Source organism: Robertmurraya korlensis NBRC 107688 (assembly GCF_001591645.1).
In the GTDB taxonomy this organism is placed as follows: Bacteria; Bacillota; Bacilli; order Bacillales; family Cytobacillaceae; genus Robertmurraya_A.
The window spans coordinates 1-57,671 of the sequence record NZ_BCVH01000025.1 but is presented as its reverse complement, the minus strand read 5'-3'; the positions used below and the strand labels follow the sequence as shown (position 1 = coordinate 57,671).

General features: G+C 38.7%; 53 protein-coding genes, 1 riboswitch and 1 other annotated feature (1 of these 55 running past the window's edge). Of the genes, 41 read left to right on the top strand and 12 right to left on the bottom strand.

The window, feature by feature from the left end; translation table 11 throughout:
- Positions 1-379, top strand: partial view of an arginase gene (rocF, locus tag BKO01S_RS20975; protein ID WP_066059168.1) — the 3' portion only. It extends 518 nt beyond the left edge of the window; only the last 379 of its 897 coding nucleotides appear in the window; its start codon lies beyond the left edge, outside the window; it ends in the stop codon at positions 377-379.
- Between the two features lie 21 nt (positions 380-400).
- Here the strand turns inward: rocF and BKO01S_RS24080 are convergent, their stop codons facing one another.
- Positions 401-574, bottom strand: a complete 174-nt coding sequence (locus BKO01S_RS24080; protein WP_232311290.1) for an aspartyl-phosphate phosphatase Spo0E family protein — start codon at positions 572-574, stop codon at positions 401-403.
- 187 nt (positions 575-761) lie between these two features.
- Between BKO01S_RS24080 and sigW the strand changes: the two genes are divergently transcribed.
- The 16 genes from sigW to BKO01S_RS20895 all read left to right on the top strand — a co-directional run bounded on the left by sigW (position 762) and on the right by BKO01S_RS20895 (position 15,069).
- Entirely contained in the window at positions 762-1,325 is a 564-nt protein-coding gene (gene sigW / locus BKO01S_RS20970; protein WP_066059166.1) for an RNA polymerase sigma factor SigW, read from the top strand.
- Positions 1,326-1,341: 16 nt separating this feature from the next.
- Positions 1,342-1,953, top strand: a complete 612-nt coding sequence (locus BKO01S_RS20965) for an anti-sigma factor family protein (RefSeq protein ID WP_066059162.1) — start codon at positions 1,342-1,344, stop codon at positions 1,951-1,953.
- A 128-nt stretch (positions 1,954-2,081) separates the two neighbouring features.
- The gene (cdaA, locus tag BKO01S_RS20960; protein ID WP_066059160.1) at positions 2,082-2,909 is read left to right on the top strand and encodes a diadenylate cyclase CdaA; all 828 of its coding nucleotides are present in this window, start codon (positions 2,082-2,084) and stop codon (positions 2,907-2,909) included.
- Positions 2,902-4,137: a CdaR family protein gene (locus tag BKO01S_RS20955; protein ID WP_066059157.1), complete on the top strand. Its 1,236-nt coding sequence runs from the start codon at positions 2,902-2,904 to the stop codon at positions 4,135-4,137. Before cdaA ends, BKO01S_RS20955 begins: the two co-directional genes overlap by 8 nt.
- A 32-nt stretch (positions 4,138-4,169) precedes the next feature.
- Positions 4,170-5,513, top strand: coding sequence for a phosphoglucosamine mutase (gene glmM / locus BKO01S_RS20950; protein WP_066059152.1), 1,344 nt, complete (start codon positions 4,170-4,172; stop codon positions 5,511-5,513).
- A 430-nt stretch (positions 5,514-5,943) separates the two neighbouring features.
- Complete coding sequence (gene glmS / locus BKO01S_RS20945) at positions 5,944-7,746, top strand: glutamine--fructose-6-phosphate transaminase (isomerizing) (RefSeq protein ID WP_066059149.1); 1,803 nt, start codon at positions 5,944-5,946, stop codon at positions 7,744-7,746.
- Between the two features lie 309 nt (positions 7,747-8,055).
- On the top strand, positions 8,056-10,002 hold the full coding sequence (locus tag BKO01S_RS20940) for a CoA-disulfide reductase (protein ID WP_066059146.1): 1,947 nt from the start codon (positions 8,056-8,058) through the stop codon (positions 10,000-10,002).
- A 94-nt stretch (positions 10,003-10,096) separates the two neighbouring features.
- Positions 10,097-10,507 (top strand): rhodanese-like domain-containing protein, encoded by a 411-nt coding sequence (locus BKO01S_RS20935; protein WP_066059143.1) that lies wholly within the window; start codon positions 10,097-10,099, stop codon positions 10,505-10,507.
- A 14-nt stretch (positions 10,508-10,521) separates the two neighbouring features.
- Positions 10,522-10,785, top strand: coding sequence for a metal-sensitive transcriptional regulator (locus BKO01S_RS20930; protein WP_066059140.1), 264 nt, complete (start codon positions 10,522-10,524; stop codon positions 10,783-10,785).
- Between the two features lie 153 nt (positions 10,786-10,938).
- A complete protein-coding gene (locus tag BKO01S_RS20925) occupies positions 10,939-11,418 on the top strand; it encodes a DsrE/DsrF/DrsH-like family protein (protein ID WP_066059137.1) in 480 nt (159 codons plus the stop codon).
- A gap of 33 nt (positions 11,419-11,451) precedes the next feature.
- Positions 11,452-11,811: a rhodanese-like domain-containing protein gene (locus BKO01S_RS20920; protein WP_066059135.1), complete on the top strand. Its 360-nt coding sequence runs from the start codon at positions 11,452-11,454 to the stop codon at positions 11,809-11,811.
- A gap of 19 nt (positions 11,812-11,830) precedes the next feature.
- A complete protein-coding gene (locus tag BKO01S_RS20915) occupies positions 11,831-12,139 on the top strand; it encodes a rhodanese-like domain-containing protein (RefSeq protein ID WP_066059132.1) in 309 nt (102 codons plus the stop codon).
- Between the two features lie 36 nt (positions 12,140-12,175).
- Positions 12,176-12,751: a sulfurtransferase TusA family protein gene (locus BKO01S_RS20910; RefSeq protein WP_066059130.1), complete on the top strand. Its 576-nt coding sequence runs from the start codon at positions 12,176-12,178 to the stop codon at positions 12,749-12,751.
- A 65-nt stretch (positions 12,752-12,816) separates the two neighbouring features.
- Positions 12,817-13,944: an MBL fold metallo-hydrolase gene (locus BKO01S_RS20905; protein WP_066059126.1), complete on the top strand. Its 1,128-nt coding sequence runs from the start codon at positions 12,817-12,819 to the stop codon at positions 13,942-13,944.
- Between the two features lie 25 nt (positions 13,945-13,969).
- Positions 13,970-14,197 carry a sulfurtransferase TusA family protein gene (locus tag BKO01S_RS20900; RefSeq protein WP_066059124.1) on the top strand — a complete coding sequence of 76 codons (228 nt, stop codon included), beginning with the start codon at positions 13,970-13,972 and terminating at the stop codon, positions 14,195-14,197.
- A gap of 95 nt (positions 14,198-14,292) precedes the next feature.
- The gene (locus BKO01S_RS20895) at positions 14,293-15,069 is read left to right on the top strand and encodes a sulfite exporter TauE/SafE family protein (protein ID WP_066059121.1); all 777 of its coding nucleotides are present in this window, start codon (positions 14,293-14,295) and stop codon (positions 15,067-15,069) included.
- A 146-nt stretch (positions 15,070-15,215) separates the two neighbouring features.
- Here the strand turns inward: BKO01S_RS20895 and BKO01S_RS20890 are convergent, their stop codons facing one another.
- Positions 15,216-16,121, bottom strand: a complete 906-nt coding sequence (locus BKO01S_RS20890) for a LysR family transcriptional regulator (RefSeq protein ID WP_066059118.1) — start codon at positions 16,119-16,121, stop codon at positions 15,216-15,218.
- Between the two features lie 228 nt (positions 16,122-16,349).
- Here BKO01S_RS20890 and BKO01S_RS20885 point away from each other — a divergent pair, with 228 nt between their 5' ends.
- The 3 genes from BKO01S_RS20885 to bcaP all read left to right on the top strand — a co-directional run bounded on the left by BKO01S_RS20885 (position 16,350) and on the right by bcaP (position 21,523).
- Positions 16,350-18,173 (top strand): assimilatory sulfite reductase (NADPH) flavoprotein subunit, encoded by a 1,824-nt coding sequence (locus BKO01S_RS20885; RefSeq protein ID WP_066059115.1) that lies wholly within the window; start codon positions 16,350-16,352, stop codon positions 18,171-18,173.
- Positions 18,174-18,197: 24 nt separating this feature from the next.
- Entirely contained in the window at positions 18,198-19,919 is a 1,722-nt protein-coding gene (gene cysI / locus BKO01S_RS20880; protein ID WP_066059112.1) for an assimilatory sulfite reductase (NADPH) hemoprotein subunit, read from the top strand.
- A 212-nt stretch (positions 19,920-20,131) separates the two neighbouring features.
- Entirely contained in the window at positions 20,132-21,523 is a 1,392-nt protein-coding gene (gene bcaP / locus BKO01S_RS20875) for a branched-chain amino acid transporter BcaP (protein WP_066059111.1), read from the top strand.
- Between the two features lie 42 nt (positions 21,524-21,565).
- Here bcaP and BKO01S_RS20870 read toward each other — a convergent pair whose 3' ends face one another.
- Complete coding sequence (locus tag BKO01S_RS20870; RefSeq protein WP_066059108.1) at positions 21,566-22,837, bottom strand: ATP-binding protein; 1,272 nt, start codon at positions 22,835-22,837, stop codon at positions 21,566-21,568.
- Between the two features lie 156 nt (positions 22,838-22,993).
- Positions 22,994-23,269: a binding site (T-box leader), on the top strand.
- 54 nt (positions 23,270-23,323) lie between these two features.
- On the opposite strand from BKO01S_RS20870, the gene metG reads away from it, so the two are divergent.
- From metG to BKO01S_RS24075, 7 genes are all read left to right on the top strand, one after another.
- Positions 23,324-24,943, top strand: a complete 1,620-nt coding sequence (metG, locus tag BKO01S_RS20865) for a methionine--tRNA ligase (RefSeq protein WP_066059105.1) — start codon at positions 23,324-23,326, stop codon at positions 24,941-24,943.
- A 415-nt stretch (positions 24,944-25,358) separates the two neighbouring features.
- The gene (locus BKO01S_RS20860; RefSeq protein ID WP_066059102.1) at positions 25,359-26,771 is read left to right on the top strand and encodes a PTS mannitol transporter subunit IIBC; all 1,413 of its coding nucleotides are present in this window, start codon (positions 25,359-25,361) and stop codon (positions 26,769-26,771) included.
- Between the two features lie 132 nt (positions 26,772-26,903).
- Entirely contained in the window at positions 26,904-27,914 is a 1,011-nt protein-coding gene (locus BKO01S_RS20855) for a DUF1646 family protein (protein ID WP_066059099.1), read from the top strand.
- A 189-nt stretch (positions 27,915-28,103) separates the two neighbouring features.
- The gene (locus BKO01S_RS20850) at positions 28,104-30,206 is read left to right on the top strand and encodes a BglG family transcription antiterminator (RefSeq protein ID WP_066059096.1); all 2,103 of its coding nucleotides are present in this window, start codon (positions 28,104-28,106) and stop codon (positions 30,204-30,206) included.
- 12 nt (positions 30,207-30,218) lie between these two features.
- Positions 30,219-30,656: a PTS mannitol transporter subunit IIA gene (locus BKO01S_RS20845; RefSeq protein ID WP_066059093.1), complete on the top strand. Its 438-nt coding sequence runs from the start codon at positions 30,219-30,221 to the stop codon at positions 30,654-30,656.
- A 1-nt stretch (position 30,657) separates the two neighbouring features.
- Entirely contained in the window at positions 30,658-31,818 is a 1,161-nt protein-coding gene (locus tag BKO01S_RS20840) for a mannitol-1-phosphate 5-dehydrogenase (protein WP_066059090.1), read from the top strand.
- An 80-nt stretch (positions 31,819-31,898) separates the two neighbouring features.
- Positions 31,899-32,054 (top strand): YpzG family protein, encoded by a 156-nt coding sequence (locus BKO01S_RS24075; protein ID WP_084362168.1) that lies wholly within the window; start codon positions 31,899-31,901, stop codon positions 32,052-32,054.
- Between the two features lie 207 nt (positions 32,055-32,261).
- On the opposite strand, the gene adhE is transcribed toward BKO01S_RS24075, so the two are convergent.
- From adhE to BKO01S_RS20815, 5 genes are all read right to left on the bottom strand, one after another.
- Positions 32,262-34,865, bottom strand: coding sequence for a bifunctional acetaldehyde-CoA/alcohol dehydrogenase (gene adhE / locus BKO01S_RS20835; RefSeq protein WP_066059085.1), 2,604 nt, complete (start codon positions 34,863-34,865; stop codon positions 32,262-32,264).
- Between the two features lie 110 nt (positions 34,866-34,975).
- On the bottom strand, positions 34,976-35,203 hold the full coding sequence (locus tag BKO01S_RS20830) for a hypothetical protein (RefSeq protein WP_066059082.1): 228 nt from the start codon (positions 35,201-35,203) through the stop codon (positions 34,976-34,978).
- A 279-nt stretch (positions 35,204-35,482) separates the two neighbouring features.
- Entirely contained in the window at positions 35,483-35,917 is a 435-nt protein-coding gene (locus tag BKO01S_RS20825; RefSeq protein ID WP_066059079.1) for a Dps family protein, read from the bottom strand.
- Positions 35,918-36,042: 125 nt separating this feature from the next.
- Positions 36,043-37,221, bottom strand: coding sequence for a rod shape-determining protein RodA (rodA, locus tag BKO01S_RS20820; RefSeq protein ID WP_066059076.1), 1,179 nt, complete (start codon positions 37,219-37,221; stop codon positions 36,043-36,045).
- Positions 37,222-37,361: 140 nt separating this feature from the next.
- Positions 37,362-37,556: a hypothetical protein gene (locus BKO01S_RS20815; protein WP_066059073.1), complete on the bottom strand. Its 195-nt coding sequence runs from the start codon at positions 37,554-37,556 to the stop codon at positions 37,362-37,364.
- A gap of 148 nt (positions 37,557-37,704) precedes the next feature.
- Between BKO01S_RS20815 and BKO01S_RS20810 the strand changes: the two genes are divergently transcribed.
- The 3 genes from BKO01S_RS20810 to BKO01S_RS20800 are packed head-to-tail and all read left to right on the top strand — an operon-like array spanning position 37,705 to position 41,668.
- Entirely contained in the window at positions 37,705-39,342 is a 1,638-nt protein-coding gene (locus tag BKO01S_RS20810) for a spore germination protein (RefSeq protein WP_066059072.1), read from the top strand.
- Positions 39,339-40,553, top strand: coding sequence for a Ger(x)C family spore germination protein (locus tag BKO01S_RS20805; protein ID WP_066059069.1), 1,215 nt, complete (start codon positions 39,339-39,341; stop codon positions 40,551-40,553). Before BKO01S_RS20810 ends, BKO01S_RS20805 begins: the two co-directional genes overlap by 4 nt.
- Entirely contained in the window at positions 40,553-41,668 is a 1,116-nt protein-coding gene (locus BKO01S_RS20800; protein WP_066059066.1) for a GerAB/ArcD/ProY family transporter, read from the top strand. Before BKO01S_RS20805 ends, BKO01S_RS20800 begins: the two co-directional genes overlap by 1 nt.
- A 32-nt stretch (positions 41,669-41,700) precedes the next feature.
- Here BKO01S_RS20800 and mgtE read toward each other — a convergent pair whose 3' ends face one another.
- Positions 41,701-43,059, bottom strand: coding sequence for a magnesium transporter (mgtE, locus tag BKO01S_RS20795; RefSeq protein ID WP_066059065.1), 1,359 nt, complete (start codon positions 43,057-43,059; stop codon positions 41,701-41,703).
- 246 nt (positions 43,060-43,305) lie between these two features.
- Between mgtE and BKO01S_RS20790 the strand changes: the two genes are divergently transcribed.
- On the top strand, positions 43,306-44,070 hold the full coding sequence (locus BKO01S_RS20790) for a hypothetical protein (RefSeq protein ID WP_066059063.1): 765 nt from the start codon (positions 43,306-43,308) through the stop codon (positions 44,068-44,070).
- Between the two features lie 68 nt (positions 44,071-44,138).
- Here BKO01S_RS20790 and BKO01S_RS20785 read toward each other — a convergent pair whose 3' ends face one another.
- Together BKO01S_RS20785 and BKO01S_RS20780 are read right to left on the bottom strand one after the other, a co-directional pair.
- Positions 44,139-45,716, bottom strand: a complete 1,578-nt coding sequence (locus tag BKO01S_RS20785; protein ID WP_066059061.1) for an aminotransferase class V-fold PLP-dependent enzyme — start codon at positions 45,714-45,716, stop codon at positions 44,139-44,141.
- Between the two features lie 11 nt (positions 45,717-45,727).
- Positions 45,728-46,285 (bottom strand): glycerol-3-phosphate acyltransferase, encoded by a 558-nt coding sequence (locus BKO01S_RS20780; RefSeq protein ID WP_066059058.1) that lies wholly within the window; start codon positions 46,283-46,285, stop codon positions 45,728-45,730.
- Positions 46,286-46,532: 247 nt separating this feature from the next.
- Positions 46,533-46,719: riboswitch (cobalamin riboswitch) on the top strand.
- Between the two features lie 128 nt (positions 46,720-46,847).
- Between BKO01S_RS20780 and BKO01S_RS20775 the strand changes: the two genes are divergently transcribed.
- The 10 genes from BKO01S_RS20775 (at position 46,848) to BKO01S_RS20730 (ending at position 56,611) form a co-directional block, all read left to right on the top strand.
- Positions 46,848-47,819 carry an ABC transporter substrate-binding protein gene (locus BKO01S_RS20775; RefSeq protein ID WP_066059056.1) on the top strand — a complete coding sequence of 324 codons (972 nt, stop codon included), beginning with the start codon at positions 46,848-46,850 and terminating at the stop codon, positions 47,817-47,819.
- A gap of 19 nt (positions 47,820-47,838) precedes the next feature.
- Positions 47,839-48,843 (top strand): FecCD family ABC transporter permease, encoded by a 1,005-nt coding sequence (locus BKO01S_RS20770; protein WP_198158862.1) that lies wholly within the window; start codon positions 47,839-47,841, stop codon positions 48,841-48,843.
- Between the two features lies 1 nt (position 48,844).
- On the top strand, positions 48,845-50,332 hold the full coding sequence (locus BKO01S_RS20765) for an adenosylcobinamide amidohydrolase (protein WP_066059051.1): 1,488 nt from the start codon (positions 48,845-48,847) through the stop codon (positions 50,330-50,332).
- A 32-nt stretch (positions 50,333-50,364) separates the two neighbouring features.
- Positions 50,365-51,156: an adenosylcobinamide-GDP ribazoletransferase gene (gene cobS, locus BKO01S_RS20760; RefSeq protein WP_066059048.1), complete on the top strand. Its 792-nt coding sequence runs from the start codon at positions 50,365-50,367 to the stop codon at positions 51,154-51,156.
- A complete protein-coding gene (locus tag BKO01S_RS20755; protein ID WP_066059045.1) occupies positions 51,114-51,701 on the top strand; it encodes a histidine phosphatase family protein in 588 nt (195 codons plus the stop codon). The genes cobS and BKO01S_RS20755 overlap by 43 nt, the downstream gene beginning before the upstream one ends.
- A 17-nt stretch (positions 51,702-51,718) precedes the next feature.
- Positions 51,719-52,282 carry a cob(I)yrinic acid a,c-diamide adenosyltransferase gene (locus BKO01S_RS20750; protein ID WP_066059042.1) on the top strand — a complete coding sequence of 188 codons (564 nt, stop codon included), beginning with the start codon at positions 51,719-51,721 and terminating at the stop codon, positions 52,280-52,282.
- Between the two features lie 24 nt (positions 52,283-52,306).
- Positions 52,307-52,690, top strand: a complete 384-nt coding sequence (locus BKO01S_RS20745) for a VOC family protein (protein ID WP_066059039.1) — start codon at positions 52,307-52,309, stop codon at positions 52,688-52,690.
- A gap of 123 nt (positions 52,691-52,813) precedes the next feature.
- A complete protein-coding gene (locus BKO01S_RS20740; protein ID WP_066059034.1) occupies positions 52,814-53,902 on the top strand; it encodes a D-alanyl-D-alanine carboxypeptidase family protein in 1,089 nt (362 codons plus the stop codon).
- A 200-nt stretch (positions 53,903-54,102) separates the two neighbouring features.
- Complete coding sequence (locus BKO01S_RS20735; RefSeq protein WP_066059031.1) at positions 54,103-55,176, top strand: D-alanine--D-alanine ligase; 1,074 nt, start codon at positions 54,103-54,105, stop codon at positions 55,174-55,176.
- Positions 55,177-55,234: 58 nt separating this feature from the next.
- Positions 55,235-56,611, top strand: a complete 1,377-nt coding sequence (locus BKO01S_RS20730) for a UDP-N-acetylmuramoyl-tripeptide--D-alanyl-D-alanine ligase (protein ID WP_066059028.1) — start codon at positions 55,235-55,237, stop codon at positions 56,609-56,611.
- A gap of 43 nt (positions 56,612-56,654) precedes the next feature.
- Here BKO01S_RS20730 and BKO01S_RS20725 read toward each other — a convergent pair whose 3' ends face one another.
- Positions 56,655-57,488, bottom strand: coding sequence for a Cof-type HAD-IIB family hydrolase (locus tag BKO01S_RS20725; protein WP_066059025.1), 834 nt, complete (start codon positions 57,486-57,488; stop codon positions 56,655-56,657).
- Positions 57,489-57,671 lie beyond the last annotated feature (183 nt).

Here is a 57,671-nt window from a genome sequence, read left to right as displayed (position 1 = left end):
AAGAGCTCTTGATGAGGGAGAAAAAGAGTTAATAAAAGAGATTGGTATAAAAGTATATACGATGCATGAAATTGATCGCTTAGGTATGACAAAGGTGATGGATGAAACGATTCAGTATTTAAAAGAGAGAACGGACGGCGTGCACCTCTCTTTAGATTTAGATGGGCTTGACCCGCATGATGCACCAGGTGTAGGAACACCTGTTACAGGTGGGATTAGCTACAGAGAAAGCCATTTGGCCATGGAAATGTTAGCAGAATCAAAGATTATTACATCTGCTGAATTTGTGGAAGTGAACCCTATTTTAGATGATAAAAATAAAACAGCATCAGTTGCTGTTGCATTAATGGGTTCGTTATTTGGCGAAAAACTATTATAAAAACGTTAGCAGCAGCTCTCATTAAGAGTTGCTGCTATTTTTAAGTAAACGATCGTATTTATTTAATAGATTGTCCAACTTTTTACTAAGTTTAATTACTTTATCATTGCTTAATGAAGAGTGAGTTGCTTGGGTCACCATTTCGTTTCGATGAGCTTCAATGTCTTTTAACAGTGATTGCTTATTCAATTGCACCACTCCTATTCGTAATGATGATAATAATACCTAATTTCTACATTTATTCCCCCAGCCTAAATTTTTAAACAAATTACAGTAAAAATTTGTTAAAATGTGTAGTGGAGAAAAATTTTTTAAAGAAATGAAACCTTTTCCGGTATCGATACGTATTATCGAGTAGCCGCATTAGAGCGGAGGTATAGGAATGGAAGCACTGATAAAAAAAAGAATTAAACAAGTGTTAAAAGGGGACCAAAGTGCATACGGGGAAATTGTTGAGATATATAAGGATAAAGTTTTTCAACTATGTTTTCGAATTCTCGGAAATCGACATGAAGCAGAGGATATGGCACAAGAGGCATTCATTAGAGCATATGTTAACATATCAAGCTTTAATATTGATTTGAAGTTTTCAACATGGTTATATAGAATTGCAACTAATCTATGTATTGATAGAATTCGGAAAAAAAAGCCAGATTATTATCTTGATGCAGAAGTATCAGGGACTGATGGACTGACTATGTATTCTCAGGTTGCCGCAGACACGATTCTTCCCGAGGATGAAATAGAGAGTCTCGAATTACAAGAGACCATTCAGCGAGAAATTACTAAGCTACCGGAAAAATATCGATCGGTGATTGTTTTAAAATACATTGAAGAACTTTCATTAAATGAAATTAGTGAGATTCTTGATATCCCACTAGGCACAGTAAAAACTAGGATCCATAGGGGTAGGGAAGCATTACGACACCAGTTAAGAAATGTTTAATGAGAGGTGAAAATAAGTGAAGTGTCCAGATAACATTGTCTTGTATATGCATGAATATCTTGATGAAGAAATTGATGAGCATGATGAGCAATTACTAAAAAAGCATTTACAGACCTGCCCAAAATGTCAAAATTATTTTCATGAGTTAGAGAAAGCAATTGCATTAGTACAGAGTACGTCTCATATACAAGCACCAAGTAATTTTACTGAAAATGTAATGGCAAGACTACCTAAAGAAAGAAAAAGAGTAGGCGTGAACAGGTGGTTTCGACATCATCCCTTGTTGACTGCTGCATCCCTTTTTATCATATTAATGACAGGTAGCTTATTATCTACTTGGAACAAAGATCACGAGTTTTCAGTAACCAAGCAACCCGATTTAGTTGTTCATAATAACACGGTTATTGTTCCTGAGGGGAAAGTGATTAAAGGGGATATTACAGTTAGAAATGGTGACCTTCAAGTTGAGGGAAAGGTTGAAGGTGATGTAACCGTAATAAATGGAGAAAATTATATGGCCTCTGCAGGAAATGTTACCGGTGAAATTAAAGTAGTAAATGAAGTGTTTGACTGGATTTGGTATCATATAAAGAAAACTAGCAAAGAACTTATTAGTGTTTTTAATTAATTAGTCGCTCGAATAGGAGTGACTAATTTTTTCTTATTTTTTTGTCATTTCAATTTTATGTTATAATAAGAAAGTTAAACAAAAATTATTAGCTTTATGCTATGAAATATATATTTGGAGGAAGTGCAATGTCGATAGCGGATTTCGATGTTTTGAAATACTTGTCCATTACCATTGACATTCTCCTAGTTTGGTACGTGATCTATAAGTTGATCATGGTGATTAAAGGTACTAAGGCCGTCCAGCTGCTTAAAGGGATATTTGTTATATTAATGGTTACAGTGATCAGTGATTGGTTTAGTTTAAAGACACTGAATTGGATGATGGAACAAGTATTACTTTGGGGAGTTCTTGGAATTATTATTATCTTTCAGCCAGAGCTTAGAAGAGCACTTGAACAGCTAGGTCGTGGGAGGTTCTTCTCTCGAACAGGGATTCCAGAAGAGGAAGAACAGGAAAAAATGGTAGAAGCAATAGTGAAAGCAACTGATTATATGGCTAAAAGACGTATCGGTGCATTAATGTCAATTGAGAGAGAAACTGGTATGGGAGATTACATAGAAACAGGAATTGGATTACAAGCGAAAATCTCCTCAGAGCTGTTAATTAATATATTTATACCAAATACTCCGCTTCATGATGGTGCAGTAATCCTTCAAAAGAATGTGGTTTCTGCTGCTGCCTGTTATCTTCCATTATCAGAAAGTCCCTTTATTTCAAAGGAACTAGGAACAAGACACCGTGCGGCTTTGGGTATTAGTGAAGTGACAGATAGTGTGACGGTTATTGTCTCTGAAGAAACAGGAGCAATCTCCCTTACCAAAAATGGAGAGCTTCATCGTGACTTGAAGCTTGAGCAGTTTAAGCAAATGTTAGCAAATGAATTTATTTCTCCAATGAAGCCAAAGCAAGCCTCCACACCTCTATGGAATTGGAGGGGAAAAAAGAATGGATAATTTGATCGATAAACTTATTGATAATCGATGGTTTATTAGGGTTGTTGCCTTGTTATTAGCCTTTTTGCTTTTCGTATATGTTTACGACGGGGAAGACTTAGCTATTAATGTACCACAGGAAACCGAAACGGAAACGATCACAGATGTACCTGTAAAAAGCTATTACGATACTGAAAATCTAGTTGTGAGTGGCATTCCTAGTACGGTAACGATTAAGTTAAGTGGCCCAAAGAACCTCCTTCAGCAAGCAAAGACATCTCGCTCATTTGAAGTGTATGTAGATTTATCAGAGGCAGAGATTGGAAAGCAACGTGTACCTATTGAAATAAAAGATGTTTCTGACAGACTTACGGTAGAAATTGAGCCCGATTATGCTGATGTATCTTTACAGGAAAAGGTAACCCAGGAGTTCAAGGTGGAGCCTGAATACAATGCAAGTTTAGTTTCTGATGGTTATACCGCTGAGCAAGCTGTCGTTAAGCCTAATAAAGTAAAAATTACCGGCGCAAAAGATGTAATTGAAAAAATCACTTACGTTAAAGCAACGATAGATTTAGAAGGCAAAGTGGAGGATACTGTAACGAAGGAAGCAAAAATATTGGTCTTGGATCAAGAACTAAATAAGCTTGATGTCATTCTTGAAACAGATACCGTCGAAGTTACCATACCTGTAAAGGCATCCAGTAAGGAAGTACCAATTAAAATTGTAGAAAAGGGGACTCCCCCAGATGGGGTAACGATAGAGTCCATAAATTTAGGCCTAACTGAAGCAACAATACTTGCGAAGGCAGATATATTAGCCAAGACAGAATCGGTTCGTGTGGAGGTAGATGTTAGTTCTATAACGGATGATACCACTCTAACATTACCGGTCATTATATCCGAGGGAATTGTTAAGGTGGATCCACAAACAGTGGATGTGATTATAAACGTTAGCCGAGCAGAGGATATAACCTTTTCTAACATTCCAATCAAAGCGAATGGATTGGCTGCTGATTTAACTGTATCGTATAAAGAGCCTGTTGATGGAACGGTCTCAATAACTGCAACAGGTGATACCAGTATAGTGGGTTCCTTAAAAGAAAGTGACTTTGACGTTATCCTTAATTTAGCGGGTTTAGGAGAAGGAGAACATAGTGTAGACTTGAATGTCACTGGACCAAAAAATATTAATTGGACGATAAACCAACAGACAGCAAAAATATCGATTACAAAACGTGAAGCATAGATGCACAACAATTATTAAGGAGAGATCTTTTAATGGGTAAATATTTCGGTACTGATGGGGTGCGAGGAGTAGCAAACAGTGAGTTAACACCAGAATTAGCATTTAAACTAGGACGTTTTGGTGGTTATGTATTAACAAAGGATAAAGAACGTCCAAAGGTGATCATTGGACGTGATACTCGTGTTTCAGGACATATGCTTGAAGGAGCACTTGTTGCAGGACTTTTATCTATCGGTGCAGAGGTCATGCGCTTAGGAGTAATTTCTACACCGGGAGTAGCTTACTTAACAAAAGCACTTGGAGCACAAGCGGGTGTAATGATCTCAGCCTCTCATAATCCGGTAGCGGATAATGGGATTAAGTTTTTTGGACCAGATGGTTTCAAGCTTTCTGATGAGCAAGAACTTGAGATTGAAAACTTAATGGACCTAGAAAAAGATGAATTGCCTAGACCAGTTGGTTCAGACCTAGGACAAGTTAATGATTATTTTGAAGGTGGACAAAAGTATCTTCAATATTTAAAACAAACGGTTGATGAGGATTTTACGGGAATACATATTGCTTTAGATTGTGCTCACGGTGCAACCTCTTCACTTGCTACACATTTATTTGCTGACCTAGATGCAGATCTCTCAACAATGGGAGCATCTCCAAATGGACTTAATATCAATGAGGGAGTAGGTTCTACACATCCTGAAGCACTTTCCGCGTTTGTTAAGGAAAAAGGAGCGGATGTAGGTCTCTCTTTCGATGGTGATGGGGACAGATTAATTGCAATCGATGAAAATGGAGACATTGTTGACGGAGATCAAATTATGTATATTTGCGCTAAGTTCATGAAGGAGCAAGGAAGGTTAAAGCATAATACGGTCGTTTCGACAGTAATGAGTAATCTTGGGTTTTATAAAGGATTGGAAGGTCACGGAGTTGAAAGTGTTCAAACGGCTGTTGGTGACCGTTATGTTGTTGAAGAAATGAAGAAGACGGGTTACAACCTAGGTGGTGAACAGTCAGGGCATATCATTTTCCTCGATTACAATACAACAGGAGATGGGTTGCTTACTGGCCTACAGTTAGCAAACATTATGAAAATTACAAAGAAGCCACTTTCAGAGCTTGCAGGAGAAATGCAAAAATTCCCTCAAAAACTTGTCAATATTCGTGTAACAGATAAGTACCATGTTACAGACAATGAGAAGGTAAGTGCCATCATTTCAGAGGTAGAAGCAGAAATGAACGGTGACGGACGGATCCTTGTTCGTCCTTCAGGTACGGAACCACTTGTCCGGGTAATGGCAGAAGCACCAACAGAGGAGCTTTGTGAGGCATATGTAAGCCGTATTTCTACCGTTGTTCAGGAAGAAATGGGACTATAAAGCTGGTAAAAATATGCGTGAGGGGAACGTTTACAACCCCTCATGCATATTTTTTATATATGGGATGCCTGATGTCACATAGTTTTTTGTTGACGAAGGCCTATCCATATTGTATGATTATCCTGATTTTGTAAAGAATTTGGGAGGAGGATAGAGGTTAATAAAACAAGGAAACTTAAAGCGCCTGAACTAGCTGATGGACGAAGAGCAGCTAGTTGACGAGGAGGAGGTTTATCGATTTTTCGGCGGATGCCTCCCGATTGTTAAGCACAATCGTATGCTTTTTCTAAAAATCATCAGGGTAACCGGATGGACAAAGGGAAAAAGAATGCTTAAACCAATAAAAGCTAACAATAAATCTTACAGAGACTAGGGGGCAAGTCTGCCCTCGTTAGCAACTTGCCTCCGTATATTAGGAGGAATTACACTTATGTGTGGAATCGTTGGATATATCGGAAATAATGACTCAAAAGAAATACTATTAAAAGGGCTAGAAAAGCTTGAATATAGAGGTTATGATTCTGCTGGTATTGCAGTAATGAACGATCATGGAGTCCATGTATTTAAGGAAAAAGGACGTATTGCGGATTTACGTGAGATTGTTGATTTAGATGTAATGGCAAATACTGGTATCGGTCATACGCGCTGGGCGACGCACGGCGTACCGAGTAAAGTGAATGCACATCCACATCAAAGTTCAACAAACCGCTTAACTCTTGTTCACAATGGAGTAATCGAGAACTACGACTTATTAAAGAAAGAGTATCTACCAAATGTACACTTCGAGAGTGACACAGACACAGAAGTCATTGTTCAATTAATCGAGTTATTCGTGAACGAAGGTCTTGAAGTGGAAGCTGCTTTTCGTAAAACTTTAAAGCTGTTAAAGGGTTCATATGCTTTAGCGCTGCTAGATGCACAAAACGATGAAACGATTTTCGTTGCAAAAAATAAAAGTCCTCTATTAGTTGGTCTTGGAGATGGGTTTAATGTAGTAGCTAGTGATGCTATGGCAATGCTTCAAGTAACTAACCAATATGTAGAACTGATGGATAAGGAAGTAGTGATTGTTACAAAAGATAAAGTAACCATCCAAAACCTTGAAGGTGAATCCATTGCTCGTGCCCCTTATACAGCAGAGCTAGATGCAAGTGATATCGAAAAAGGCACTTACCCTCATTATATGTTGAAGGAAATTGATGAGCAGCCAGCGGTTATCCGTAAAATCATCCAACAGTACCAAAATGAGTCAGGACAGCTTTCCATTGACCAAGACATTGTGAACGCAGTAGCAGGTTCTGATCGAGTATATATTATTGCTGCGGGTACTTCTTATCATGCAGGATTAGTAGGAAAGCAGTTACTTGAAAAAATTGCACAAATCCCAGTTGAGGTTCATATTGCTAGTGAGTTTGCGTATAACACACCATTGTTATCTGCTAACCCATTATTCGTTTTCATTTCTCAAAGTGGAGAAACAGCTGATAGTCGTCAAGTTCTTGTCCATGTGAAAAAGCTTGGGTACAAAACATTGACTATTACTAATGTTCAAGGCTCTACATTATCCCGTGAAGCGGAGTACACGTTACTACTTCATGCAGGTCCTGAAATTGCTGTAGCTTCAACGAAAGCATATACAGCTCAAATTGCTGTCCTATCTATTCTTTCAGAAGTGATTGGTAAAAAACGCGGCCTAGAAGTAAACTTTGATCTAATCCATGAGCTAGGAATTGTGGCAAATGCTATTGAAGTACTTTGCGATTCTAAAGAAGAGTTCGAAGCGATCGCTCGTGAGTTTTTATCAACTACTAGAAACGCGTTCTTCATCGGACGTGGAATCGATTTCTTTGTTGTTCTTGAAGCTTCACTAAAGCTAAAAGAAATCTCTTATATTCAAGCAGAAGGCTTTGCAGGGGGAGAATTAAAGCACGGAACGATTGCTTTAATTGAAGATGGTACTCCAATCATTGCTCTAGCAACTCAAGAAAGTGTAAACTTAAGCATTCGTGGAAATGTGAAAGAGGTAGTGGCTCGTGGAGCAAATCCTTGTATTATTTCCATGAAGGGATTAGAAATGGAAGAAGACCGTTTCGTTATTCCAGAAGTGCACGAAATTTTAACACCTTTAGTCTCTGTCATTCCAACCCAACTGATTGCTTACTATGCAGCCTTGCACCGTGAGTGTGACGTAGATAAGCCAAGAAACCTTGCCAAATCAGTAACGGTTGAGTAAATACTATTAAAAAAATGTCTACCACTAGAAATTTTAGGTGGTAGACATTTTTTGTAATGAGCTATATTTTCTTTAAACTATAATCGACATTATTAACTTCTTTTAACCCCTCTTTCAAACGCATAGTAGGTATCTAAAGGGGAGTTACGATTACCATAGGGAGTGATTGTGAAGAAAAAGTGAACTTATACCCAATGGGGTTTACATTATTTTTTTATATTCTATAATACCCATATAGGTATTTTTAATTACTTTAAACTTAGTAATAACTAGTTGTTTATATAAAAATAAAATGTTGGAGGAATAGATATGACACAGAAAGTGGTTATCGTAGGCGGAGTTGCTGGGGGCGCAACAGCAGCAGCAAGGTTAAGAAGAATTAGTGAGGATGTAGAAATCGTTCTTTTCGAACGTGGTGAGCATATTTCATTTGCGAACTGTGGATTACCTTATTATATCGGGGAAACGATTAAGGATAGAAGCAAGCTGTTGGTACAAACCGTCGAGGGTATGTCAGAACGCTTTAAGTTAGATATTCGTAACTTAAGTGAAGTAGTGAGCATTGATCCAGATAACAAGCGGGTGACCATAAAGAACCTTCAAAATGGGGAAGTTTATGAAGAGTCCTTTGATAAGTTACTATTATCTCCTGGAGCCAGACCAATCGTTCCATCGATTCCAGGGCTAAAGGAAAATGAGACATTATTTACATTAAGAAATATCCCAGATACTGATAAAATAAAAAACTATGTAGATACCGTACAACCTAAAAAGGCGGTTGTTATTGGTGGTGGATTTATAGGTATTGAAATGGCAGAAAACCTAGTAGATCGAGGAATTGAAGTAACACTTATTGAAATGGCCAATCAAATTATGGCACCAATTGATTTTGAAATGGCGAGTATTTTACACACTCATTTAAAAGAAAAAGGAGTTCAACTCATTCTAGAAAATGGGGTAAAAGCGTTTGAAGATCAAGGAAAGAAAATCATTCTCTCTGATGGTTTGGAAATTTCTACAGAAATGACCATTCTATCTATCGGAGTCATTCCTGAAAATGAGTTGGCCAAAACAGCTGGTCTTGAATTAGGACAGCGTGGAGGTATCATTGTGAATGAGTATCTTCAAACCTCTAATGAAGATATTTACGCAGTGGGTGATGCCGTAGAGGTAGTAGATTATATTAGTGGCACAAAGGCAATGATTCCACTTGCTGGTCCTGCAAACCGTCAAGGGCGAATGGCTGCTAATAATATCATGGGTAAAAAAGAGAAATATCAAGGAACGATGGGGACTTCTATTGCAAAGGTGTTTGATTTAACCGTTGCCGCAACTGGGAATAATGAAAAAACACTAAAACGGTTAGGGGTATCTTACGAAGTCGTTCATATTCACCCAAGCTCTCATGCTGGCTATTATCCAGGAGCTGCACCCCTGTCTCTAAAGTTGATTTTTGACAAGGAAACAGGAAAAATCTTTGGTGCACAAGCGGTTGGAGCAGATGGGGTTGATAAGCGAATGGATGTTATTGCTACAGCGATTAAAGGTGGATTAACCGTAGAAGACTTAACGAACTTAGAATTGTCATACGCTCCACCGTATTCATCAGCAAAAGATCCGGTCAATATGGCTGGTTATGTGGCAACAAATATTATGGATGGTGAATTGGAACATATTCAGTGGCACGAAGTAGACCAAATCGTTGCTGAAGGTGGCTTACTAATTGACGTTCGTGAACCAATGGAACGTGAATTTGGCTATATTGACGGTTCAATAAATATATCGTTAAATGAACTCAGAAATAAACTAGATGAAGTTCCTAAAGATCAGACCGTGTATGTAAGCTGTCAGGTAGGATTAAGAGGGTATTTAGCAAGCCGTATTCTAAAAAATAACGGATACAAAGTAAAGAATGTAGATGGTGGCTGGAAGACCTATTCGTCCGTATTTGGAAGCAATATAGCCAAGCAAGTTAAAACAAAAACGAACGATTTTGGAGAAACGGTTATCGAAGAAACTACCAAGGACTTACAAGTGGATTCAATGGTAGATGTTAGTGGTTTAACCTGTCCAATGCCTATCGTAAAGTTGAAAAAAGGAATTGAGGTTTTAAAAAGTGGTCAGGTACTAGAGCTTCATGTAACAGATAAAGGAGCATTAAATGATTTACCTGCTTGGTCAAAAAACGCTGGTCACACTATCCTAAAAACGGAGCAAGATGATAAGCTGATTAAGTTTTGGATTAAAAAGAAATAAGTTAGTAAACGCATGACTCAAGAATATGAGTCATGCGTTTTTTATTAATGAGGTAAAAATTCCCTAATTGACTTTATACCCAATGGGGTATATTATGTACATATCGATAAATACTAAGGAGGTATTTCAGATTACTTTTGTAACCATTCTACTGTTAGTGATTGGGTATGTGTTATTTGAAAGGTATTTTCCGGTTTTCTCTGTAGTTTATATTCCCAGAGAAGAGATTGAAACAAAATCCACTATCATTGACATAAGAGATTATAACCAATCAAGTGAATTCTCTATACCAGTTGCAATAAATATACCTGTTGCTTATCTCAATAGATTTAGCACTGACATACCCAATCGTCAACTATATATTATTGCTTCAAACAATCTAGAAAAAAATGTGGGTATTCGTCTTTTACGTAAGAAAGGGTTTCAAGTGATTGGATATACCCTTGCTAGTCATCATTCAAAACTATTAAAAGAAGATAAACTTAGTATAAAAACCCTTTGTTAGAAGGAGGTAGGGATATGAAATACAATACTCAAATCCAAAATAGAGTAAAGCGTATAGAAGGGCAACTTAGAGGAATTTTACGAATGATGGAAGAAGATAAGGATTGTAAAGAAGTGATTACACAATTATCAGCTGTTCGAACGGCTGTGGATCGTACAATGGGTGTCATTGTAAGTTCTAATTTAGTTGACTGTGTACAAAAAGCTAATGAAAACGAAGAAACAAATGCAGAGGATCTGATCAAAGAAGCGGTTAACCTGCTTGTGAACAGTAGATAAAAAGGGTTGACATCATTGAGTCATTTATTTAATATTATACCCGTGGGGGTAAAACGGTGTTTAAGGCATTAAAACAAAAGGTGTATTTTTTTAGAAAATAATATACCTATACGGGTATATGTAAGTAAATATGGAAACCTAGGAGGTAGCAGTATGTCAGAAAAGAAAAAGACTACGATTGTGTTATTTAGTGGAGATTACGATAAAGCGATGGCTGCTTATATTATTGCAAATGGTGCAGCTGCTTATGACCATGAAGTAACCATTTTTCATACGTTTTGGGGCTTAAATGCTCTACGTAAAGAGGAAAATATGATGGTGAAAAAAGGATTCATGGAAAAGATGTTCGAAAAAATGATGCCAAGAGGCGCAGATAAGATGGGTCTTTCTAAAATGAACTTTGCAGGTATGGGTCCAAAAATGATTAAAGGTGTTATGAAAAAGCACAACGCAATGTCCCTACCTCAGTTAATCGAAATGGCACAAGAGCAAGATGTGAAATTAGTGGCATGTACGATGACAATGGATCTATTAGGCCTTAAAGAAGAAGAGCTTCTTGAAAATGTTGAATATGCGGGTGTAGCTGCTTATTTGGCTGATGCAGAAGATGGGAATGTGAATCTATTTATTTAAGGGAGTTCCCCCTATCAATAAGGAGAGAATAATATGGAATATGTAAATTACATTCTCATTGGATTGTTCTTGCTACTCACTATCCAAAGAATGATGCCGACAAAGGGTGTTAGACATATAACAGCAGCTGAATTAAATAAGGAATTAAAAGATAAAGATAAACAATTTGTGGATGTGCGAACACCAGCTGAGTTTAAAGGGAACCACATTAAAGGCTTTAAGAACATTCCACTACAGGTACTTTCTCAAAAATCAAATGAGATTTCGAAAGACAAAGAGGTTGTAGTCATTTGTCAAAGCGGAATGAGAAGTCAAAAAGCTAGCAAAATCCTAAAAAAATTAGGGTTTATAAAAATAACGAATGTAAAAGGTGGCATGAGCTTCTTGTCATAAGATAAGGGAGGAATAGATAATGCAAACAATGACAGCAAAAGAAGTAGAAGCGCTATTAAACGAAGGAAAAGCAATAGACATTATCGATGTGCGTGAAGTAGATGAGGTAGCAGTCGGAAAAATTCCTGGAGCAATAAACATTCCACTAGGCCTTATTGAGTTCCGCATGCATGAGTTAGATAAAACAAAGGAATATATCATGGTTTGTCGTTCTGGTGGTAGAAGTGGTAGTGCTTCACAATTTCTAGAAAACTATGGATACAAAGTCATTAATATGACAGGTGGTATGATTGCTTGGGAAGGGAAAACAGAAAAAATTTTAACATAAAATATACCCTATATGGTATAAAATCGGAGGTAACTTATGGAGAACTTAAAAGCAAACGTCACTCTTGATGCAAAGGGATTGGCATGCCCGATGCCGATTGTTAAAACAAAAAAAGCAATGACTGGATTAGAAGCAGGGCAAGTACTGGAGGTTCAAGCAACAGATAAGGGGACTAAGGCAGACTTAAGAGCTTGGGCTGAAAGTACAGGACAGCAGTACCTAGGTACTTTGGAAGAAGGAGATGTGTTAAAACACTATCTAAGAAAGTCATCAAACGATGAAACAATTGAAAGAAAACATCCAAATGTAGTGACAAATGAGGAACTACAGGCAAAGCTAGAAGCAAATGAAAACATGATGGTTCTAGATGTAAGAGAAACGGCAGAATATGCATTTAATCATATTCCAAATGCGATTTCTATTCCACTTGGTGAGTTAGAAGCTCGTCTGAATGAATTAAACCAAGATCAAACCATCTATATCGTATGTCGTACAGGTAACCGAAGCGATTTAGCAGCACAGAAACTAGCTGAAAACGGATTTTCAAACGTACTAAATGTTATTCCAGGAATGAGTCAATGGACTGGAACAACGGATCGTATCAATAATTAAGAAGCTCTACGTTTACTTTTTAATCAAAAAATTTTTAAAACCAATTATACTCTAGGGGGTAAAAAATGACTGTTCAAGCAATGACGGCAAAAGAAGTGACGAAGATAGTATTTAATAAAGAAGCATTTTTCATCTTAGATGTACGTAATGTAGATGCATTTCAAGATTGGAAAATTGAAGGCGAAAATTTTGAATATCTAAATGTACCGTACTTTGATCTATTAGATGGGGTAGAAGAAATTCTTGATAAAGTACCTACTGATAAAGAGGTATTAGTTGTTTGTGCCAAGGAAGGTTCATCTATCATGGTAGCTGACATGCTTTCTGAAGCAGGACGCAGTGTGTCTTATCTAGCTGGTGGAATGAAATCTTGGAGTGAACACTTAGAACCAGTTAAGGTTGGAGATTTAAAAGACGGTGGAGAAATTTATCAGTTCGTTCGTATCGGAAAAGGCTGTTTATCATATATGGTCGTATCAAATGGCGAAGCAGCTATCATTGACTCTACTCGTATGACAGATACGTACCTTGATTTTGCCAACTCAATCGGAGCAAAGATCACTCATGTATTTGATACTCACCTTCATGCCGATCATATTTCTGGTGGAAGAGTAATTGCTGAAAAAACAAATGCAACGTACTGGTTACCTCCAAAGGATGCAACGGAAGTTACATTTACGTACCAACCATTAGAAGGTGGCAATGATGTAGAAATCGGAAATGTGAAAATCAATATCCATGCATTGTATTCACCAGGACACACAATCGGATCAACTTCCTTTATTGTGGATGAGAAATTTTTACTCTCAGGAGATATCTTGTTCATCGATTCGATTGGAAGACCAGATTTAGCAGGTCTGGCACAGGATTGGGTTGTAGATTTACGAGAAAGTCTATACAAGCGTTACAGAGAGTTATCTGAGGAGTTAATCGTACTTCCAGCCCATTTTATGATCATTGATGAGTTAAATGAAGATGGAAGTGTGTCAGAAAAGCTAGGAACACTATTTGAGAAAAACCACGGTTTAAATATTGCAGACGAAGATGAATTTAGAAGAGTGGTAACGGAAAACCTGCCACCACAACCAAATGCATATCAACAAATTCGTGAAACAAATATGGGGAAAATCACTCCAGACGAAGAACGACAACGGGAAATGGAAATCGGACCAAACCGTTGTGCGGTTCGATAAAACAATCTTAATAGGTGGAAATAAAATGGATGCTAATAAAGTATTAGACGCAAAAGGACTGGCTTGTCCAATGCCGATTGTAAAAGCGAAGAAAGCAATAAACGAATTAGAAGGCGGTCAGGTGTTAGAGGTTCATGCAACCGATAAAGGGGCAAAAAATGACTTTGCTGCATGGGCAAAATCAGGTGGTCATGAATTAATCAAACACGAAGAAGACGATGCCGTTTTAAAATTTTGGATTAAAAAGGGCTGATTTATAAGGGAACCAGATGGGGTTCCCTTTTTCTAAAAATGGTTTGAGCTAAAGCGTCATGATTGGCGCTTTCGCTTTTCAAAGGGGGGGAAATGATGGATTTAGGATTTATTATTACCATCTTTTTAATTGGTTTTATAGGTTCGTATATATCTGGAATGCTAGGAATTGGTGGTTCAATCATTAAGTATCCGATGCTATTATACATTCCACCATTATTCGGTCTAGCAGCTTTTAGTGCTCATGAAGTATCAGGAATTAGTGCTGTTCAGGTGTTTTTTGCAACGATCGGTGGGGTGTGGGCTTACCGGAAGGGTGGCTTTTTAAATAAAAAGCTCATCATATATATGGGAGCAAGTATTTTAATTGGTAGCTTTATTGGAGGCTTTGGTTCAAAGCTAATGACCGAAGGTGGAATTAATATCGTATACGGTATTTTAGCATTAATTGCAGCTGTTATGATGTTCATTCCTAAAAAGGGCCTAGATGATATTCCATTAGATCAAGTGACATTTAATAAATGGCTGGCAGCGATCCTTGCATTTATCGTTGGGATAGGGTCTGGAATTGTCGGAGCTGCTGGTGCCTTTCTATTAGTACCAATCATGCTTGTAGTATTAAAAATTCCAACTCGTATGACAATCGCTTCTTCACTTGCCATTACATTTATCTCTTCAATCGGTGCGACTGTTGGGAAAATCACAACCGGGCAAGTGGAATTTTGGCCATCTTTAATCATGGTCATAGCTAGTTTAATTGCCTCACCACTAGGGGCGATGGCAGGGAAAAAGGTAAACACAAAGATTCTCCAAGTAGTCCTCGCAATACTCATTTTAGCAACAACGATAAAGATTTGGATGGATATATTGTAAGCTAGGAAACTTTAAATGAAGGTACTCCGAGTTTAAGGAACAGGAAAGGTGCTTGTCCATATTCTCTATTAAAGGACAGGCACTTTTTCTTATTTAAAAAAGTCCCCAAATAAATACATAATAAAGCTCGAAGGAGCGAGCTATACTTAAATTGATTCAGAGTGGTAGGGCCACATCTCTTGGAGGCTCGTAATAAAAAGCTCCACGTTTTTCTTTTTTTTCATAGTAGGAGAGTAAACATAAGACAGTGTTCTAGGGAATTGAAAATCTTTGATACGGATGATGGCTAACTCTCCATGGTTGACTTCTTTATGGATCACGCTGTTAGATAAAAGTGATAGACCCATACCTTTACTTATGGTTTCCTTAATTCCTTGATTGCTACTAATAGATAGAAGGGATTGTATTTTTAACCCATTCGAACGGATCACGTGATTTAAGTATTCCCGGGTACCTGAACCAACCTCCCTCGTCACCCATACTTGGTTTTGAAGGTCTGATATGAATATGTCTCTATTCATTGTTGCAAGAGGATGCAAAGCGGATGATACAACAAAAAGCTCGTCCTTTAAAAAAGGGTGGACAGATAGTTCTTTTTCGTTGGTTTGCCCTTCAATTAGGCCAATCTCCACTTCATGCCTTTTAACGGATTGAACAATTTCCTTCGTATTCCCTATAACCACTTCAAGTTCGAGTGCCGGATGGTCCTTTTGGATGTCATGAAGAAGAGAAGGTAGAATGTACTCTCCAATGGTAAAGCTTGCCCCGATTTTCAAGGATCCTCTAACAGATGTTTGCAAGTCGAGGATATCTTGTTTGGTTTGCTCATACATGCTTATTAACTGTTTGGCTCGATCATACAAAATCTCTCCAGAAGGAGTGATTTTTAGTTGTTTTGGAGAACGTATGAATAGTTTCGTTTGAAACTCGTTTTCTAAATTCTTAATATGTAAACTAACACTTGGTTGAGACATGAGAAGGAGTTCAGCCGTTTTGGTGAAGTTCTTTACTTCCACTAGAGTGACAAAGGTCTTTAACTCATCAAAATACATACTTGATCCTCCTTATTATTAGAAATATTAATACTTATAATCAGTTATATGTATTTTACCAATAGCCAAACTTAAGGTAAAGTAATTATCATAGAAGAGAAATCTGTAGTTAACGGTTAAATATTAAAACCGACTTAACTTATTGGAATAATTAATATATAATGATTTTTAAGATATTTTGCGAATTTTGGAGAAATTAGTCTATTTATTTTTGTGAGGTGGATTTCGTTGCAACTTCAGGTCATGAACAGCCCGTTTAGTCAGGAGCAGGCAGAGCTTCTTAACAAAATACTGCCGACATTAACTGAATCACAGAAGGTTTGGCTTAGTGGATATTTAGCAGCTATTCAAGCAGCACCAGCAACTGCTGTATCAGAATCAGCTTCTGTAGCCCTATCAGTGGAAGCTTCAAAGCCAATTTCGAAAGAAGTAACCATCCTTTTTGGTTCACAGACAGGAAATGCACAACGACTTGCTACAAAAGCAGGTAAAACGCTTGAAAGCAATGGTTTTCAAGTAACGGTTTCATCCATGAGTGATTTTAAACCGAATAATTTAAAGAAACTACAGAATCTATTGATTGTTGCAAGTACACATGGGGAGGGTGAACCACCTGATAATGCGTTATCCTTCCACGAGTTTTTACACAGCAAGCGTGCTCCAAAGTTAGATGAGCTTAACTATGCGGTTTTATCGTTAGGGGATAGCTCGTACGAATTCTTCTGTCAAACAGGAAAAGAATTTGATGAACGCCTTAAGGAGTTAGGTGGCAAGTCATTAACGGAGAGAGTGGACTGTGATTTAGATTATGATGAGCCAGCGGCTGAATGGATTGAGAGTGTTCTTGCGGCTCTAGGACAGGCTGGAACTGCGGCAAGCCAAGCTCATGCTGGTGCGGTCGTACAAGTAACTCCAGAGGAATCTATTTATTCAAGAACAAATCCTTTCCGTGCTGAAGTATTAGAAAACTTAAATCTAAATGGTCGTGGATCAAATAAAGAAACACGTCATCTTGAGTTATCACTAGAAGGTTCAGGATTAACTTATCAACCGGGTGACAGCCTAGGTATCTATCCAGAGAATGATCCAGAGCTTGTGGAGAATATCCTAGCGGAGATGAATTGGAATGCCGATGATCAGATAACAATTAATAAACAAGGAGAAGTGCGAACACTAAAAGATGCGCTTCTTACCAACTTTGAAATAACAGTACTGACTAAGCCACTTGTGGAACAGGCAGCCAAGCTTTCTGTGAATCAGGAATTACAGGAGCTGGTGAAGCCAGAAAATGCAGAAAAAGTAAGAGAGTATATTCATGGTCGTGATTTACTTGATTTGCTTCGTGATTTCGGCCCATGGACAGCTTCTTCACAGGAAATTGTCTCTATATTAAGAAAGCTTCCTGCACGATTATATTCAATTGCAAGTAGCTATTCTGCCAACCCAGAGGAAGTTCATCTGACGATTGGTGCGGTGCGTTATGATTCACATGGACGTGAAAGAAAGGGTGTATGCTCGATTCTTACAGCTGAACGTTTACAAGCTGGAGATACACTTCCAATCTTTATTCAACACAATCCAAACTTCAAGCTACCAGAAAATTCTGCTACACCGATTATTATGGTCGGTCCTGGAACAGGAGTGGCACCATTCCGTTCATTTATGCAAGAGCGTGAGGAAAATGGTGCAGAGGGTAAGTCATGGATGTTCTTTGGTGACCAGCACTTTGTAACAGATTTCTTATATCAAACCGAATGGCAAAATTGGTTAAAAGATGGAGTTCTTACTAAAATGGATGTTGCTTTTTCAAGAGATACAAACGAAAAAGTATATGTTCAGCACCGTATGCTTGAGCAAAGCCAGGAATTATATGCGTGGCTTCAAGAGGGAGCGGTCGTATATATTTGTGGTGATGAGAAACATATGGCTCATGACGTACATCAAACATTAATTACGATAATTGAAAAAGAAGGCAGCATGGGTCGTGAAGAAGCGGAAGGCTATTTAGCTACTATGCAGAAAGAAAAACGATACCAGCGTGACGTATACTGAGTTTGAATGAAAGGAGTTTTAAGCATGGTGGAAGTGAAAGATAATTTAAAAGCGCCTGAAGGCCCTGCTAGTGATGTAGAGGGAATAAAAGAACGAAGCGATTACCTACGTGGAACATTAAAAGAAGTAATGCTTGATCGTATCAGTGCGGGAATCCCAGAGGATGATAACCGATTAATGAAGCATCATGGTAGCTATTTACAGGATGACCGTGATGTGCGTGCAGAAAGACAAAAGCAAAAGCTAGAACCAGCATATCAGTTCATGCTTCGTGTTCGACTACCGGGCGGTGTCGCGACACCTGAGCAGTGGCTGGTAATGGATGAGCTTTCTGAAAAGTACGGGAATGGTACTTTAAAATTAACCACTCGCCAAACGTTCCAGATTCATGGAATCTTAAAGTGGAATATGAAGAGTACGATTCAAGGCATAAATCAAGCTCTTATGGATACAATCGCTGCATGTGGTGATGTGAATAGAAATGTCATGAGTACGTCTAATCCACATCAATCAGAAATTCATGCAGAGGTATATGAGTGGGGGAAGAAGCTGAGCGATGATTTGCTTCCACGTACAAGAGCCTATCATGAAATTTGGCTTGATGAGGAAAAAGTGGCAGGTACTCCTGATGTAGAAGTGGAGCCTATGTATGGACCACTTTACCTGCCTCGTAAATTCAAAATTGGTATGGCGATTCCTCCTGAGAACGATGTAGATGTTTTCTCACAGGATCTAGGTTATATTGCGATTGTTGAAGACGGGAAGCTTGTTGGGTTTAACGTAGCAATCGGTGGTGGTATGGGAATGACACACGGTGATAAAAATACCTATCCGCAGCTTGCAAAAGTGATCGGCTTCTGTACGCCTGAGCAAGTATACGATGTGGCTGAGAAGGTTATTACGATTCAACGTGATTATGGAAATCGTTCTGTACGTAAATATGCCCGTTTTAAGTACACGGTAGACCGGTTGGGACTAGAGAATGTTAAGCTTGAGTTAGAAAATCGACTTGGCTGGCAGTTTGAAGAAGCAAAGCCTTACTCATTTGATCATAATGGTGATCGATATGGTTGGGTAAAAGGTCTAAAAGGAAATTGGCATTTTACATTATTTGTGCAAGGTGGACGTATCGCAGATTTCGATGGCTACCCATTAAAAACAGGCTTACGTGAAATTGCAAAGGTTCATACGGGAGATTTCCGTTTAACGGCGAACCAAAACTTAATTATTGGTAGTGTGTCTAAACAGAAAAAGAAAAAAATTACGGAGTTACTTGAAAAGTATGGTTTAACAGATGGAAAACATCACTCTGCGTTACGTCGCAGTTCAATCGCATGCGTATCTCTACCAACATGTGGCCTTGCTATGGCGGAAGCAGAGAGATACCTGCCAAAGCTCATTGATAAGATTGAAGACATCGTTGAAGAAAATGGGCTAAGAGATAAAGAAATTACCATCCGTATGACCGGCTGTCCAAACGGATGCGCAAGACATGCATTAGGTGAAATTGGGTTTATCGGTAAAGCCCCAGGAAAATACAATATGTATTTGGGTGCTGCATTTGATGGAAGTCGATTAAGCAAGATGTATCGTGAAAATATTGGAGAAGAAGAAATCCTTCGAGAGCTTGGTTCCATTATTCCTCGATATGCAAAGGAACGTAATGACGGGGAACATTTTGGAGACTTTGTCATTCGTGCTGGCATTATTGAAGCAACGACAGATGGAACGAATTTCCACGCATAAGTAATAAAAGACCTTTATTCTATCGGAGAATAAAGGTCTTTTTTTGTTTAGTAACATAGAGAAATTGTTTACTGGGCAACATACAATTAGAAATTTTTGAATCTCTTATATTACCATAATTTTTAATTTACAAGCCTCGAACAATTATGTAGAATGTCTAAGGTATATTCGATGTTTTTCGACAATTATTTCAAACTCTATGGGAGGATATAATGGATTTATTTCGCAAGAAACAAGTAGGGAATGCCACAGCAGAAGGTTCCCTCAAACGAGTATTAGGTGCATTCGATCTAACTTTGTTAGGCGTTGGAGCGATCATTGGTACGGGGGTATTCGTATTAACGGGAGTTGCCGCCGCTGAATATGCAGGCCCTGCACTCATTTTATCATTTATTATTGCTGGACTAGCTTGTGTATTCGCAGCCCTTTGTTACTCTGAATTCGCTTCAATGATCCCTCAATCAGGAAGTGCCTATACATATGGATATGTTGCATTTGGAGAACTACTTGCATGGATACTTGGTTGGGATTTAGTTCTTGAATATGGATTGGCATCGTCAGCTGTTGCAAGTGGTTGGTCCGGTTATTTCCAAAGTTTATTAGCAGGGTTCGGTTTGCATTTACCGACCGCTTTAACAAGTGCGTTTGATCCGTCAAAGGGGACATTCGTAGATCTACCAGCTATTATTATTGTGCTATTAGTTACCCTTTTATTAACCAAGGGGGTAAAAGAGTCAGCAAAATTTAATGCCGTCATGGTTGTCATTAAGGTTGCAGTTGTTCTCCTATTTATTGCTATAGGAGTATGGTATGTAGAACCATCTAATTGGCAGCCGTTTATGCCATTTGGTGCATCAGGAGTAGTAGCGGGTGCAGCTGTTGTGGTGTTTGCGTATTTTGGATTTGATGCTGTATCAACAGCAGCTGAGGAAGTAAAAAATCCCCAACGAAATCTTCCAATTGGGATTATTTCTGCTCTAGCGATATGTACCATTCTTTACATTGCTGTTTCGTTGATCCTAACAGGTATCGTGCCGTTTAATCTATTAAACGTAAAGGATCCAGTTGCATTTGCCCTGCGATTTATCCAACAAGATTGGGCAGCAGGTTTTATCTCACTTGGTGCCATTGTAGGAATAACAACGGTTCTAATTGTTATGATGTTTGGACAGACGCGCTTATTTTATGCAATTAGCCGAGATGGACTACTACCGAAAAAATTATCAACCGTTCATCCAAGGTCTCAAGTACCTATTACCAGTACATGGGTAACCGGGGGATTAGTGGCCATCTTTGCAGGCTTTATCCCATTACACAAACTTGCGGAGCTAACAAGTATTGGAACATTGTTTGCTTTTGCAACCGTATCTCTTGGAGTAGCTGTGCTTCGTAAAACACAGCCAGATTTAGCACGTCCGTTCAAGACACCTTTTGTTCCAGTTATTCCTATTCTGGCAGTTGTCTTCTGTGTGTATTTAATGCTCCAGTTATCCGCATTTACATGGAAGGGATTTATCGTTTGGTTACTAATCGGTTTAGCTATATACATTGGGTATGGGTATAAAAATAGTAAATTAAACAACATGGAATCTAAAAATTCATAAAAAAATCCGGTTCAAAATTGAACCGGATTTTTATTTAACATACTATGAGATCTTACGTTCCTCCGCATCGGTCATATATGGTAGTCGAATGAAAATGGTTGTACCAATCCCTTTTTTACTATCTATATGTATGTTCCCTTTCATACTTTCAACTATACGGTAGACGACCATCATACCAAGTCCCGTACCCTTTAAGTCTTTAGTAGAAAAATAGGGCTCACCTAGTCGATTGATTTGCTGCTGGCTCATACCAATTCCATCATCCTTAACACTTATTAAAAGGGACGTTTGTTCCCTAACTGAATGAACGGTTAGGGTTCCACCTGTTGACATGGCTTCTATCCCGTTTCTCATAATATTCACTAAAACTTGTTGGAGAAGTCCTGAGCTACCAGTAATGAATGCTGAATCTAGCTGAGAGTGGATTTCGACCTTGAATTGTTTTGCCATGGGTTCAACAATCTGAATAGCTTGTTGAATTTCCTTGTTCATTTCTAGAATCTCAATTTTTTCAGCAGTAGGCTTGGCAAAGGTTAAGTAATCTCTAATAATATGATCAGCCGAGTCAATTTCACTTATTGCCAAGTCTATATAAGCCTTTTCTTTCTCTGGTATGTCGCTTGATTCACTTAATAATTGCAAAAATCCGCGACTGGCTGTTAAAGGATTCCTTACTTCGTGAGAGATGCTTGAAGCTAGGTGACTGGCAACCTCTGCCTTTTCACTCCTTATTAACCGTAATAATAGTAGATGCTGATTTTTAATATGTTCGGCCATAAAGATAGCCAATCCTATTCCAGCAGCATGAATGCCTGTATAGGCAAAGGTAAAAGATACGGTAATGGGTGACTGAAATAATAATTTCGAGCCTGTCAACACCCAGATAGACATGCCTATAAATAATGAAACTTGGAGGGTAACCTTTTGTGCTAATGAGTATTGCTTGAATTTCTCCCTTATCGTAAAACATATACAGGAAAAAATTATGGCATTTCCTATAGCGAACCAAGAATTTTCAAATCCGTGAATAGCGATTCGTAAGACAACAATAAGTGCTACTAGCCAAACACCTGTGTACCTACTCGCATAAAGGCAACCAAGAACCAGCGGTATAAATCTTAAGTCAAAAGGAATTCCACCTGGAAGTGTTAAGGGAAACATCATACAAAGGGAAACTGAAATGGTAAGGGTGAGGAACATATAAAACTCTAGATGTGTTCTTTTTAGATGATTCTTAATGACGAAGCCCTGAAAAAAGAGTAACGATACCAAGATAATTAATAAATTTATAAGAAAATGAGTAATACTCTCCATCATTGCCTCCGGAAGTTTTCTTTCTATTATTATAAAGGGTAGAAAGGGAAAAAGGGATTCCATTAAAAGAAATTAGGGAGATTTACCTAGGTAAAAAGTGAGTTAGGGATTTTAATTGGTATATTGTTACATTTGTAGATTTTATATATAATATCTGAAAAGGCGTAGAAGAGGAAAAGTAAAATGATTGTTATCCTAAGCAGAGAGCTCCGGAAGCTGAAAAGGAGTTAGGATTCACATTTGAAAAATGGCCTCCGAGCTGCGAACTGAACCTGTTATCCACAGAAGTAGGGGTTGTCGGGAGTTGGCACCCGTTATCAATGTCACGGTATAAGAGTAGAGTATTTCACTGCTTTCGTACTTGCAGAGGCTAACAGTGTGAGCTGTTGGTGAATTAAGGTGGTACCACGGGAGTAAAGTCCTGTCCTTATCTTTATTAAGATACGGACAGGGCTTTTTTTATTTTTATAAAAGGAGGAATCTTGAATGGATGTATTTATTGGGGGGGCATGGCCATATGCAAATGGTTCCCTGCATATTGGTCATGTAGCAGGCTTACTGCCAGGTGATATTCTGGCAAGATACTACCGTTTAAAAGGCGAAAGGGTTTTATATGTGTCGGGAAGTGATTGTAATGGGACACCTATTACGATTCGTGCCATGCAGGAGGGGATGGACGTAACTGACATAGCCGATAGATATCACCAAGAGTTTGAAGAGTGCTTTACAAAGCTAGGATTTTCTTATGATTGTTATACTCGTACGGATTCTGCTCACCATGCTAGTGTGGTACAGGACTTATTTTTAAAGATTGATAATAACGGTTTACTCTATACAAAAGAGATAGATCAAGTATATTGCAATGAATGTGATCAGTTTCTACCTGACCGTTATGTCGAAGGAATCTGCCCGACCTGTGGGGAACAAGCACGTGGTGATCAATGTGATTATTGTTCTACGATATTAGATCCAGTCGAGCTCCATCATAAGACTTGTAAAATATGTGGCTCATCACCTGTCATTAAGAAAACGGAGCATTATTACTTAGCATTAAGTAAGCTTCAACACCAAGTGGAAGAACTGAAGAGAGATAGGGAAGGTTTCTGGCGTGAGAACGCATTACAATTAACCGAAAGATATTTAAGGGAAGGATTGAAAGATCGACCAGCTACTCGTGACCTGCCAAATGGCGTTTCCGTCCCAATAAAAGGATTTGAACATAAGAAAATTTATGTGTGGATTGAGGCGGTTGCAGGGTATTACTCAGCAAGTCTTCTATGGGGGAAAGAAAATGGAAGAGATGTTGAGGACTTCTGGAGGGAAACAACACGTAGCTACTATGTTCATGGGAAGGACAATATCCCTTTCCATTCAATCATATGGCCAGCTATACAAATAGGGTCTGGTTTGGAGGGTTTACCTGATTATATCGTATCAAATGATTACGTAACATTAGAAAAAAAGAAGATTTCTACAAGCAAAAATTGGGCCATTTGGATCCAGGATCTATTAGAGAGGTATCACCCAGACTCGATTCGATACTTTCTAACAATCAACGCACCTGAAAATCGGGATACAGATTTCTCTTGGCGGGAATTTATATACAGTCATAATGGTGAGCTGTTAGGAGCGTATGGGAATTTTGTAAACCGTACGTTAAAGTTCATTCAAAAGCAAACAAATGGTGTAGTGCCTCAATTACCACCTGATAAAAGCATCCAAAGCCGTGTGGAATCCCTTTACCAGCAGGTAGGGGAAGCCATTGAAGCAGCAAGAATGAAGCAAGCACTAGAAGGCATTTTTGAGTGCATAAGATATGCAAATAAGTATTTTGATGAACAGCAACCATGGAAAGCGGAAGAAGAAAAGCGGGATGCAGCCATCGCCACATGTGTGTTTCTTATCATCAATTTTGCCCAATTACTACATCCCTTTCTTCCTCATTCAAGTGAAGAAGTTAGAAAAATGCTCCATCAGTCTAGATTCTCCTGGAAAGTGATTACTAACTTGCCATTGTCTGTAGAGAATATTCACCCACTGTTTGAACGAATAGATATAAGGGCGATAACAGAAGAAGGAGAGAAACTACGCTCACAGATTAAATGAAACTGAAAAGAGAATGCATGTGGGTAGTTCAGTTTTGTGGAGAACATCAACAGACCAAATCGCGTTTGATTTGGTCTGTTCGATTCCCTTATTATAAAGAACGTTATCTAGGTTTAACTATTCAAAAAAGCTTTCACAAACATAGAGAAAAACGAGCAAGTCTAGTCCGAATACCGAATCAGGTTCGTATTTGGACAATCACAAACCCTCCCTTTTTTTCTCCATGTTCCTGAACTACTGAATCTAAAGTCTCTTAACCTATAGAACAATGAACAATAGTGACAATTCAATTATGACAACATGGTTCATGACAAAATGCATTTTAGTTTGAATTGAATAGGTGTTGAAAACGCTTTATCATAAAGTTAGAAACAAGGACAAAAGATTTATATTTCTGAAAGGGGAATTATACTATATGTCTAATCAAGTAGCGCAAAAGTCGGATGTTCGTGTGAAAATCCAACGCTTTGGTAGTCATTTAAGTGGTATGATTATGCCAAATATTGGTGCTTTTATCGCGTGGGGGATTATTACTGCTTTATTTATTCCAACAGGCTGGTATCCAAATGAGGATTTCGCTAAGTTAGTTGGCCCGATGATTACGTATCTTCTTCCATTATTAATTGGTTATACAGGTGGTAAGATCGTATATGATACTCGTGGTGGAGTAGTCGGTGCTACAGCAACAATGGGTGTGATCGTGGGAGCAGAGATTCCAATGTTCCTAGGTGCCATGCTTATGGGGCCGCTTGGAGGGTATCTAATTAAGAAGCTTGACGCAGTCATTGTTCCAAAGATCAGACAAGGTTTTGAAATGTTGGTAAATAACTTTACAGCTGGTATTTTAGGTGGAATCTTAACTTTAATCGCATTTAAAGTAATTGGTCCAGTAGTAGAAGGTTTAAACAATGCGTTAGCTGCAGGAGTTGAGGCAATCGTTGATGCGGGTCTTCTTCCGTTAGCGAATATCCTTATTGAGCCTGCTAAGGTATTATTCTTAAACAATGCTATCAATCACGGGATTTTAAGCCCACTTGGTGTAGAGCAAGCAGCAGATGCTGGAAAGTCTATTATGTTCCTACTAGAATCAAACCCTGGTCCTGGACTCGGTATTCTCTTAGCGATTATGTTATTCGGGAAAGGTTCAGCAAAAAGAACAGCTCCAGGTGCAGTGATTATTCACTTCTTAGGGGGAATCCATGAGATCTACTTCCCATATATCTTAATGAAGCCTATGTTAATCCTTGCTGCAATAGCAGGGGGCGTGAGTGGAGTATTCACACTAACGATTTTTAACGCAGGTCTTGTAGCTCCTCCATCACCAGGAAGTATCTTTGCTTTAATGGCTATGACTCCAAAGGGTGGTCACTTAGGAGTTCTATTAGGAGTAATTGTTGCAGCAGCTGTATCATTCGCAGTAGCATCATTTATTCTTAAGGTTAGCAAAAACAACGAAGAAGAAGATTTAGAAGCGGCAACAGAAAAAATGCAAGAAATGAAAGGGAAAAAGAGTTCAGTAACTGATACACTAGAAAGCAAAGTTGACTTTCATAAAGTGAATAAAATTATCTTTGCTTGTGATGCTGGGATGGGTTCAAGTGCAATGGGTGCATCCATATTACGTAACAAAGTGAAAAAAGCTGAGGTAGAAGGGGTAGAGGTAGCGAATACATCTATCAATAACCTTCCAGCTGATGCTGATATCGTTGTAACACATAAAGATCTAACGGATCGTGCAAAAGCAAAGCTTCCAAATGCACATCATGTATCTGTAGAAAACTTTTTAAATAGTCCTAAGTATGATGAGATTGTGAATAATCTTAAATAAATTAACACCCCTAAATCGATCAACGGTTTAGGGGTGTTTGTTGTTTTGAATATAATAGCAAGTTTGTCCAAAGAAAAGCATATATATTTAAATCCTTAAAAAAGGAAATATGCTATTGGAGATGTCGGAACGATGGTGTGGTGGTTAATACTAGTCTTTTTGTTGGTACTCCTTTTACCCTTAAAGGTAAAGGTTGTAGAGAACAATATTGAAATATTTATCTTTATTATGGGTGCTATTACTGCTATTTCAAGTGGAAGTTGGAGTAAAGATTTATTCTTAAAAGCTGCGAGTGACCCTATTGGTATAACCATTGCTGTTTTCGTTGCCTCATTGTTATTAAAGTGGTTTCATCGAAGCATAGACAGATTCATCAAGCAGTTGTTACGTACCTTTTCATTTAAATGGTGTGTAGCTATCACAGTTATTATTTTGGGTTTCCTATCGAGTATTATAACAGCCATTATTTCTTCTCTCCTCTTGGTCGCTCTTGTCACATCCATGAGGTTAGATCCTAAATCAGCTATCCGCTATGTGGTCCTATCCTGTTTTAGTATTGGATTAGGAGCAAGCTTAACACCTGTGGGAGAACCGGTAGCCACGATCGCAATCAGCAAGTTAGAAGAGGATTTCTTTTATCTCATTGAATTATTAGGACCTATTATTATCCCATTAATTGTTTTCTTAGGAATCTTAGCTGCCGTACTAGTCAAAAAACCAAGGGATTCTCATGAATTCACAAATGCCCACATTAACAATGAAACTTATGAAGACGTTTTGTATAGAGGAATCAAGATATACCTGTTTGTTATGGGCTTGACGTTGCTAGGATCTGGATTTAAAACAGTCATTGACCTCTATGTCATTCATCTAAATACACCATTACTATATTGGATTAACACGGTTTCAGCTGTTTTAGATAATGCTACCCTTGCAGCGGCTGAAATGAGTCCTCAGATGGAGGAACAAAAAGTAAGAGCGGTTTTATTAGGATTACTGATTAGTGGAGGGATGTTGATTCCGGGGAATATTCCGAATATCATAGCTGCTAATAAACTAGGGATTTCAAGCAAGGAGTGGGCAAACTTTGGGATACCTATTGGATTGATCATATTGGTAATCATTTATGCTTTTTTATTATGAAGGGAAGAGGGGTCTAGATTAATCTGGGCTCCATTTTTATGTATTTATTTAATTTTGTCAACAAATACTATGACGAATGTGTATTTTTAAACGGTTGTTAACAGGTATTTACAAGAGTATCATTTAAATATAAGCATCTTTTTAATTTAATATTGTCATCAAGTTGGACTCTTTAGGAGTTGATGGTCTATGTATATTACAGCGAGAGAAAGGAAAATTCTCGAGGTGATACTTCTTAATGAAGAGGAAACGACCGTGAGTAGTATTGCCAAAATTCTTAACGTAAGTTCAAGGACGGTACACCGAGATTTAAAAGGTGTCGAAGAAATACTAAAATCCTACGATTTGTCATTATCCAGGCAGTCTGGGGTGGGGATTCTTGTAAAAGGGAGTAGTGAAAACAAAGAGAAGTTAAAACTATTCTTATTCAGTGCCTCTCATAACGAGTACACTCCGGATGAACGACAAACCATTATTCTCTCAAGCTTACTTGAAAGCTTAGAACCCGTAAAACTGGTTGTTTTAGCAAATGACCTGAATGTCACGATTGCAACCGTTAGTAATGATTTAAACAAAATCGAAGAAAAAATTGAACCATATGGGTTATCTCTTATTCGTAAAAGAGGATACGGAGTTGAGTTGTCTGGTCTAGAAACAGCTAAGCGAAAAGTCATGAGCAGCTTAATTTTAGATCACTTGGATGAGTTTGAGTTTATTTCTTTTATCCGTGAGAATATTCAGAAACGATCGGCTATGGAGATGGATACAGCTACCGACCGATTACTTGGATTAGTGGATAAAAAGAAGCTCGTTATCATTGAAAGTATTATTGATGATGTAAAAAAGGAGCTGCCTTACCCAATAGCGGACAGTGCTTACATCGGTTTGGTTGTCCATTTAGCTCTTGCAACAGAAAGGATACAGCAGGGTGTAGAGATACCACTAGATGACAGATTCCCTGATCAGCTTTCTGCAACAAAAGAGTATAAGATTGCTGAAAAAATAGTTTCGGGATTAGAAAAGGCATTTCAAATTTCTGTTTCCCAAGGTGAAGCAAGTTATATTACGATGCACCTTTTAGGAGCAAAGCTAAGGAATGAGCAAGGGGATATCTTCGAAGAAACAGCTGTCCAAGTGGGATTTACAGCACAAAAGCTCATCCAGTATGTGGGGAATAGGATAGGAAATAATCTTGAAAATAACATTGATCTTTATCAAGGTCTAATTGCTCACTTGCGTCCAGCGATCTATCGAATGAAGCAACAGATGAAGATTAGTAACCCGTTACTTGAGCGAATTATGGAAGATTACCGAGAATTATTTAGCATTATTAATGATGGGGTTGAATTAGTTTTTCCAGACTTCATCGTACCAAAAGAAGAGATAGGTTTTCTTGTTATGCATTTTGCTTCTGCCTTGCTAAGGGGAGAAGAAAATAAGGAAATGAATGGCCTAGTCGTTTGTTCGAGCGGAATAGGAACATCAAAGATACTTGCCACAAAAATTCAAAAAGAACTGCCTTGGTTAAAAACGAAAAATATTTCTCTTTTTGATTTTGAACAAGTAAATCCTGAGGAATATTCTATAATTATTTCGACTGTACCTTTAAAGGATTATCAAGGTCAATATGTTCTAGTAAGTCCTATACTTTCACAGACTGAGATTGAAAGAATTAAACAGTCTATCCGAGTAGAACAGCTTAACCAGCCAAAACAGCTGAATGATTTAAGGAACTCACCCTCCAAGAGTGAAGCGGGGAAAGAGTTTTTTGGGAGAATCCAAAAAAACCATCAATTTACCTCGGCAGCGATTGATATCCTTTCGGGTTATTTTATAAAAAAGCTTGGAGGTTATCATTCGATTGAATCAGCCTTATTAACAGCATGTAAAACACTCTTGGACCAAGGGGTCATTCACGATCCAGTAAGTGTTGTTAACCACTTAAAGGGAAGGGAAGCGCTAGGTGGCCTTGGGATCCCAGAGACTACACTCTCTCTTTACCATACAAGAAGTAATGAAGTGATTAATCCCTCTTTTTCTATGTATGAACTTGAGCATCCAGTGAAGGTAAGTGCTATGGATGGGACAGAAATACTTAATAAACGTATTCTCCTTATGCTTTCACCGGAAGAAGTAACCGAAGAGGCGCTAGAGATTCTAAGCCAAATCAGTGCATCTCTTATCCGTAATCATGACACGATATACCTTTTTGAGAATGGAGAAAGAGAAGCCCTATTTGATTTTTTATGTAACGAGGTAAGGGACATTTATGAAACAAAATATAATCATTAAGGAGTGGACAATATGTCATTACAAATCTTAACAGCAGAAACGATTCAATTAAATGTTGCGTTGTCAACAAAGGAGGAGGCTATTAGAAAGACAGGCCAAATTCTTGTGGATAAAGGGTATGTTGAACCATCATATATTGAAAAGATGCTTGCTAGGGAAGAGTTAACATCTACTTATATGGGGAATTTCGTTGCGATCCCTCACGGAACAGAGGATGCGAAGGATCTGGTGAAACAATCTGGAATTTCAATCATTCAAGCTCCAGAAGGGGTAGATTTTGGTGGCGGCAATATTGTAAAGGTCCTCATTGGAATTGCAGGAAAAAATAATGAACACCTAGATATTCTATCAAACATTGCTATCGTATGTTCAGAAGAAGAAAATATCGAGAAAATCGTTCAGGCTAAAACAGAAGAAGAAATCCTACATTTATTTGCTGAGGTGAACTAATATGTTTGCTCTACATTTTGGTGCAGGGAATATAGGTCGTGGGTTTATTGGATTATTGCTACAACAATCCGGATATGAGGTTTGTTTTGCTGATGTGAATTCTGAAATAGTTGATTTACTTAACGAGCGTAAAGAATATAAAGTGGTATTGGCGAATAAAGAGCAAACGGAAACAACAGTGAAAAACGTTGCTGCTATTAACAGTGCCATAAACGGTGATCTAATTGAAGAGGCTATTATTCAGGCCGATTTAATCACTACGGCAGTAGGGCCAAATATATTAGCAATTATTGCACCGATGATTGCTAAAGGATTGAAAAAAAGAGCAGCTATTTCAGATAAACCGTTAAATATTATCGCTTGTGAAAATATGATTGGCGGTAGTGCTTTTCTTAAGGAAAAGGTATATGAACAATTAACAGAGGAAGATAGAAATACCTTTGATTCTCTTTACGGATTTCCAAACTCCGCGGTTGACCGAATTGTTCCGAACCAAACAAATGAAGACAAGCTCTTGGTAAAAGTGGAGCCATTCTTTGAATGGGTAATCGAGCAAACGGCTTGGGTGGGAGAAAAACCATCTATTGAAGGGGCAACACTAGTTGATGACTTAGCTCCATATATCGAAAGAAAATTGTTTACAGTCAATACAGGGCATGCGGCAATTGCGTATGTAGGTTCAGTATACGGCTTTCATCCTATTGCAGAAGCTATACAAAATGATCGAGTGCACCAGATTGTTTCTGGAGCATTGCAAGAGTCAGGAAGAGTTCTTGTTAAAAAATACGGGTTTTCCAATGAACAACATCAAGCATACATTGACAAAATTATTGGCCGTTTTAAAAATGAATACATTATTGACGATGTGAAAAGAGTGGGGAGATCCCCTCTTCGAAAGCTTGGCATTCACGATCGGTTATTTGCTCCAGCATTAGAATACTTCAATGAGTTTCAAGAAGCACCCGTTCATTTATGCAAAGTAGTGGCTGCTGCGTTGTTATTTACTTCAAATGATGATCAAGAAGCGATTGACCTTCAAAAGAGTGTGAAGAATGATGGAATAGTGGCGGTATTAACTAGGTTAACAAATCTAGATCAGAATCATGCAATTATCGAGAAGATTGTAGAAGAATATAATCAATTCCAAAATCAGCTATCATAATTTTTCGTTATTGTGAAAAGCTATAATAGATATTCCTCCGAATATCAGCACGTTATCCTAAACCGATGAGGTGATTAGAGATGAGTTTTAGAGATCATTTGGATCAACATTCTCAACTTTTTTGTCACACATGGACAAGGCGAAAGCATGCTAGTAGTAATCAGGTAAATGGGCAAACGAGAAAATCTCAATCCGAGATTATTCTTCACAGAAATGCAAAGGCCCACCGCTGGTAAGGGATAGTTCGATGATATGAGGAAAAAGGAATAGGTTAGCACTGCTAGCCAAAAAGAGAGAACCGACATGGTTCTCTCTTTTTTAAAGTCAAGAGAAAGGAAAAAATAACCCATCCCTGGGGGAAGGGATGGGTTACTATTTTAATGGGAGATAGGGGAATCTCCTAATGGAAAACACTTATAGATTTAAACAAGTTACAATCTCTGTTACACACCTTTGAAGGCTTCACGGTAAATTTGTGCTAATTCTGTTACTAACGGTAATTTAGGGTTAGCAGTTGTACATTGATCTTCAAATGCACGTTCAGCTAAGTAATCAACTTTAGCTTCAAAAGCTTCTTTTGTTACTCCATTTGCTTCGATGCTCATTGGGATTTCTAACTCTTTAGCAAGCTTGATAACCGCTTGAATTAAGCTTTCTACACCTTCTTCAGTAGTACGAGCAGGAAGACCTAATGTTCTAGCGATTTCAGCATAACGTTGGTCAGCAATAAAGTTCTCGTACTTAGGGAATGCAGCAAACTTTGTTGGTTTTGTTGCATTGTAACGAATCACGTGTGGCATTAAGATTGTGTTAGAACGTCCGTGAGCGATGTGGTATTCTGCACCAAGCTTATGTGCCAAGCTGTGGTTAATTCCAAGGAATGCGTTAGCAAATGCCATACCAGCAATTGTTGAAGCATTATGCATTTTTTCACGTGCTACTGCATCGCTGCCATCACGGTATGCTCTTGGTAGGTATTCAAATACTAGCTGGATTGCTTTCATAGCCAAACCATCAGTGTAATCGTTAGCCATAATAGATACATAAGCTTCGAATGCGTGAGTTAATACGTCCATACCAGTATCAGCAGTAATGACCTTAGGAACAGTCATAACAAACTGTGGATCGATGATCGCTACATCTGGAGTTAACTCATAATCTGCTAATGGATACTTAATGTTGTTTACCTTGTCTGTGATAACAGAGAAAGATGTTACCTCAGAACCAGTTCCAGATGTTGTTGGAATTGCAACAAATTGAGTTTTTTCACCTAACTTAGGATACTTAACAACACGCTTACGAATATCTAAGAATTTTTGTTTTAGTCCAAAGAAGTCTGCATCTGGGTGTTCGTAGAATAACCACATACCTTTTGCAGCATCCATTGCAGAACCACCACCAAGTGCAATAATAACATCTGGTTGGAATGCTGCCATAGCTTCTGCACCAGCCATAACTGTGTCGATAGATGGATCTGGCTCAACTGCTGAAAATACTTCAACATGAACTAGATTTGGACGCTGACGAAGGTAACGAGTCACGATGTCAACATATCCTAGTTTTACCATTCCAGGGTCAGTGACGATAAATGCTCTTGAAACATTTGGCATTTTAGCTAGGTACTGAGTAGAATTTTTTTCGAAATAGATTTTAGGTGGAACCTTAAACCATTGCATATTATTATTCCTCTTCGCTAACTTTTTAATATTTACAAGATGGATAGCTCCTACGTTTTGAGATACAGAGTTTCCACCAAATGTACCGCAACCAAGTGTTAATGATGGCATAAATGCGTTATAGATGTCGCCAATTGCACCTTGTGAAGAAGGGGCATTAACGATGATACGACCAGCCTTCATACGAAGTCCAAATTCCTTCATTACTTCTTCGTTTGTTGAATGAAGAACAGCTGAGTGACCAAGTCCACCGAATTCAAGCATTTCTTCAGCACGTGTTAAACCTTCTTCTAAGCTGTTCACCTTGAAGCAAGCAAGAACTGGGCTTAGTTTTTCACGAGAAAGTGGAGATTCAGGTCCAACTGTTTTAAGTTCAGCAATAAGAATCTTAGTATCTTCAGGTACTTCTACTCCAGCAAGCTGTGCAATTTTAGCAGCAGGCATCCCTACGATCGTTGGGTTAACTGCACAAGTATTTTCATTAATAACCAATGCCTCAACCTTTTTCTTTTCTGCATCGTTTAGGAAGTAGCACTTATTAGAAATTAGTTCTTTCTTCACGTCATTGTAGATTTCTTTATCGATAATAACCGCTTGTTCAGAAGCACAAATCATACCATTATCGAATGTTTTAGATAAGATTAAGTCGTTTACTGCACGCTTAATTTTTGCTGATTTTTCGATATAACAAGGAACGTTACCAGCACCAACACCTAGAGCAGGCTTACCAGAGCTATAAGCTGATTTAACCATTCCAGGTCCACCCGTTGCTAAAATAAGTGAAATTCCAGGGTGCTTCATTAATGCTTGAGTAGCTGCTACAGATGGCTTTTCAACCCACTGGATACAGTTTTCAGGAGCACCGGCTTTAATCGCTGCATCACGTACGACACGCGCTGCTTCACTGCTACATTTTTGTGCAGATGGATGGAAAGCAAAGATGATAGGGTTTCTTGTTTTGATAGCAATTAGTGATTTGAACATTGTAGTTGATGTTGGGTTTGTTACAGGTGTTACCCCAGCAACCACTCCAACTGGATCAGCGATTGTATAAACACCCTCAAATTGGTTGTCATCGATAATTCCAACTGTTTTGTTATTCTTAATATTGTTGTAAACATATTCTGTTGCAAATATGTTTTTGATCATTTTATCTTCAAAAACACCGCGACCTGTTTCTTCTACCGCTAGCTTAGCTAAAGGCATATGCTGGTCAAGTCCTGCTAGTGCCATTGCTTTAACGATTTCATCAATCATTTCCTGAGTAAAGCTTTGGAATTCCTTTAATGCTTTTTGACCTTTTGCAGCTAGATCATCAATCATTTTTGCAACTTCTTGATTTTCAGTGAGTACTTTTTCTTCAACTGCCATATTAAAGACCTCCGTTTAAACATTTTAGTTTGTGAAATATTTCACATTCATTAGTAAAAAAAATTAACTTTGAAGTATTGCAAGATGTATAGGTAAACGTCATAGTGACGTTACGCGCAAACTGGATTTCTAGGGATCTTCTCAAAAGAAATATCTGAAATATATTTTGAACAGCTCTTTACGATGACTACATAATTAACTGTCCAAATGAATGCTGGAAGGCTTTCATTTTCTTTAAACATCATTGACTCGAATTCATCTCCAATGACTTCTTCAAAAACTTCTAATGTATAAGTCTCAGTGTCTGTAGAAAAGTTCTTCCATTCGCATACCATCATGTTTTTCACCCCTAATGTTTTTCTTGAATTAAATATAACATATAAAAACAATAATAGTTTGTGAAATATTGAACAAAGTATGAACAATGATTTTTTCGTTTTACGGGGTCGTAAATACTGTAATTACAAGGTTTCTGAGGTATTTCTCAAAAATTCACCACCTTTTTATGAAAACGCTTTCAATTATAAAGTTATATTAACATAGTTTTTGTACAGGTGGAGCTTTCGATAAAAAACAAAGTCAGCGACAATTGTCACTGACTTTATCTTCTATTAATATTATTCTCCTAAGTAGGCAGTCAACATCCAAATATGTGTATCTAGGGATTCGATAAGTCCTGTTGCCATATCGTTAGTGATGATGTCATGGTTTTCTTCAGCCAAAGTAGCTAGAGAAGCAAGTTCATCTTTCACTTGTTTAAAATCAGCAACGAGGGCAGCAACCATTTCACTAGCCTTTGTTTCATTGTTAGTCTCAAATAGAGTAGCTGTTTCTAAGTATTCCTTCATAGAAGCAACCGGTTGTCCACCAATAGCTAAAAGTCGTTCTGCCAATTGATCGACTACTAAACCAGCCTCATTATATAATTCCTCAAACTTCGCATGAAGGGTAAAGAATAAAGGGCCCTTTACGTACCAGTGGAAACGGTGAAGCTTAGTGTATAGAACATTCCAGTTTGAGATTTGTTGATTGAGTTGAGCTTGTAATTCCATAATAAAATTCCTCCTCAGTTGGTTTATAATTAAATAATAACATATATTAAATTATAATCAATACTAAATTATAATTATTATAAATAAATTAAAGAAAAAAATAAGGCTAACGATGGAAGTTAGCCTCATTGTTTGCCTTCTGAGCCAAACATATAGGTTTTTTTGTGGTAATGGATGCTAAAAATTAGTCCCATAGCAAACATATTCCCCATTAACGAACTCCCCCCGTAACTAACGAAGGGGAGAGGAATCCCCGTAATCGGTAGAACTTGAATCGTCATGCCAACATTTTGGAAGACGTGAAAGGTAATCATAGAAATAACTCCTGCACAGATGTAGGTGTTAAATGGGTCTGTCGTATCTAAGGCTGTCTTTGTTAAATGATAGATGAGTATAAAGAAAAGACCAATAACGATGCTTGCCCCGACAAATCCGTACTCCTCACCAATCACACTGAAAATAAAATCGGTATGACTTTCCGGTATGTATACCTGTCTTTCACCAAAGCCTTTTCCAGTCAATAGACCTGAACCGATCGCCCTTAATGAATTATATAGATGGTATCCTGCTCCTGCTTGATGGTTATCAGGGTCAATCCAAGAGTAAATTCTATTAAACTGATACGTTTGAACATTTAAGTATTTTACAAGGACCTCTGGTGCCCAAACAACATAATAAATAATGGTTGCTCCAAGAACCGAACCGATGCCATAGATGGTGAGGATAATTTTCCATGTAATTCCGGATACGAATATAAGTCCAGTAAAGATTGCAACGATGACAAGGCTTGTTCCTAGATCAGGTTGCTTCATGATTAACGCTAGGGGAAGAGCAGTGGATATGCTCATTTTAGTAAAAAGCCAAAGATCAGATTTAAAGGTTTTCTTTAGATATTTTTCATGATGAGTGGTAATCACCTTGCTAAGGGAAAGAATGAGGAAGGCTTTCATAAACTCCGAAGGTTGGATCGTGCCTATACCAGGAATTTGAAACCAGCTATGTGCTCCATTTCTTTCGGGTGCAATGCTTTCTGGTGAGATGATAAGAGCAAAAAGCAGAAATATGCCGAATCCATATAGATACCAGGAAAGCTTTTTATATTGATCGCTATCAAAAAACATAACGACCGCCACAATAATGACTCCTACGACATACCAAAATATTTGCCTAATAAAATAGTTATCTGTGTACTGTCCAGTTGTTTGGGCGCTATAAATAGATAAGCAGCTTACTAGAAATAATAAAAACAAAATAAGACTCAAGGTCCAATCAAATTTTTCTGTCGGTTTTTTCACAACTTCCATTTACCTGCACCTAATTCCTTCTCCTATTTACAATATTATCCTATCAAACAAAAATACCACATTCAAGATATGCAAAGAAGATAATGATCATTCATAATATAGGGTCTTTTTATATAGACGTACAGGACTAGTTATTAGTTTCAATTATTCATGTTCTCTTCTTTTTTATTTTTCATTCTTTTCTTTAATAGGTTGGTTACTGGGGTTCCGTTCATAATCATCCAGACAAAGATGGGAGCAAGAATGTTTAACGTCATAATCATGACAACAAATGTCCAAAGGGCCCATTCAGCATTAAAGATATTACGATAGACCCAAGTGCTATAAAACTCCATAAAAAACCAGCCTTTCACATTATCTGTTTGGCTACATGTTTTCCAAACTCTTCAGGAAATAAACTGAATTCTGATTAGAATTTGGTTTAGTTGGAAAAATAAAGGAGAGAAAAGAATAGGGAATTTATCATCTTAGGAGTTTTCAAATATGACTTCAGTTGAAGAGAAAAATACATTTTTTAGAGATTTGCAGGATAATGAAGAGTTAATGACTGAGATTTTGGGAGGCAGCGTTGACCTTGTCAAACGCCGCATAACCTTTCATGAGCATAAAAATGTTCAAGCACTTTGTTATTACACGGACGGTTTAGCTGACGTAACACATATAGAACAATTTATTAGTGACCTACTGTATAAAGGCAATCTGCTGCTTCAGCATGCAACATTACCTACGGATAACCCGTTAACCTTGCTTAAGGAACATATGCTTTCCAGTGCTTCCTTTCAAGTAATCAAGGAAGTCGGTCAAGCGGTTGATGGTATTCTGTCCGGAGTGGCCGTGTTGATTCTAGATGGAAGTAATGACGTGTTCCTTATACAAACGAAAGGGTGGGAAAAAAGAGGAGTTGATGAACCGCAGACAGAGCAGGTTGTTCGTGGTCCAAGAGACGGCTTTACAGAAAGCATTCGAACCAATACCGCACTTGTCAGGCGAAGAATTAGAGACCCTAAGCTTCGGATTGAACAAATGACCGTTGGGAAGCGGTCAAAAACAGATGTCAATATTGCATATATCGGAGACATTGTAAAAGAAGGGCTAGTTGAGGAAGTAAAAAAGAGAATAAATGATATTAATATTGATGCCATATTAGAAAGCGGATATATTGAAGAGTTAATTGAAGATGCACCAAGATCTCCTTTTACTACTGTGCAAAGTACAGAAAGGCCTGATAAAGTAGCGTCATCTTTACTTGAAGGAAGAGTAGCTATTTTTGTTGATAATACCCCCTTTGTATTAGTAGTCCCCAGTTTTTTTTGGCAGTTTTTACAGGCAAGTGATGATTACTATTCACGTTGGATGACAGGGAGCTTTTTTCGTGCCATTCGGTATTTGGCTTTTGTGCTTAGCTTAACTCTTACTTCCATATATGTAATGCTCGTAAGTTTTCATCAAGAGATGATTCCAACCCAACTAATATTAACTATTGCATCTGGACGTGAAGTGGTTCCTTTTCCCGTTTTACTTGAGGCTTTACTAATGGAAACGGCCTTTGAGTTGATGAGGGAAGCGGGGCTTAGGATGCCTAAGCCTGTTGGTCAAGCTGTAAGTATCGTTGGATCTCTTGTCATTGGGCAAGCAGCTGTTCAAGCGGGTATCGTTTCTCCTTTTATGGTTATAATCGTCGCCTTAACAGGTATCGCTTCGTTTGCCATCCCTAATTATGCGGCATCATTCTCGATTCGTCTCATTCGCTTTCCATTACTTATAGCCGCTGGGATGCTAGGATTACTAGGTTTTTCCGCAATGTTTGCGTTATTAGCTATCCACGCCCTTACCCTTCGCTCCTTCGGTGAGTCATACTTGGCACCAGCAACACCGTTCCAGCCGAAGGATCAGAAAGATTCTATCATCCGCTTTCCTTGGTGGAAGATGCAGGCAAGACCAATGGGGGTTACAGGCGATGAGAAGCGTGTAGGAGATAATCAATTCCCAGAACCTCCTAATACAGACCCTTATTCTGATGAAGCGGGGAATAGAGATGAGGATAATCAAAAGGGTAGAGATCAATCAAAGCGAAAGAAAAGTCGTCATATCATCAAGCTTAAGGGGGATGATGAAGAATGAAAAGACAGGCTAGCTGGTCTCTTTTATTAATTATGATTCTCCTAGTAACGGGATGTGCAGGTAAGAGAGAGTTAAATGAACTAGCACTGGTTATGGCTGTTGGTATAGATAAAGGAGAGGGTGAGAATGCCTTTAAAGTTACGGCGCAAATTGCTAGACCAGCAGATGCTAGAGGGCAAACAGGTGCTCCTTCTGGTCAGACGGGTGAGCCTATTTACACCATTGTTGGACAAGGGGAGTCATTGTTTGATGCGATTCGTGATTTATCTTCCATTTCATCGAGAAATGTTTTTTGGGCTCATAATCAAGTAATTGTTATAAGTGAGGAATTGGCGAAGGAGGGAATTTCTCAGGTAATTGACTTTTTTACAAGAAATCCTGAACTTCGAATGAGAACCTGGATTGTTATCACACCAGAGGAGGCAAGTACTTTAGTATCAACAGTTACGGGATTGGAGCTAATACCGGGTGAAGCAGTTAATAAACTGTTTAGATACGGCAAAATATCAACTGTTGCTCCAAATACTCAGATATTGGATGTTCAGGCAGCTTACTTAAGTCAGAGCTCTCAACCAATTATGGCTAGAGTCACTCTAAAGGAAGTAATGATATCAAACAAGAAACCGGAGAAAGGCCCTACGATTAAACAGGTGGACTTAGCTGGTGCGGGAGTATTTAAGGAAGACCGCCTTGTCGGAATTCTAAAACCAGAAGAAACAAGGGTCTTGATGCTTTTTACAGAAGGGTTACAGTCTGGTGTCGTTACGACGGCATGTAAAGATAAACCTGAAAGAACGATAGGTGTGGAACTCAGGGATCAGATGTTTGAGGTTACCCCACATTTAAAGGATGGTCAAATAAGCTTTACTGCTCAGTTAGATGCGTACGCCATGGTAGTTGAAGCAGGCTGTCCATTTACTATTGATGATCAGAAGCAAGTGGCTGAGTTAGAAAAAGCAATTGAGAAGGAATTGAAAAAAGAAATAGATACTACGGTAGATAAGCTACAAAAGGAGTATAAGACGGATGTAATCGAGCTGGGTAAAGTGTTTCAAAACGAGTATCCCGGATACTGGAACCAAATTTCTGATAATTGGGCGGAAGTATTTCCTACAGTTGATATCAAAGCATTTGTAAATGTGGAAATAACAGATTCAGTCCTCTTATGGGAGGAAACCAACTCCGGTAAAAAGGAGAATAGTGCAGACTAATGAAGGTACAAATCTCAAATGGCATGTTTTTTGCATTAATAATTAATATGATTTACGCAAAGGCAATCGGAGTTACGCAGGGGTCGATGGCGCGAGAAATAGGTGGTGATATATGGATTTCCACCCTAATTGCAACCGTTCAAGGTACTGTTATTATGTCCCTGGTTATTTTTGTCATTCGTAGAATGCCGGAGGGTGACTTAATTGATCAATCGGAGAGGCTGTTTGGCAAGTGGTTTGGGAAATTTGTGGCGCTCATAACCTTTATCTTTTTCCTTGCTGCTTTCGGTCCTATTATGTCGACATTTATTTTTCACTTGAAGGATTATTTCTTGCCGGAGGCACCAATCCTACTATTTATCTGTGCCGCTTTTTTAATAGGCACCTATGCGATATTTTTTGGTTTAGAAGTAATAGCAAGAATGGCTTTAATCGGAGTTTTTTCAATTATTGCCTTAAATATATTGCTAATGCTTGGCACACTTCCGGAATTCGATATTAGAGAACTACGCCCAACGTTTCAGATGGGATTTATAAAAACGGTTTGGGCAAGTAGGCATCATAATGCAGACTGGGCCATGGCTACGATTATGGCGGGAATTATATTGCCAATGGTGGGGGATAAAAAATCATGGGGGAAAATGGGGTTTGCCGGAATAGCCTACGGAATGGTTTTTGTTATTATGTGGCCAATCCTAGAGGCGGGGGTCTTATCACCCGAGACCGCTGCGCAGTATATCGTCTCTTGTATGCAAATGGCTAGAAGTGCACAAATTGGCTATTTTGTTCATCGGTATGAAATGATCATGGTTGCTTTTTTTGCCTTGTCCATGCTTACTCAAATTATGATGAGTTTATTATGTGCCTCAGTTGCGATGCAAAAGATCCTTGGTTTAAAGGATTATCGTAAGGTCATTATTCCTACAGCTTTGATTCTTAGTACGTTTGGTTATTGGATCAACTTTAATAAAAATCGTGCGGTCGATTTTTTAGAGGGATGGTGGGTGTATATTAGTGTAGGCGTTGCTGTCGTCTTACCTATGATGATTCTAGTATTAGGGTTCTTTTTTAAGAAAAAGTTAAAAAAGAAGATAGTAGCTGAAGAGGCAAAATAAAAGCACGAAGCGCTCTATGGCTTCGTGCCTCTTTACTGTATGTGATGTAGGAAAAGTGTAGCAATCCCAAAATAGGTTAAAAGTGAAAAAATATCATTTAGTGTCGTAATCAGAGGCCCAGAAGCTATAGCTGGATCGATTTGTAATCGGTAAAGAATTAATGGAATAACCGTTCCTGCTAATGTTCCGATAATAAGAGTTAGAAGTAGGGAAATGCCTACTACTAGTCCAATCATTAAATTCCCCTGCCATATATAAGCGATAAGCGAGATGAGAATGCCACAGGTGATTCCGATGATTACACCAACTCCCAGTTCTCTAAGGACAAGTTTTGTGATGACACGTTTGTTAATGTCATTAGATACAAGTCCACGAACAACGACTGCTAATGATTGTGTTCCCGTGTTTCCCGTCATTCCAGATATCATAGGAATAAAGAAAGCAAGTGCGACGATTTCCTTGAGCGTTTCTTGATACGTACTAATGATACTTCCAGATAGAATGCCTATTAGTAATAAGAGGATCAGCCAAGGGAGCCTTCTATAAGCGGCAACATAGGCCTTCGTATCAAAATCAATCGATTTTCCTGATGCAGAGAGTTTTTCGATATCTTCGTTGGCTTCTTGAATAACAACATCAATGATATCATCAACCGTAATAATACCCATGAGTACATTTTCTTCATTTACAGCAGGGATAGCCATGAAGTCGTATCGTTGTATGAGCATGGCAACTTCCTCTTGGTCAGTATCTACTGATACAGAGATGACTCGTTCATACATAATATTACGAATAACTTCGTCTGCTTCTGCCATTAATATATCTCGGTAGGAAACAACTCCAACAAGCTTACGGTATTGGTCGATAACGTAAAGGTAATTAATGGTTTCCGCGTAATCGGTAAAGGATTTGAGCTTCGTTACAGCATCCTTAACGGTATAGTAATCTCTTATCCATACAAAGCGGTTGGTCATTAATCGCCCTGCGGTTTCTGGGGGATAGTTCATGATATCTTGAACGGCTTTAGATTCCTCTTTTTTCATCCCAGATAAAAGCTGGCTGATTCTTTCAGGTGAAAGGTCATCAAGCAAAGAGGCGAGGTCATCGTTATCCATTTCATCGAGTACTTCACCAGAACGTTCAATACCTAATCTATTTAATACATCTAGCTGTTCCGTTTTGCTTAATTCCTCAATGAGGTCAGCGAGCATGTCTATATTTAGGTATAATAAAAATCTTTTTTTATGTTTTTCAGGCAACTCCCCATATATTCTAGCAATATCATATGGCTGAAGCTCATCCAAAATCGCATCAAATTCTTTTCGTTTTGATTCCTTTAGAGCTTTAATGATGTATAGGGTAATTTGATTTTCTTTCATGTTTGTAATCATAAGTATCACCTCTCATGGGGAAGTTCATTTGGAGTAACATGCTAATTATAGTTAAAAATGAACCAATTTAAAATGGATGTTTTATAAAAGTTTGTGAATTGTAAAGAATGTACTTGAAATATATAGTGCTTATACAATAGTATAGTTTTATTTAGAAGAACAGTGCAGAAATTAATCGAAACTTTTTTATACGATCATTCGTCATAAGTAAGGGAGATATTACTATTTTTGTGGAGGGTTTTGCAGGTGAAAAAAAGCAATCAGGAGAAACGCGATCTTCTCTACATATTCCTTAATGAAGGGGAGCAATATGTTCTTACACACGGGATTGAATTTAAAGAGTTTGCTCGGTCTCTTTCCGATTCTTTGAATCATCTTTTGTTAATTAAACATGCTTATGATTTGGGAGAGTTTAATCGTCACACATTACTAGAATATGTTCCTAAAGAGAAAATCCATCGACTTATGGCTGAGGATGTTCATGGGTATGGTGATTTTTGCTGGGTAGATTTTGAAGAGCTTGAAGGAGTGAATGCCTTATCTTCCGAGGAAATAGCGGAGTTGCTTTTTATGGGGCATATGAAGGAGCATCTAAAGCAGCCATTTAACCGACATCTGAGAAATAGATACGGTTATTTTGCCCATGATGATGGATGGTGGAATAAGGTTTATTACCGTACGTTAACCGACTTTTATCGTCTTTTATCCGATCTAGTACCAGAGAAATTACATGAGTTTAAACCAGAAAAGGGAATCCTAGGATTGAAAAGAAGGAAGGAATACCCTCCAATGGATATTGACATTTCTCTTTCATTAAAATCTATGATGAAAGAGGGAATATTACTCTCATTTAAAGATGCTGTCCAAAGTAGAGCAAAGGTAGAAGTCCCGATATGGGTTATAGGCGATTATATGAATATGGATGATATGTACGAGGAGTACGAAAAACTATCCAAAACAAAGTTTGACGCGACCCTCGTATTCGATAAAAAAACAAAGCAATGGCAGTAAAAAGGTGTCAGACACCCTTCGTGGACAAATCGGGCGGAATTGTCCGTGTGGGGTGGACAGTTATATTTTTATAGAGAATCATAGTATGTAACTAGCTCTGACAGCATAGTTAACATACGTTGTGTCTCTCTCTCCTCTATCTTATTAATGGGAGAAATTTGAACCCAATTATTGCGCTTCAAATACGAACTCTCGTAGTGTAATAAATAGCCATTCATCTCCATATCCTCTCCGATAAAGGTAGAGGATATTTTTGTCGGTAAGGGAATGGTCATAATGATCGGACACGAATGTTCTAATTTGGAGAGGACAGGGATCCCATGAGATTCGAGAAATGTTCGAATATGCAGGTATCGGCGACCAATTTTTTCAAAAGGTTGGTCCTCTTCATATGCCTCTAGTGCCCGGTGAAGAGCTGAGATGAGATTGGATGAATGTGTAAAGGGTACTCCGTCGTTGTCTATATACATTCCTAGGTCGAGATAACTTGGAAGTGTCTCATCTTTTTTTATGTAATGCTGATGAAAAACAATGGACAGGCCTGAAAACGAGCCTAGTGCTTTGCCGCTAACTCCCGAGGCAAGATAAATATTAGAGAGATCTAAGGGAACAGCTCCAATTGAGCTGATAGCATCAAGACATACTTTTATGCCTTTTTTGATGCATGCTTCTTGTATATCTTCCAGAGAGTTTAAAACACCAGTTGATGTTTCACAGTGTGTGAACCACACCCACTCGGGATTATGCTCGCTAATGACCTCTTTGATTTCTTCCAACGTAAATGATTTCCCCCATGGGACTTCGTAGCTTTCAAAAGATACCCCAGCACGAATGGCATGACCTTGGAGTCGCTTGCCAAACTCGCCATTAATAAAAATGACCCCGTTCGAAAGTTTTTTCAATTGCATCGCGATAACCTCATTCGCAAGAGTTCCGGATCCGAGAAGAAGCTGACAATTTGCGGCTTTTGTTAATCGTAGAAGTCTTTCCTTTACAGAGTTTAACAAAGTGAAAAATGCTTTAGAACGGTGTGATATGGGAGGGTGCATAAGTGCTTGATTTACTTCATCAGCCACCCTAACTGGTCCTGGAACATATTGATTGGAAGAAATTCCTATGCGTGATGAAACAAGTTTTTCAAAGGTATCTCTTGTGATATACATAGGATGAAATTGTGCATCCTCGGTTCCAACGGGATCATGAAACACGGTAAAGCCGAGTTGTTTATACAGCTTTGTTTGTCTTGTGGTTCCGGAGATAACAGCGGCATCGTAACCCTGTTTGATACAATAGTTCGCTAATAATTGTGAGAGTCCTAGAAACACCCTACCGTTTCGAATGTTTGCATCAACGGCGAGGAGACGAATTTCGCATAATAGATGGACTTGAAAGGGAAGATGCTCTTCAACAGGACCAATCTTTTTATCAATGGAAAAAGGCCGCTTGTCCCGAACAGCAATCATCCCAATTAGTTCTTTGTTTTTTAAACAGATAAGGTACGTATTTTCAGCGTGAAAAGGGTCAACTCTTCTTTCGGTTTCAGCCTTAGGATGCTGTGGGATTTCTTCGACAAATGTACGATAATTTAGTTTATGAATTTGTTCCATTTCTTCTTCACTTCTTGCAATTTTGAACAGCAATCCCATTTGTTTTCCCCCTATACTCTTTCTTTTATATTTGTTCGATGAGCAAAAAGAATGGTAACTATGGTAAGAGTGATGATTCCAACGGAAGTATATGTATACGTTTCAATTAAAAGATAGAGAGGAAGAATACATAAGCTTAATAGACCGGAAAGGGTAAAGCTGCGAAACAAGGGATAGGTGATGGCAAAGCTAACGAGAATGACAATGGTTACGGTCGGTTCAAAAGCAATGATTCCCCCTATAAAACTAGAGATGCCTTTTCCTCCCTTAAACGAAAGGGTAATGGGCCAAATATGTCCTATGAGGACAAAAAGAAATCCAACGAGTTGAATCTCCTCCGTAAAGCCTAACATTCTGCCAAGAAGGATGACCGCTGCTCCTTTAGATGCATCTCCTATAAAGGTAGCTACAAAGGCTGATTTATTTAAACTTCGCCCAATGTTCCGAGCACCTACATTTCCGCTACCTTCCTTCCGAATATCAATACTTCCAAACAATCTCCCTATAATGTATCCAAACATAATGCATCCAATGAAGTAGGAAAGGAAGAAATAAACTACTACTGGCATAGGAAATGACCTCCACGCTGTGTCGTATATATTCCATATTATGCTAAGCAATACCTCCATACAATAAGAAGTTTCTGTCCGCCCCAGAAGGACAAAATAAGCATGAGTGTCCACGAGTGGTGACAGACACCCTCCGTGGACACTTTGGTCGGTTTTGTCCACGAAGGGTGTCTGTCACCATTTTGTTTAAAAAGGGTTGCGTTTGAGGGGATTGGTTGGTGTATAATCAGACGTAGCAGAAAACTTCATAATTCGACTAGTAGTAGGTGTCTTCAGTTTTGAAGACTTAAAAAGGAAGTTGGTGAAATTCCAACGCGGTCCCGCCACTGTAAATGGGAGTAAGCTGCAAGTAATGCCACTGTACGGTAACGTATGGGAAGGTGCAGCAAGCAATGACCATAAGCCAGGAGACTCGCCTATTGCTGTGCACCGAATTTCCTACGAGGATAGGAATGGTGTGGCAGACCACTACTATTAAGTATCACGTCTATCATACCAACATCTTCCTAGTCTAAGTAGGAAGATGTTTTTTATTTTTTACATAACAACAGGGGGAAAGAAAATGCGCCAAAAGTTTTATGCACTATTTGTACTACTCGTATTATCACTAGGAATTCTTGCTGGTTGTGGAAGCACAACTGAAAAAGCGGAAGATAACAAAAACACAGAAGGTCAAACGGAACAAAGTGAACAAGCAGCCTTCCCAGTTACAATTAAAGATGCTCTAGACAATGAAGTGGTTATAGAAGAAGAACCAAAATCGATTATCTCTTTAATGCCTAGTAATACAGAAATTGTATATGCACTAGGACTAGGGGAGAAAGTTGTTGGATTAACAACAAATGATACGTACCCAGAAGAAACGGCAGATGTAGAAAAAGTAGGTGACTTCACTGTTGATATTGAAAAAGTCATTTCATTGAACCCAGATCTTGTGTTAGCACACGAATCTTCGGCAGCATCTTCAGAAGCAGGATTTCAGCAAATGAAGGATGCGGGTATCACGGTTTTCATCGTAAATGATGCCGTGAATTATGACGATGTATACAATACGATTGATGTGATTGGTCAACTAACAGGGGCAACAGAAAAAGCTGATGCACTGACAGAAGATATGAAAACGAAGCTTGATGAAATCAAGGAAAAAGCAGCAACCATAACAGAAAAGAAAAAGGTATATATTGAAATATCTCCAGCTCCAGATATTTATACAGTTGGTAAGAACACATTCATGGATGTGATGCTACAAACAATCAACGCAGAAAATGCGATGGGTGATCTTGAAGGCTGGCCAAGTGTTGACCAAGAGTCGATCCTTGAACGTAATCCAGATGTGATTATTGCTACTTATAACTACGTAGAGGATCCTGCAGGTCAGATAACGTCAAGAGAAGGTTGGGCGGATTTGACAGCAGTGAAAAATAAGCAGGTGGTTGAAGTACATCCTGATCTTGTGAACAGACCTGGTCCAAGGCTCGTTGAAGGGGTAGAGGAACTTGCAAAAGCCGTTTATCCGGAAGTCTTTACTAACTAATCGAATCATAGCCTACTTAATGGGAGCCTCATTTCTTTTGTTGGCTATCATCTTAGGCATCTCGTTAGGGACCGTGAAAGTTCCTGTTTTAAGTACGATTCAAATATTACTTGCACAACTCTTTCCGTTTGTCTCTTTAGATGGAATTGATCAAATGCATATGAATATCGTTTCGAATATTCGCTTGCCAAGAGTCATCTTGGCAGGACTTGTTGGTGCGGCTCTAGCGATTGCTGGAGCTGCCTTTCAAGGTTTACTAAGAAATCCACTTGCAGACCCCTATACGTTAGGAGTTTCCTCTGGTGCTTCAGTTGGAGCAGTTGTTACCTTGTTTTTTCAGCTGTCGCTTCCAGTCATCGGGGCATTTACACTTCCTGTTCTCAGCATTTTATTCTCCTTTATTACTATTTTCCTCGTATTAGGTTTTGCACAAAAAATAGAGCGTTCCATGCGAGTAGAAACGATTATATTAACAGGAATCATCTTTAGTTCCTTTCTCGGTGCACTTATTTCATTAATGATTGCGTTAACAGGTGAGGAATTACGTCAGATTATAGGATGGCTACTAGGAAGCGTTTCTATGAGAGGGTGGGTATATATCAAAATTATTCTCCCATTCTTCATTGTAGGAACAGCCATTTTACTATTTAACGGAAAAGAATTAAATGCTATGTCATTTGGAGAGGATAGAGCGCACCATTTAGGAGTGAATGTCCAACGGAGAAAACTGATTATTTTAATGGCAGGGTCAATGTTAACCGGCAGTGCAGTAGCTGTTTCAGGTACCATTGGTTTTGTAGGATTGGTTATACCACATTTAGTAAGGATGCTTTGGGGACCAGATCATAAACACCTTCTCCCATTATCGGTTCTTACAGGTAGTGCCTTTTTAATTTTAACAGACCTAGTCTCAAGGACCATCATTGCTCCTGTTGAGCTACCGATTGGAGTTATAACTGCCCTGATTGGGGCGCCTGTCTTTGCGATCATCCTATTAAAAACAAGAGCAGAAAGAAGTGGTTAACATGCTTCGCATTCAGCATGTAAGTGGCGGATACTCGGATAAGCCTATAGTAAAGGATATTTCCTTCGAGGTGAGAAAAGGAGAAATGCTTGGTATTCTCGGACCCAATGGGAGTGGAAAGACTACTCTTTTAAAAATGATCAGTGGTATTATGCCCTTTTCTAAAGGAGCCATTTTGATTGATAACAAAGAGCTTTCTGAGTATTCCCCTAAGGAACTTGCTAAGCTGGTTGCCGTATTGCCTCAACATACAGCAGATCCATTTTCCTATACAGTAAAAGAAACAGTATCACTCGGTCGATACGCTCATCAAAGAGGCTGGTTTCATAGCTGGAGTACGGAGGATGAGGAAACAATTCTCCGGGTAATGGAGCAAACAGGAACAGTAAGCCTCCAACATCGAAGTATTCAAGATCTCTCTGGTGGAGAGAGGCAAAGGGTTTACTTAGCTCAGGCGCTCGCACAGGAACCACGTATCCTTCTTCTTGATGAACCAACGAATCACTTAGATCTCAGTTATCAAAAAGAGTTATTTGATCTGTTAAAAAAATGGACAAAGGAATGTGATCTGATGGTCGTTTCCATTTTCCATGACCTAAATTTAGCAGGCTTATACTGTGATAGGCTCTTGCTACTTCAGGAGGGGGAAATTGTAATAGAAGATACCCCAAACGAAGTGCTAAAACAAGAGCGGATTCAAAACGTCTATCATACAAAAATTGCAAAACAACCTCATCCAAAAGTTCCGGTACCGCAAATGGTGCTATTACCTGAGTGGGAGGATGACCAAGAGGGAATAAAAGTTCAAATTGATCAATCCATGATTCATGCTACTTCTGAGAGAATTGTTGTAAAAACCACTCACCCATTAAAAACAATGAGTTCAGGGGTTGTTGGCTCAGGAGTGGGTTGGTACCAAAACTTTGTGAACCGTCACGTAGACAAAAGTTATAATTGTAGTGATCATAAAAAAGAAATGGCTACCTATTTAGAGAAAAATGGATTCGTTCCAGGAGAAACGGTCGGAATGATGACAGCTGTGAAGCTTGAAGATGTATCGTATAAGCTTTATGTAGATAGGAATGTCTCCATTTTTGTAGTCGTGACTGCAGGTGTGGGAAATGCAATCGATGCCTCCATCATTGATAGAGAAATATTTGATCATACTCCTGGTACTATTAATACATGGATCTTTGTTAATGGTGAGTTATCTGAGGAAGCATTTATCCAATCGATCATGACAGCAACGGAAGTAAAAGTGAAGGTTTTACAAAATGAAGAAGTACTAGACGTAACTACGGGGACATTTGCAACAGGTACTTCAACAGATAGCATCCTAATTGCTGCTACCCAAAAGGGAACGTCCATTGAGTATGCAGGCTCCTTTACTCAACTAGGAAGATTAATTAGTAGAGGAGTTTATGAATGTACAACGGAAGCTATTCGGAAATCTAGGATACGAAAAGAAAGCATGAGTTCATCGTTTTAGATCCATAAAAAATCCGTCGTGGGGGAAGAGTCGTGAAAACTGTCCGTGCATTTCTATTGAACCTGCAATTTTTTACATCCATACCTATTAAAATGAATTTGCCAATGGATGCGCCTCATATGAATCGTGCTGTTGGCCTATTCCCGTTATTAGGTATTTTACAAGGAGGCATGTATTCTATCCTTCTTTTCACATTGGTAGAATGGACACCGTTATCGGCAGTTTCTATTGCTTTCATTTTATGGCTGGCCTGGATTTTCTTTACGGGGGGTCTTCATCTTGACGGTTGGATGGATGCAAGTGATGCCTTTTTTTCGTATCGGGATAAAGAAAAACGGTTAGAAATTATGAGCGATCCTCGGACAGGAGCATTTGGTGTTTTATCTGCCATTGTGCTGTTAAGTGGTCGCTATTTGTTTTTATATGAAATCATCAATTTGCTCCATTCTTACTCATACATAGTCATCCTATTCATTCCTTTTTTTAGTAGAGGTGTCATCGGTGGGTTATTAGTACTTGCTCCACTCGCAAAAAAAGAAGGACTTGCAGCGTTTTTTAGAGAAAGAGTAAGTAAAATAGCTTTAGTTAGTTATCCATTGTTTTGCCTTATGGCGTTAGTAGGGTTAAGTATTATCTCACCAGCTATCGTTCCTTTTTTCCTTTTGTTACTTGTAAGTGCAGTTCTTAGCTACCTATTTGTTCGAGTGAAATCGGAGCATTGGTTTGGAGGAATTACCGGGGATGTATTGGGAGCATCTGCAGAAGGGACGGAGTGGCTGCTATGGATGATTGTGTGGTTATGGCATTATGCAGGCATGGCTTAACAGAAGCAAATAAAAAAAGAGCATATTTAGGGTGGACGGATTCACCTTTATGCGAGCCTCCGCCACCATTAGTAACGTCTTTTGAGGGCTATTTTACAAGCGATTTAGGTCGTTGTGTTTCCACGTTAAAGGCGTTATTCCCTGATGTCGAACCGATTCAAATGAGTGATCTAAGAGAGATGCATTTTGGCGACTTTGAAGGGTTCACGTTTGAAGAGCTAAAGGATAATGAGGAATATATAAAATGGCTGAATGATTACAAAGAGATAATCGTACCTAACGGTGAGAGCTTTCAGCAGTTTGTAAGAAGAGTGGAGATTGGCTGGAACAGGATGATTGGAAAAGTAAAAAATAATAGCTGGAACAGTTCTTTTGTTGTCACCCATGCAGGTGTGATAAGACATTTATTAGCTTCATATGCACCAGACGAACGAGCATACTGGGATTGGAATGTCTCACATGATTGTTATTATGAGCTACGATTTACGAAGGAAGGGTTTGAAAAGGGGGAAAGAGCCTTCTCACTAAAAGAAGTAACCATTTAAAAGGGGGACGAGAGCAAATGAAGATTTATACGAAGACAGGAGATAAGGGACAAACGAGCATCATCGGTGGAAGAGTGGACAAGGATGATATACGAGTGGAGGCATATGGAACGATTGACGAGGTAAATAGCTTTGTTGGACAAGCGGTTGCTGAGCTTGATGCTAATGTGTTTGCTGATGTGCTGGCGGACTTAGAGAAAATTCAGCATGAGCTGTTTGACTGCGGAGGAGATTTGGCGAATGTAACAGCCAAGCGTTTACCGAAGCTTACAGAGGAAGCGGTTGAATACTTGGAACAAAGAATCGATCTGTTTACGGAGGAAGCACCACCACTCGAGCGCTTTATTTTACCAGGAGGAACAAAGGCTTCTGCCACCATTCATATAGCTCGAACGGTTTCTCGTCGAGCGGAACGTCTAATTGTCAGTTTATCAAAGGCTGATTCGACTACACCAAAAGTATGTTTACAGTATGTAAATCGTCTTTCAGATTACTTTTTTGCTTTGGCGAGAGTAATAAATTTTCGTTTAGGTGTCAAGGATGTTGAATATGTAAGAAGTGCGAAGGTGTTTCGAAAATAGGGAAGTAGGGAAGAGGAGATTGTGATGGATATTAAGCTAGGGTATGTGATTTTGTACGTAGACAGCTTAGAAAAAACAAAGCAATTTTATGGTGAACTTCTTGGATTAAAGCTACGAAATGAGTTTGGTTCTTACATTGAATATGAAACGGGCTCAACCATTTTAAGTATGAATACAAGGGCAGGAGGAAGAGAAGTAACCGGCCTGCCTATTCCAGATGGTATTCAAAAGTGCCAAACCTTTGAGCTTGGCTTTGTTACGGAGGATGTCGAGGGACTTGTAGAACGAGTTCGTCAGGCAGGAGTACCGGTATTACTTGAACCCACAGAGAAGCCATGGGGTCAGAAGGTGGCGTACGTGGAAGATCCGGATGGTCATTACATTGAAATATGCACTCCTATCCCTTAATGAGAATGTCGATCCTTTTTTACAAAGGGTCGATTTTTTTGTTGCATTTTTATTAATTAGGAATATAAAGACCGACAAACTCAAAAAATAACCCTTGCTACTGATTGTTAGAAAGGGGATAGAATGAGACACTTAAAATCAATACTCGTATTTCTATTGCTTTTGTCAACGGTAACTGCTGTTCCAACAAAAAGCCATGCCATTTCTGCTAAAGGGGCTATTTTAATGGAACAAGAATCAGGGAGAGTATTATTTGAGAGAAATGCTCACACGCCAATGCGTATTGCAAGCATTACAAAGATTATGACCGCTACTTTAGCGATAGAATCAGGGAAGATGAATGAGATGGTAACCGTTAGTAAAAAGGCGTCCGGAACGGAAGGTTCATCTCTCTATTTAGAACCCGGGGATAAAATTAAGCTAGAAGATCTTGTTTATGGATTAATGCTTCGCTCTGGAAATGATGCGGCAGTCGCCATTGCGGAACATGTCGGTGGAAGCCTGGACAAATTCGTGAAGATGATGAATGAAAAGGCGAAAGAGATTGGGATGACAAAATCCGTTTTTGCCAACCCGCATGGCCTGGATGACCATGAAAATCATTATTCAACGGCATACGATATGGCATTACTCACTAAATATGCAATGAAAAATGAACAGTATCGAAAAATATCAGGTACTAAGGAATATCAATGCAAAAGTTTAAATCGTTCAGTCGGAACTTGGTTTAATAAAAATAAGCTTCTTACGATCCTATACCCATATTCTACAGGTGGGAAAACTGGCTATACCATTCGAGCCAAGCGAACCCTCGTATCTACAGCCGAAAAAGATGATCTGAAATTAATAGTTGTTACGATTAATGACCGTCAAGATTGGAAAGACCATATGTCCCTGTTTAATATGGCTTTTCAAAAATATGAGCGAGTAGAGGTTGTTAGCAAAGAGAAATTTGCCTCTTTTCAAGGCTCCTACCTAGGTAATGCGAAACCTGAGCATGAGATTGTCTATCCAATGACAAAAGAGGAAAAAGAAAGTGTTCAAGTTCAATTTGAACCATCTAATCAAAGAGGACTGCGTAAAGGAAAAGTAGGCGAGCTTAAAGTACTTGTTTTAGGAAAAGAAATTGGAAAGACAGATTTACTAGGAGAAGATATTCCAGAGACCGAAAAGGAAAACAAGGATTCCTGGCTGAAAAGACTTTTCCACTAAGTATCACAAATGAAAGGCGCATAATTCTATGCGCCTTTTTAGTATGTGAAATGAAATGGTTGTAAATCAAGCTATTCCTGACATAGGTATAGAACGAAGGACTTAGGAAAAAAACTACATAAATGCACAGATGTACGGTTCCTTTCTTAAAATAGATAGTGGTAAAATAGTAAAGGCAATGACAATATGGAGGTACATTTATGAAAACGAAGTTAGGGTTATTATACGGTGGAAAGTCTGCTGAACATAAAGTGTCGTTACAAACAGCATTAGCAGTTATTAATGCACTTGATCATAGTAAGTTTGAAATACATCCCATTTATATAACGGAAGAAGGTAGCTGGGTTAGTGGGGGTTTATTAACTGGTCCGGTTGAAACAGTGAAAGAGCTAATCTATACAGAAGGTGATGCCCTACCACCAACCTCTTTATCACCTGCGTTATCTAGTAAAGGGCAGGATTCAGGTTATGATGTTATTTTCCCACTACTTCATGGTCCAAATGGGGAGGATGGAACGGTACAAGGATTACTTGAACTTTTAAATCTTCCCTATGTAGGAAATGGTGTTCTTTCTTCTTCTGTAGGTATGGATAAGGTATTAATGAAAAATGTATTTGCGCAAGCTGGTTTGCCACAGGTCAATTATGTATCCTTTATCCGTAGCAGTTTTGAAAAAAATTCAGAAGAAGCTTATAATCAGGTGGAAGCGGAGCTTGGTTACCCATGCTTTGTAAAACCAGCTAACCTTGGATCAAGTGTTGGAATCAGCAAATGTTCCAACCGCGAGGAGCTTGCTGAGGCATGTAAAGAAGCATTCCAATTTGATCGTAAAATCATTATTGAACAAGGGGTAATAGCAAGAGAAGTAGAAATTGCTGTGTTAGGAAATGATGATCCAGAGTGCTCGGTTGCTGGAGAAATTGTCCCTAAGGTTGAATTTTACGATTATAAAGCAAAATATGAAGATGGCAATACCGCTTTAATTATTCCTGCTGAGATTACAGAGGAAGAGTACAGTCAGTTAAAGGAATTGGCCATAAAAGCTTTTAAAGCTCTGGATTGCTCAGGATTAGTTCGTGCTGATTTCTTTTTAACAAAAGACGGTAAGGCTTACATTAATGAAGTGAATACAATGCCTGGATTCACACCGTTTAGCATGTTCCCTCTTCTATGGAAGCATACAGGCGTAGAGTATCCAAAATTAATCGAAAAGCTAGTGGACCTTGCCAAGGAGCGCCACGCAGAAAAACAAAAAATTAAGTATACGTTTTAATGGAGGCACGGCAAGTAATTGCCGTGTTTTCCTTCATCTATGAGTAGGAGGTATGAGAATGATCAAAAGAACCATTCAAAAGCTAACGGAAATGATGACTATCTTAAATGAAGTCAAGCCGTTTGAACAGGTTGAGATTTGTGGAGTTTCCATTGACTCAAGAAAGATCGAAAAGGGGAATTTATTTGTCCCTTTTAAAGGAGCAAATTCTGATGGGCACAAATTTGTAGAGGCTGCTATTCAGGACGGGGCTGCCGCAGCACTTTGGCAAAAGGATGTCCCTAACCCGCCAGCAGGACTTCCTATTCTATTAGTAGATAACACATTAGAGGCATTGCAACAGCTTTCGCGTAGTTACCGAGATGAACTCTCTGTTAAAGTAGTTGGTATCACAGGTAGTAACGGAAAAACGACGACGAAGGATATGACCGCCAATCTCCTTGCTCTTTCCTATAAGGTACAAAAGACGGAAGGGAATTTTAATAATCATATTGGATTGCCTTTAACGCTGTTACGATTAGAAGAGGACACCGATATAGCAGTGGTTGAAATGGGAATGAGTGCGCTAGGAGAAATTGAGTTTTTATCAAAGCTAGCAAAACCGGATGTGGTGATTATTACAAATATCGGAGAATCCCATCTACAGGACTTAGGTAGCAGAGAAAATATTGCAAAAGCAAAACTTGAAATTATAGAGGGAATTAGTGACAATGGATTGATTGTTTACAACGGAGATGAGCCGCTTCTTAGTGACTCACTTTCACACTATAAAGGAAGTGCCGAGCTTCAAACGTTCGGGCGTTCTAGTGAAAACACTTTATATCCTGTATTGATCGCCCAAAAGGATGACGGCAGTTCGTTTACAATCAACAAGGATACTCAGGAGTATCACTTGCCTGTTCTTGGTACACATAATATTTTAAATGCGTTAGGGTCGATGTTAATTGCCAACCACTTTGGTATCCCATTTGAAAAGATGAATGAAGGTTTTTCTCATCTACAACTGACAAGCATGAGAATGGAGCTTGTTCCTGGTGGTAAAGGAGAAAAAATCATCAATGACGCCTATAATGCCAGCCCTACTTCCATGAGGGCAGCAATCGATCTTGTTACCAGTCTTTCTGGGTACGAGAAGAAGATTCTTGTTCTTGGTGATATGCTTGAACTTGGCCCAAATGAGGTAAACTTCCATTATGAAATAGGGTCAGGTGTGAACAAGGAAGCCATTGATTATGTTTTTACATATGGAGAGCTAGGCGGGTCCATCGCAGACGGAGCGAAGTCAGTGCTTCCAGAAGATCGGGTAAAAGCGTATGTTAATAAAACGGAGTTAATTACAGAACTAAAGAAACACACGGATGAAAAGACACTGGTTCTTGTCAAAGCATCGAGAGGGATGCGTCTAGAAGAAGTGGTTCATGAGTTGCAGAAATAAATAGAACAAACGTCCCGGAGTAAGTTCCGGGACGTTTGTTTTTTTATTCAGTTGCAACCTTTACCTTCGAAAGAATAAAATCCTCAACAACTTTAGCAACGCCATCATTGTTGTTTGTTTCTGTTACATGATTAGCAATATCTTTAATCGCGTCTGGTGCATTACCCATTGCGACACCAAGACCTGCAAATTCAATCATCGTAATATCATTATAGCTATCACCGATTGCTATCACTTCTTCAGCGGTAATGCCAAGCTGCTTTGTTAATTGATTTAAGCTAGTTCCTTTTGTTACGTTAAGAGCTGTGAATTCTAAGAAGAAAGGCTTAGAACGGAACACACTTACTTCCTCTCCAACTTCTTTAATCAGAGTTTGTTCCACATTCACAAGAACATCTGGATGTGCAAGCATCATTGCTTTTACAACAGGCTCAGTAATGTGAGCTTTAAATTGATCAACGATTTGCATCGGAAGACCTGTAATGGTTGATTCAATATCCGCATACTCGTTAGGCTCTTCAATGACAATGCTTTCATCCTTATAGGACAGAATTGACACACCTTCACGTCTACTCAAGTCATATAAGCGGTGAGCCATCTCACTAGAAATGGTAGAATTGAAAATTTCCTCATTGGATGTAGCATTTATAATTTTTGATCCGTTATAGGAAAGAATATAGCTTCCGTAATGATCTAGCTGTAAATCCTTCGCAATGGAAACCATCCCGAATGTTGGTCGGCCAGATGCCAGAACAACTTTAACCCCAAGCTCTTGCGCTGCCATTAAGGCTTCTTTGTTTCTTTTTGAAAGAATATGTTCGTCATTGAGCAAAGTATCATCTAAATCTAACACAATCATTTTGTATGGAAGAGTCATAATAACATCCTTTCTTTAAAGCGTTACTCTATCATCCTACTACATAATGCTTCTCGCGAATAGCAGAAATGATTGGGGAATAAGTAAAATTAGTATCTCAGTGCTTGTTGGAGCGGGAACGCGGGGAGAACGGTAAGAGAGAGGGCGTGTCAGTGCCCATCGGAGCGGGAACGCGGGGAGAAC

Coding starts and splice junctions, on each gene's coding strand:
- sigW (WP_066059166.1), top strand. CDS start 762: ATGGAAGCACTGATAAAAAAAAGAATTAAACAAGTGTTAAAAGGGGAC.
- BKO01S_RS20830 (WP_066059082.1), bottom strand. CDS start 35,203: ATGATGGTATGCGAATGGAAGAACTTTTCTACAGACACTGAGACTTAT.
- BKO01S_RS20900 (WP_066059124.1), top strand. CDS start 13,970: ATGGATGCTAATAAAGTATTAGACGCAAAAGGACTGGCTTGTCCAATG.
- BKO01S_RS20775 (WP_066059056.1), top strand. CDS start 46,848: ATGCGCCAAAAGTTTTATGCACTATTTGTACTACTCGTATTATCACTA.
- metG (WP_066059105.1), top strand. CDS start 23,324: ATGGATGTATTTATTGGGGGGGCATGGCCATATGCAAATGGTTCCCTG.
- bcaP (WP_066059111.1), top strand. CDS start 20,132: ATGGATTTATTTCGCAAGAAACAAGTAGGGAATGCCACAGCAGAAGGT.
- cysI (WP_066059112.1), top strand. CDS start 18,198: ATGGTGGAAGTGAAAGATAATTTAAAAGCGCCTGAAGGCCCTGCTAGT.
- BKO01S_RS20930 (WP_066059140.1), top strand. CDS start 10,522: ATGAAATACAATACTCAAATCCAAAATAGAGTAAAGCGTATAGAAGGG.
- BKO01S_RS20855 (WP_066059099.1), top strand. CDS start 26,904: ATGGTGTGGTGGTTAATACTAGTCTTTTTGTTGGTACTCCTTTTACCC.
- BKO01S_RS20740 (WP_066059034.1), top strand. CDS start 52,814: ATGAGACACTTAAAATCAATACTCGTATTTCTATTGCTTTTGTCAACG.
- BKO01S_RS20725 (WP_066059025.1), bottom strand. CDS start 57,488: ATGACTCTTCCATACAAAATGATTGTGTTAGATTTAGATGATACTTTG.
- BKO01S_RS20755 (WP_066059045.1), top strand. CDS start 51,114: ATGGATGATTGTGTGGTTATGGCATTATGCAGGCATGGCTTAACAGAA.
- BKO01S_RS20750 (WP_066059042.1), top strand. CDS start 51,719: ATGAAGATTTATACGAAGACAGGAGATAAGGGACAAACGAGCATCATC.
- glmM (WP_066059152.1), top strand. CDS start 4,170: ATGGGTAAATATTTCGGTACTGATGGGGTGCGAGGAGTAGCAAACAGT.
- BKO01S_RS20890 (WP_066059118.1), bottom strand. CDS start 16,121: ATGTATTTTGATGAGTTAAAGACCTTTGTCACTCTAGTGGAAGTAAAG.
- BKO01S_RS20805 (WP_066059069.1), top strand. CDS start 39,339: ATGAAAAGACAGGCTAGCTGGTCTCTTTTATTAATTATGATTCTCCTA.
- BKO01S_RS20925 (WP_066059137.1), top strand. CDS start 10,939: ATGTCAGAAAAGAAAAAGACTACGATTGTGTTATTTAGTGGAGATTAC.
- BKO01S_RS20735 (WP_066059031.1), top strand. CDS start 54,103: ATGAAAACGAAGTTAGGGTTATTATACGGTGGAAAGTCTGCTGAACAT.
- BKO01S_RS20815 (WP_066059073.1), bottom strand. CDS start 37,556: ATGGAGTTTTATAGCACTTGGGTCTATCGTAATATCTTTAATGCTGAA.
- BKO01S_RS20785 (WP_066059061.1), bottom strand. CDS start 45,716: ATGGGATTGCTGTTCAAAATTGCAAGAAGTGAAGAAGAAATGGAACAA.
- BKO01S_RS20940 (WP_066059146.1), top strand. CDS start 8,056: ATGACACAGAAAGTGGTTATCGTAGGCGGAGTTGCTGGGGGCGCAACA.
- BKO01S_RS20935 (WP_066059143.1), top strand. CDS start 10,097: ATGTACATATCGATAAATACTAAGGAGGTATTTCAGATTACTTTTGTA.
- BKO01S_RS20840 (WP_066059090.1), top strand. CDS start 30,658: ATGTTTGCTCTACATTTTGGTGCAGGGAATATAGGTCGTGGGTTTATT.
- BKO01S_RS20810 (WP_066059072.1), top strand. CDS start 37,705: ATGACTTCAGTTGAAGAGAAAAATACATTTTTTAGAGATTTGCAGGAT.
- BKO01S_RS20800 (WP_066059066.1), top strand. CDS start 40,553: ATGAAGGTACAAATCTCAAATGGCATGTTTTTTGCATTAATAATTAAT.
- BKO01S_RS20770 (WP_198158862.1), top strand. CDS start 47,839: ATGGGAGCCTCATTTCTTTTGTTGGCTATCATCTTAGGCATCTCGTTA.
- rodA (WP_066059076.1), bottom strand. CDS start 37,221: ATGGAAGTTGTGAAAAAACCGACAGAAAAATTTGATTGGACCTTGAGT.
- BKO01S_RS20870 (WP_066059108.1), bottom strand. CDS start 22,837: ATGGAGAGTATTACTCATTTTCTTATAAATTTATTAATTATCTTGGTA.
- BKO01S_RS20850 (WP_066059096.1), top strand. CDS start 28,104: ATGTATATTACAGCGAGAGAAAGGAAAATTCTCGAGGTGATACTTCTT.
- BKO01S_RS20745 (WP_066059039.1), top strand. CDS start 52,307: ATGGATATTAAGCTAGGGTATGTGATTTTGTACGTAGACAGCTTAGAA.
- BKO01S_RS20910 (WP_066059130.1), top strand. CDS start 12,176: ATGGAGAACTTAAAAGCAAACGTCACTCTTGATGCAAAGGGATTGGCA.
- BKO01S_RS24075 (WP_084362168.1), top strand. CDS start 31,899: ATGAGTTTTAGAGATCATTTGGATCAACATTCTCAACTTTTTTGTCAC.
- BKO01S_RS20920 (WP_066059135.1), top strand. CDS start 11,452: ATGGAATATGTAAATTACATTCTCATTGGATTGTTCTTGCTACTCACT.
- cdaA (WP_066059160.1), top strand. CDS start 2,082: ATGTCGATAGCGGATTTCGATGTTTTGAAATACTTGTCCATTACCATT.
- BKO01S_RS20825 (WP_066059079.1), bottom strand. CDS start 35,917: ATGGAATTACAAGCTCAACTCAATCAACAAATCTCAAACTGGAATGTT.
- BKO01S_RS20905 (WP_066059126.1), top strand. CDS start 12,817: ATGACTGTTCAAGCAATGACGGCAAAAGAAGTGACGAAGATAGTATTT.
- BKO01S_RS20765 (WP_066059051.1), top strand. CDS start 48,845: ATGCTTCGCATTCAGCATGTAAGTGGCGGATACTCGGATAAGCCTATA.
- BKO01S_RS20895 (WP_066059121.1), top strand. CDS start 14,293: ATGGATTTAGGATTTATTATTACCATCTTTTTAATTGGTTTTATAGGT.
- BKO01S_RS20780 (WP_066059058.1), bottom strand. CDS start 46,285: ATGCCAGTAGTAGTTTATTTCTTCCTTTCCTACTTCATTGGATGCATT.
- mgtE (WP_066059065.1), bottom strand. CDS start 43,059: ATGATTACAAACATGAAAGAAAATCAAATTACCCTATACATCATTAAA.
- BKO01S_RS20860 (WP_066059102.1), top strand. CDS start 25,359: ATGTCTAATCAAGTAGCGCAAAAGTCGGATGTTCGTGTGAAAATCCAA.
- BKO01S_RS20955 (WP_066059157.1), top strand. CDS start 2,902: ATGGATAATTTGATCGATAAACTTATTGATAATCGATGGTTTATTAGG.
- BKO01S_RS20915 (WP_066059132.1), top strand. CDS start 11,831: ATGCAAACAATGACAGCAAAAGAAGTAGAAGCGCTATTAAACGAAGGA.
- adhE (WP_066059085.1), bottom strand. CDS start 34,865: ATGGCAGTTGAAGAAAAAGTACTCACTGAAAATCAAGAAGTTGCAAAA.
- glmS (WP_066059149.1), top strand. CDS start 5,944: ATGTGTGGAATCGTTGGATATATCGGAAATAATGACTCAAAAGAAATA.
- BKO01S_RS20730 (WP_066059028.1), top strand. CDS start 55,235: ATGATCAAAAGAACCATTCAAAAGCTAACGGAAATGATGACTATCTTA.
- BKO01S_RS20845 (WP_066059093.1), top strand. CDS start 30,219: ATGTCATTACAAATCTTAACAGCAGAAACGATTCAATTAAATGTTGCG.